Here is a 47663-nt window from a genome sequence, read left to right as displayed (position 1 = left end):
CTGAGCCGTACGCCACGAATCTAAATTCGTTCGACTTGCATGGCTTAATCGAATCCCAATAGCAGTAGCTTCTGCCAGGATCAAACAGATTTGACAGAATACACAAAATAAGTACAATAAAGACTTAGAAGTACACTAAAAAAATTAGACGAGATATTACACAAAATATTCAAATATTATATCACAGACATAACAATCAAATATCACCACATCTATTTAACCAACATCAAACACTAAGTTAAACTTAGGTTCTCACGAATATATAAAAACATTAATACGAGATTAATATTTATGATAATAAAATTTATAAACATAAATTTAGCCATATGTGGAAAAGCAGTCATCATAGTAATGTAAATACATATACTTAGACCAACGCCATAAACACATGGCACAACTATTAGTGAAAGTTACAACACTTACAAAAATAAAAATAAACTATTGCAAAAATTAATTTTTAAATATATATCAAATAAATATATTTTATTTTTTAAAATAAGACTTAAATTAATACAATTTTGAAGTTTAAGGATAAAATAAAAAGAAAAAATTTAGAAAATTTTAAAAAAATTTCAGATCTTTAAAATAATTAGTTAAAAGAAGAAGAAATTAGGAAAAAGTGAAAAATGTGAAAAAACCGAATGAATGATAAAAAAGCTAAAAAATCCTTTAAATGATAAATAAGTCGAGAGAATATCTTTTTTTATAAAATAAACAATGAATTTTATTAAAAAAATAAAATAAATCGAAAAATTTCTGATAAAAATAAATATAACTAAAAAAATTATTTATTTAATTAAAAAAATTAATAATAAACATTAATTTAAGAAAATAAGATAATTTATTGCTTTAAATCTAAAAAAAGGAAAATTTTTATCAGATTAGAACTAAAAATTTCCAAGAATAATACAATTTCTAATATGTTTATAGTTTACAAAAATAAGAACTAATATATAAATATAACTATTTTTTCTTATCTTTATTTAAAGGAATGAATTTTTCATTAAAATCCCTGAAAACTATTTTTGAAAAAAAGATCTTTAAGCATAAGATAATTTAGGAATAATATTTGGGGGTAATAAAAAATAATATATTATATTAATATTATAGGGATGATACTATAGCTGATAATGTATAAGTGAAAATGACAATAATGTGATGAGAAAATATAACAATTGTTAATTTAATGATGCTAAAAAAAAGAAAAAATTAAAAAATTAGGAATTGTAGCTTCCTTAGAAGCTAGCAATTACGTCTCCTAATAATTTAATAGATTCTTCTACGTTTTTACCTACAGGGGATCCTGCTACGTATTGAGTTACACCCATTTCAGCTAAGCCTTCAATCTTAGGAATGAATTCATCAGGGGTACCACATACGGAGAATGCATCGAGTGCTTCATCGGTTACAGCACCAATAGCTCCACCGAAGTCACCTTTAGCTAAGAATGCACCCATTTGTTCGTTGAATCCTTCAGGTAATCCGTGTCTTGCAATTACTGGAGGTGGGGAACCTGCTGCAATAAATGCAACTACAATTTTAGCTGCGTTTTTAGCCGCTTCAGAGTCTGCACCAATGGAAGTTGCAGTGTATGCACCTACATCAAATGCTTTGTCTCCACCTGCTGCTTCAATACCTTTTTTAATCATAGGCATAGCAGCTTCATAATCTTTAGGGTTGGAAGCGTTAATTAATACACCGTCAGCGATTTCACCAGCGGTTTCTAACATTTTAGGACCTTGTGCACCCATGTAAATAGGGATTGCATCTTGTACTTTTTTAGCTCCACCTAATGCTGCACCAGCTTCAGTTTTTCCACCTGATAATAAGGTATTAATGTCTGCAATAGCTGCTTTGATAGTGGATACAGGTTTTTCCCAAGCAATTCCTAATGCATCAAAGGTTGCTTTGTCACCAGGACCAATACCAAAGGTTGCTCTACCATTAGAGATTTCGTCAATAGTAGCAATTGCGGAAGCGGAAATTGCAGGACTTCTTACGTATGCTGCAATTAATGCTAAGGTTTCGTATACGTTTTTGTTGTTGTAGTGGTCAGTGATCCATGCGTATTCAAAACCAACGTCTTCTGCTAATTTTACTAATTTTACGAGTTCATCTAACGGGATCTGAGGTACGAATTCTATACCAAATTTCATATTTATCACCAATCTTTAATATGTTATCTAGCTTATAAAGTATTTGTTATTTAAAAAATATAGAAAGATTTATATATTAAATGGAATTTGTTAAATTTTTTAATAAAAATATGAACAATTTTAAAAAATAAATAAATTTTTATATACAAAATTAAATTATATAAAGAGAAAATTAAAAATAATATATGGAAAAATTTGTTATTAAAAAATTGATAAAACTTAATAAAATATTCAAAATAGATTAAATTTGTTATAGATTAATAAAACAGACAATTATCTATTAAATAATGGAGATTAAAAAACAAATATTTAATTTTAATAGAATAGAACATTTAATATCATTCAAACAATTATCTAAATATATGTTAAAAATATATGCTATAAAATAAAAGATAAAATTCGGATTATGATAAATAAGTAATTTAAAAAAATTATAAATAATAAATATGATATATTATAATAAGAAATTAATTAATAAAATAAATTATATTTATCAAAAATAGGTTAAACAATGGAAATTAGAGAATTAACAAAAGAAATAAGAGATAAATCAATTGAATACGCTAAGCCAAAAGAATTGGATAGGCTTTCTGCAAGTTGGTATCAAGAAGATCTTTTATATTCTGGAAAAGGGAAAACCATATTCTTAATCCTACCTACCCCTGGCTGTTCATGGGCACTTGGCCCTAGTGGCGGATGCACTATGTGCAGTTATATCTCAGACTGTTACCTTAAGCCAATTGAAAATTCCAAAATCATTGAACTCTTTGAAAAGGAATTAAGTAAATGGGATTATAAGGAAGATTATGAAAATGGGGATAAAATAGCTATTAAACTCTTTGCATCAGGAAGTTTCTTAAATCCGGAAGAAGTACCTAAAGAAGCGAGAGACTATGTTTTAAAAAGGCTTGCAAATATGGAAGAAATCAGCGAAATCGTTGTAGAATCCAGACCAGAATATGTTAAGGAAGAGGTTTTAGATGAAATCTTTGATATAATAGGAGATAAGTTATTTGAAATCAGCATAGGTTTGGAAACTTCAAATGAAGAAACCAGATTAAATAAGATTAATAAGGGATTCAACAATAAGACCTTTGAAAAGGCAATAACTCTTATCAAGGAATACAAAACCAAGCATGACATTAAATCTAAAGCGTACATATTTGTAAAACCTATATTGCTCTCTGAACAGGAGGCTATCGATGAGGCAATTGAAACTGCAAGCTACTGTGAAAACTTAGGAGTTGATAGGGTTTCATGTTGCCCAGCAACAATTCACAGAGGAACATTGATTGAAAGGCTTTGGAGAAGAGGATCATACAATCCTCCTTGGATTTGGTCAACTATTGAAGTAATCAACACCATAAGGCAAAATGTGAATATTCCTGCATTGATGGACACCTCAGGATTCGGTTCAAGAAGAGGTCCTTACAACTGTAAAAAATGCAATAAGGAATTGAAGCATAGAATCATAGATTCCAACTTTGACCAAAGCCAAATCGAATATGATTGCGAATGCAAGAAGGAATGGATGGCAGAGGTAAAATTCTCTGACTTGAACAAATCCAAAACTCCAATAAAACATTTGCCTTTATATTAAATCCCCATTATTAGAAAATATATTTATAAATAATAAAAATAATAAATTATTAAATAATTATGCATTACAATTATTTGCATTAAGATTATCAAAATAATAAGAAAAATATTTAAAATGAATAAGGAGGTAAGAACTTGCATAAACAAACTACAATAAGCATTATTGCAATTATTTTAGGAATTCTTATCATTGCATTCCCAATGCTTGGAGTAATTGCAGCATCAGATATCCTTGGATTATCAGTTTTATTACTTGCAATCTTCTTATTAGCAAATGGTGTTAGTGAAGTAGAATACAACACAACCAGAGGATTGATTAATACAATCTTAGGAATATTAATGTTAATAATTAGTTTAGGTTTAATATTCAACCCAAGCATATTTGCATTTTTAACTGCTTTAACAATCTATTTAGCAGGAATATTCTTAATCATAATAGGTTTAATAATCATTGTTGGAAACAGAGACAACAAATACGGATTCTGGATGGGAATATTAGGAATAGTTTTAGGTGTAATATACATTATTCTTGGAACCTATATTAATAATCCACTCATTCTCGGTTCATTAATAGGAATCTGGTTATTAGTAACTGGAGTATTGAACTTATTAGATAATGGTTATTAAATGTAGAATAAATAATAAAAGATTATTATTTATTCCTATTACTATTTTTTAAAAAACATAATAATACAATTAATCAAAATAAATAATTAATTATAAAATAAATAAAATTTTTAAAACAATAAATTACTATTTTTAAATAATAATAACTTTAGGAAACATACTATGATAGCAATTAGTGCAGACTTTGACCCAGTCCACAAAGGACATGAACAATTGATTAGAAAAGCTCGTGAAATAGCTGATGAGAAGGATATTGAAGTGGCTATTTATATGAATAAGGGCTACAGTGCAAATCATGCTCCTTTTTTCACCCCTTTTGAAGCAAGAAAGGAAATGGCTCTTGCATTAGGTGCAGATAAGGTAATTGGAGTTGAAGGACTGCATCATAGACTGATCTTATCATACAGTGTGCCTATCAGGCTTGCTAAAATGCATGAAGATGGTGTAACAGATTACATCACCGCTGCAGACATCAGTTTGGATGAAGTGAAAAAATATGCTGAAAGATTCATCCAAGAGGGCAGTTTCCTTGGAATGCCTCAAGATTTCCCTAACAGAAATGTGATTAGATGGTATGCAATAAATGAATTCCTATCAAAAAGATTTGATAGAAAGATTGATTTTCACCTTATTCCAGAGCTCACACAGCCTAAAAAGGTCTCTGGAAGATTCATTAGAAAGGAAATCCTAAAAAATGACTTGGTTATCAGTTATGATATAAAAAAATTGCTTCCTAAAACAAGCATTGAAATATTGGAAAGGGAAATTGAAAACGGTACAATCCCTGGGAAAAGAAACATGAAAGTGTTGAAGCATAAGATGAACACTTATTCCAGATCAAACTTGACAAATATCGCTTATTTGAATGGTAAGGTAATCAATAAGATTGTTGAGGGAAGATTCTATAAGGACGATGAGGAATCCATTTGGGCCAGCTTTAGAAGAGCAGATTACGGCCCTGTAATGACTCGTCTTGCTGCTTCCTGCATTGAAGAGGAAGTTACAAAAGATGAAGTTCTTAAACTAATGAGACATTATGAAGAAAAGGGAGTTATTCCTGAAGAGCAGAATGTCGATAAGATCATTGAAAGAGCTTGGTATGTTGCTGAAGAAGTGGATAAGGGAGTTTCTGCAAAGGAAGCTAATGAAAAGTTCAGAACAAGAAAGGACTTGAAAGTAAACCCATTAATGGCTCTTGAATCAGGCTTGAACCTTACTAAATTCGAAGCAAAAAAAGTTCAAGAAGGACTTGAAACAAAGATCTTTGTTGATAAGGATAACCAGATATCCTGTGAGATAAAGGAAAAGAAGATTAAGATAAAAACCAATTTAAAGCTTCCTTCAAAGGAAGTAACTTATCTACGATACATTTTAGACTCCAGATACATCCCTGTAAGTGGAGAACTAATTAAAAACAAAAGAAATGATTGGAGAGTAAAAATTACTATCCATGATTATTAAAATAATAATGACAAAAAATAATTAAATTATTAATTATTATATTATGAAAAAATGATTGGAAAAACAATCATTTTATTTTCTATTTTTTAGTTTTTCGAATTTTTCACGTGTAGCTAAAGCCATTATTTTAGACTTTCTCTTTTTGTCAACATCATCTAAAAATTCCAAGACTTCATTCAATTCCTCATATTTACGCTTAGCTTTTTTATTTGATGATGAGATACGTGATTTTGAAGAAGTTTCGAAATCCCTATTTTCAGTCAATGACAATATTTCCCATAAGTCTTCGCTAAGACCTAATTTTTCTGCAGTTTCAAAAGTTTCTACAAGAAGTGCTGAAACGCCTTTTGTATAGGAACTTCTAAGGATCTTCAATTTGGAAACATCCCCAATTTCATCACTGACAACCTTTATATTGACCTTTATATCACTAGAGGACTCATTATTGCTAATGAAATCTCTCATGCTTTTGACAAAGCTTTCAGCTTTTCTTCCTGAGAAATAAAGATTCAATTCCTCTGAACTAACTCTTCCCATAATAGCTGAATCGATGAAATGCTCATCGGTAATATAATTTTCAATTTGCTTAGCAGTATTTGGAGATATATTGTTAAAGTCCAGGAAAATTCCATCTGTCAATGAGCCATACTTCAATGCAATAGCCAATGCGCTTTGAGGACTGTTTGCTGAAATTAAAATATCAGATTGGCGAGCGACCTCTTCGAAACTATCCAAAACAGGCAAATTAAGTGATTTAACTAATTCCTTTGTCTTTTTTGATCTTCCTTCAGTGGAAGTTAAAACCTCAAAACCATAAGATAAGAGTATTTTTGATAAGGTGTATGACACTTCACCAAATCCTATAAATCCAAATTTCATAATTAACCACCTATTTCCTTAATTATTTCCAAAATGACTTAGAAAACATCTTACAATCCATAAACTAATAATTATAATGTAGTCAAGATATGGGAACCTTCAGCAAGACCTAATTCCTTAGAGATGGAGGAACATTTTGTGCAAAGCAATACAAAGATATCCTGTCCTTCCAGATCCATTTCTGTCAATCCTTCAAAATTTCCCATTCCTTTAGAAATTACAAATGGGGAATCCAAGAGTATTTCCTTAAACTCATCTGAAATCATGGATTCCACAACACCTACAGAATCAGAGCCTGTAGTGATTAATGTAGCCACTTCATCAAGACCTGCTTCCAATGCCTCTTTCATGCAGGCATCGTTTAAGATAGGCCTTTCCTTAACTGCAACTGTAATGTCAACATCATATTCCTTTATTTTTTCAAGAAGAAACTTATCAAAGACAATTTCACCAGTATTATCAACTAAATAAAGAACATTATCATACTTTTTTAAAGCCTCTTCAAACTCATCTATCTTGTTTATGACCAATTCCTTCTTTAATCCTTCAGATATCATTGATTCGAATTCTGTATCCAAACCAAATGTGCCAAAATCAAGAATATTCCCTACAATAGCTACTTTAACATAGGTTTCCAAGCTATTGTCTTCCTTTAAAATTTCCCTAACTTTAGGCACTAAGGACATTGCAATTTCATTCCCTTCCTTCTTTTGATTATAATAAGGGTCATAACATCCAGTTTCCTTTTTAATGTATTGATGTATCCTTGTTCCAGTGGCATTTGAAGACAATTCCTTTGAGAAGTTTTCTCCAAGATAAGATAAGACATCCTGAATCAATTTGAACTTTAATTCCTCATCATCTGTAGATAAGTCAATAGCTTCCTTTGCTTGTCTTAAAAAGCATGCTCCACATTCGTAATAAACTTTAATATTATCACCTGAAAATAAAAAAATAAATAATTATAATATTCTAATTATATATTTATAAATTAAAATTATTAAAATTATTGAAAAAAAGTAAAAATAGACTAAGAAATTAATGATAAGAAATGAAAAATATGAAAATATAAAAAAATATTTAATTTTAATAGAGAGAAATTATCCTCCATAAATGATTTGGATAAACTCTATCTCATCACCATCTTCGATTGTTTCCTCTTCTATAACAATCTCACCATTCTTTTTGCTTACCATGGTTTCTGAAGACAAATCCAAATCATCCAATAAATCCTTAATGGTTAAATCACCGTTGATTTCTCTCTCTTCAACTTTATCCTTGATCTTTAATGTAAAACTCATAAAATCACCTTATAAATTTTTTATCCCCTCACTTTTAATTTGTTAATCATCATATATAAAATATAACAATTGTTAAAAATATATGGGCTTATAAAAAATTTAAAAAAAATGAAGTGGAAAAACCTATTTTCCCAATTCCTCTAAAAATGTGCAAGCTCTGCATAACCTATTTGAAGATGGCTCTCCACAGCGTTCGCATCTGTCAAATTCATAATCATGCTCCAACTCTCTTCTGATTGCAGGCCTAATCTTATCAAATCCTCTAAGTGTGGAATACTTTATTGTTGGATGTTCCTTAACCAATTCATTTAAGATATTGGAAATTTCCATTCTGAATGATTCCTGAGCATATGGACAGCCTGCAAGATGAATGTCCAAACCTTTTGCAAGTGCATAAAGACCAATTTCCTTTTCAGGAATTTCTCTAAGTGGCTTGATTTTAACTGTGAACAATTCACTGTTGGATTCTGTCTTAGGACCTATCTTTGCTAAGTTTTCAGTATTTCCTTCCAGATAATTCATTAAAATAGCCTGAGTTTCATCATCAAGATTATGACCTGTAGCAATCTTGGTTGCTCCAAATTCCCTTGCAGCCCTATTGATAATCCATCTTCTAAATACGCCGCAATAGGTACAGGATCCTCTATGGTTTTCCTTTTTCATTATCTCATCCAAGTCAATCCCAAAACTGTCCTTAAATGAAACGACCTTGTGGGGAATTCCAAGTCTCTCTGCATGTGCCTTTGCAATCTCAACTCCTTCCTCCCTGTAACCTGCAATTCCTTCATCAATGGTTACAGCACATAATTCTATAATATGCCTTTTGACATATGAATTGAGAATTTCAAGAGTCACTACACTATCCTTTCCTCCAGACAATGCCACTAAAACCTTATCTCCCTTTTCAATAAAGTTTTCCTTCTTGATAGTTTGCTTGACCTTCTTTTCAATGCTTTCAATAAAACAATCCTTACATAAAGCCTGTCCGGAAGCTTTTCTTTTTATAATCACATTTGGATTTCCACATTTAGTACAAGATTCCATATTAAAGTCATCCTTTTATAAAATAATAATTTATAAGAAAAAATATAATTTTTAAATTAAATCTATAATTTTTTTAATTAAATCCATAATCTTTAATTTTAAAGTTCTTAATTAAATAATTTTTAACTAACTAATCGGTTTTTAAATTACATATCAGCGACAAATTCAGCCAATTGGTTCAATGTGCTCACTTCGTAAACTTGAGCTCCGGCTCCCTTATACAATGAAACGCAACTGTCAACTACATCCCATTTCTTCTTATCTTCAGGGTTTAGGATAACCACCTTTTTAGCCATGCTTGACATTTGTGATATAAGCTCTACACTTGCAGGCACTCCATTTACCTTAGGACCTGCCCAATCTCTGCAATCAGACAATAGGATAATGTAAGACTTATTGCTTATATCTGCCTGCTTCATGAATGATTCGAATGCAGTGAACATATTGGAGGTTCCTCTAACCATCATATTACGCATACGAAGCAATCTTATTTCAGCAAATGCATTGACCATATACTTTTCTTTTAAAAATTCAGTTGTTTCTATTGTTTTATTGTCAAATTCAAACATTCTTGAGTCCTTGAATGTCTTTTGACATGCAAACATAAGCATGAAAAACCAACTGCTTATCCATTCACATGAACCGCTGACATCATTCAGGAACAAATGCTGTTTCCTATGAGGTTTCTTCTTAACATGAACAAGATCAATCGGCACTCCACCATATTTCATGTTTTGCCTCATTGTCCTTCTCATGTCAATCTTATTTGAACGAGCCAATCTCTTTCTTCTTGACTGCTTGTTAGCGATTTTTCTTCCAAGTTCTGCACATAATTCAAATACCCTTTCATCGTATTTGTTAAGCTTTGACAAATCACTGTTTAGAATATCGTTATCCCTAGCAAGATCCTTGTCCCTATCTTCAAGGACTGGCCTTCCTGCAAAGTATTCCATAGCCTGTTCTGCACCCATTTGAATTTGCTTTCCACCTTTTCCTTTCTGCATGGTGATTTTCCATTCATGCTGTGAAAGCTTACCTTTCATGGAGTTTGGCCTGTAAGCCCTATTAAGGTCATTATCCAATTTCTTTGGAACTTTCTTAGCGAAGAATCCATCAAATGACTCATTGAATTTAGGGATGTCATACTTGCTTTTAACATAAATTGACCTGAATGCATCCTTTAAAGTGTCCACATTATCCTCTCCCAATATTGCATATGCATCTATTGCAGACTGAGTAGACCTGACGCTCACAGGCATTCCCTTTTTTCTCAAATCATTTGATAATCTTACGATTTTCTCTTCCATAATAAAACCTTAAAATAAATAATAGTGTGCAGAAATTAAATCTAATCATTCATGGATAAATTTCTAAAGAGTTAGAAACTAAACTAATCATTCATATACTCGTTTCTAAAGATTTCTTTTATAACTTTAGCTTTGTCTGGCTCTGTCTTAATAGCTACACCAACACTGTCCTCAAGTGCAGCATCAACATTCTTATAATCCTTATCCAAGTGCATTACAGAGCTTACCCAATCAATTGAAGCTCTTACAGATGGTTTCTTATTTAAGTTGAATGTTCTGATTCTATGAACCATATTAACAACCTTCTTAACCAATCCATCCTCTGCAGTTGGCACTCTAGCTTTAACAATAGCCATTTCACGTTCAACTGTAGGATATGAAATGTATAAGAAAAGACATCTGTCCTTTGTCTCTTCAAGCAAGTTCCTTTGTGCATTTGAAGTGAGCATAACCATCAAATCATTTTGAAGGTCAAAAGTGCCCAAGTCATTTACAGTAATCTGCTTTTCTCCCAATGCCTGAAGCAAGAAACTTTCCACTTCCTCATCTGCCTTATCGATTTCGTCAATGAGGAGAAGTGATGGCTTATCATTCATAAATGAGGTTAAAAGTGGTCTTCTAATAAAGAAATCATCTTCAAATATTGATTCTTCACCTTTCTCGCTACCTTTGAATGCTTCCAAATGGAGCAATTGCTTTTGATAGTTCCATTCCCCTACAATCTGTTCAAAGGTAATTCCTTCATAACATTGAATCCTGAAGAATTCCCTTCCTAAACATTCGGAAACAGCCTTTGCAAGCTCTGTCTTACCTACTCCAGGAGGCCCTTCAATCAAGATCGGCTTGTTTAAAGATAAGGATAAGAATACAGAAGTGCTGATTTCATTATTGGATATGTAACCAGTACTTTCTAACTTTTTCCCTATTTCTTCTATGGTTAATTCTTCATCTGTCATTTAAAAACCTTTTTTAGTTAATTAAAAATCAAAGTAAATATAAAATTAATTTTTTAAAATGATTCTTTTAAAATAATTTTTTATATTGAATTTTATATACTATATTATATAGTATATTAAATATTTGTTTAATATATATAAATAATTTATTGTTTTATAATATTAAAACTAAAATATTAAAACTAATAACTAATTTAAATGAAATCATTATAAAATTCATTCTGTGATAAAATGAAAATAAGAAAGATAGTTGCATGGTTCTTTGTTTTAATCCTTCTATTTGGAGGAGTTTGCATCTGTACAATGTACATATAAAATGAAATAAAATAAATGAAATAAAATAAATGAAATAAAATAAATGAAATTAAATATTAACTTTATATAACATGTGTTATAAATAATATCATATTTAATCTGATTTTAAAAAAAGGAAAATAAACTATGAAAACCAATCCTAAAATACTCTTATACATCCTAATGATTTCAACACTTGGAATTAACACTCCATTAAGCATAGTTGGAATCATTTCGCAAATATCTGAGTATTTCAATACATCAATAGCCATTTCCGGACTTTACGTAAGTTCATTCACCTTTACAATAGCTATCTGCGGATTGTTCATACCTGTTTTATTTTCAAAATATGAAAGAAAAAGAACTTTCATAAGCATTTTAAGCATATTTGCAATTTCAAATATAGTGATTATATTTGCAAAAAGCATTTACATAGCATCTTTTTTTAGGATATTGTCTGCAATATTCTATCCTGCATTCATTTCAATAACTCTGACAGTTTGTGAAGAGATAGCTCCAAAGGGAGAGGAGCAGGATTACATTACAAGGATATTGCTTGGAATATCAGTTGGAAGCATTATAGGATTGCCTATAACAACTGGCCTCGGCACAATATTTGGCTATCAGATAGCCATGACTTGGATCTTTCTAATAAATTTCATTACATTGATTCTTATAATCATATTCTGCCCAAGAATTGAGGGAAAATCCAAATCATATGAAATGCCGTTTTCAAGCTTAAAGTCAAAGGAATTCATTATTGCAACCATTGGAATAATAATGATGCCTATAGGTGCAAGCATAGTCTACAATTACCAACCATTATTTTTACAGGTGGTAAGCCATGTTTATACCTATAAGTTAAGCATATTCCTATTTATCTATGGATTGTTTTCAATTTTCGGCACTTGGCTTGGAGGAAAACTAATAGCTAAAAAGGATAAGGCAACACTTATCATTTTCCAATTGGTATGTGGAGGAGTATTTGTGCTTCTTTACCTATTTGCAAACTATTTGATTCCAGTTATTGTACTGATTTTAATATTCGGTGTGCTTGATGGAATGGGATACAATCTTATCCAGTACATTGAGGCATCTGTTGTTCCAGATAGCCCCGAGCTTGCAAATGGATTATTCTTAAGCATCTTGAATGGGGGAATAGCATTAGGAATAGCTATAGGCGGATTTTTAGTGGATGGCTTTGGAATAATGTCAATCTTCATTTTTGGAGCATTATTCCTTCTCCTTGCATTAATCATGATGGTTTATGTTATCAAGATTATGAAAATCCCTTTAAAATATTCTAGACAATAGAATAAAAATAGATAAATGGAATTAATAGATTAGTAAGAAAAAAAGTAGATTGCAAATAGTTAAAACGCTTAAAAAAAAAAAAGAGGAAAAAATTCCCCTAATAAGATTCTTGAATTAGATCATTAATTGTTTTCGAAACTATCAATTTTATCAAATGCGCTACCTAAAGTTAAGAAAAGAATTCCTCTAACTATTAAACATACACCAATTAAAATTACAATGAATAATGGATTGTTAATTGATAAAATACCCATTATGAAGAAAATGATACCGAAAATCAATATCAATGCGGAAGCCCATTTTGAAGTTCCTTCACCGTTAATGATTCCAAGAATACCAATGATAATCAATATTATAGCAATTAAATAAAATGTGTATGCGGTAAGGAAAGCTAATGGAGCTAAATCAACAAAGAACAAGAATCCTAATAAGATCAATAAAAATCCCATTATCAATTCAAGAATTGATCTGCCAGTTGACAAACTCCATAATGTGAATGCATTAAACATTACTACTAAACCAAAGGATATTAAAGTTACACCTGCCATTATAGACACTACCCCTGCACTAACCAATGGGTAAGCTATAAATAGCACACCTAAAATAATTAATAAAATTCCAAGTATTTTTGTATAATTCATTAAATCACCAATTTAAATATTTATATGAAAGGATATTTATATTTTTTTTAAAAAATACCTCTAAAATGCCCTTAAATTGAAAAATAACTATAAAGAATCAGTGAAAAATTTTTTACATGAAATTGTTAATAAATTTCATGAAAAAAATGACAAAACCAATTAATTTAAGAAAAACTAATTTTGCTTGATGAACTCTTCAGGATCCTTAAATAAGTCAAAGTCTTGAACATACTCTTTTCCAGTGAGCATTGCAATCTCTGCTTTTTCCAACTCCTTACCAAGATATGCTGCATGGTCTAATCTGGTTACAAGGCCCTTTTCAATAATCTCTTCATAGATCTCACTGGCTCTTTTTCCTTCAAAGCTAATGGTTGGCTTTGTTTTCTTAAAGTGAGTTGCAACTATATATGAATCCTTAACGCTTATTGCATGTTCCACTCTGATCTTAAAGCTTCCTGCCTTATCCCTAACGAACTTGATAGGTGCATCCTGCTTGACTATAGGGACATTGTCATCCTGCTTCAAGTCAAATCTTTTCTTCTTGTCCTTGAATACAAGAAGGTCAACACCTAAATCCTTAGGGATAGATTGTCTATTCTTAGCCAAGAACATCATTTTAGATGCAATTGCCAATTCCCTTACACTTCCATGAGTCTTACCGCTTTCCTCAGGAGTGAAAAGTATGCTTGCACCAAGCTCCATTGCAATTCCTGCAAGAACTGCATTTGCACCTACAGAATCTGTATCCATAAGCTCAATTACATTTCCAATACCGAAGAACATTGGCCTCTTGTCAATTTCATGATAATCATGGAATGCAATGATTGAATCCACAAGGCTTGAACTGTTGACAGGGTCTAAAATCAAGTCACAGACCACTTCAAGGCCATCAAGGTTTGAAACCAATTTTTGCATGGATTCAACCCTTTCTTTAGGGGTGTGAGGCACATATCCTTCAGAGAAATTAGTTGGTAAAATAACTGCAGGAACATTCTTTTCCTTCAATAAAGGCAATATCTCTTCATAATTTCCATTGTCTAAACTTAAAACCATATCAATTCCATGGTTTACTGCAGCTTCAATCTCCTTTGGATTCAATGTGTCAATACTTAAAGGCCTGTCACCCACAATAGGACGAAGTGTGTCAATCAAATCAGGTATCTCATCAGACCTGTCTTCACCTGCAATCATACCAATGTCTATCATGTCAGAGCCAGAAGCAACGAAGAATTCAGCCTTTTTAATCAAATCCTCTTTTGATAGAATAGGAGCGCTTGCAATCTCAGACAACACTCTCATTGGGAAATCCTCACCAACAGGAAGGTTTCTCACAAGGATGTTGTTTTCCTTCTTGAGCAATTCATCTCTTTTTTCAATATCATTTTCAAAGTCTTCGATGAATTTCAATGCCTGTTTCTTCTTCTCTTCTAAAATGAGTTTGTCTGCAGGAGTGGACTGTGACAATTCCAAATCATCGACCAAGTCTAAAACCATAGCCAAGTCTGCTGCATCTGTGGATGCCTTATAACAAGGAATATTAAATTCATCTGCAATGAGGAATGTATCTTTTCTTATTAAACCTGGAACTAGTATCAAATCAATATCATCCAATCTATCTTCAAAATGCTCATGGATTTCTTTGATTATTTGAGTTGGAGTCAAAAAAGCAGCAACTTGTGTCTCTGCTATATGCACCACTGTTTCCTTTTTTGATTTTTCAGCCATTTGACTTACCAAAGGATAAGCCAAGTGTCCAGTTATAATAAGTATCATAAAATTCCTCTAAAATATAAAAAAAGTTAAAATTATTCATTCAATAAATTTTCAAGATAAATCTTTAAATTGGGAATATCCTCTTGAATAACATCCCATACAATATCATCAATAACATCTTCATAATTGTGAGCAAAAATATTACTCATGCCTATAATTTCTTGCCAATTAATCTCTTTATGATTATATCTGAATTCATCAGACAACCTACCAATAAATTCGCCAATCTGAATTATAACTAATGCACAAGCATCCTGGTATAAGTTATCTGACAAATATATTCCTTTATCATTATCAAAACGATTAGCGTAATCTTCCATACGATTACAATAATGTATAACAATATTTATAGTTCTCTTATCCTTTTCTTTCATACAATAAAACCTCTTCCTTTTCAATTGACAAAAGAAATTCCTTATTAGAACTATCTTTGCTAACTACATCAACATGACATTCAAATTCCCTTTCCAAATCATGTATCAAAGAGACATATCTTAATCCTTTCAAATCTCCTTTATCCATCACAAAATCCAAATCGCTTTCTTCAGTAGCTTCACCTCTTGCGTAAGACCCAAAAAGAGCAAAGCTAGCAATACCATACTTAATGACAATGGGCATAACCCTTTTTCTAATCTCATCAATAGTGTAAACCATTTAAATCACCGAAAACAATACATATTAAAATGAATAATGAAAATGAATACTTTTGATAATTTATATTTATTTTATTTATATTAAAATTTTTTATGAGTTAATTATCCTCTATACGAGCAGTTGCATGCCTGTCAGCCCAACATTGAATAACTACACCAATCGGAAGACCTGCAGTGTGAGTGTCCATCTTCAAGATCTTTACATCAAGTGCAGTTGTTCTTCCTCCAAGACCCATTGGTCCTTTTCCATCCTTATTGATTCTTTCAAGACATTCAAGTTCCATTTCTGCTATTGTTGGATCATGATTGCGCTCTCCCACCTTTCCAAGAAGCGCTTTCTTACCTAATTTCAATGCCATGTCAGAACTTCCACCGATTCCAACACCTACAACGATAGGAGGGCATGGTTTTCCACCTGCCTTAAGTGCAGTTTCAACAACAAAGTCCTTGACTCCTTCGATTCCTTCAGCAGGAAGTGCCATCTTAAGTGCATTGTTGTTTTCAGATCCAAATCCTTTAGGCATGATAGTGAATTCAACATAATCTTCATCTATTAATTCAATATCTACAATAGGCACTTTGTCCCCTACATTTCCAGAGTTCTTTCTTGTGATAGGATCAACCACATTTGGTCTAAGTGGAACTTCTGAAGTCGCTTTTGCAACTCCTTTCTTGATTCCTTCATAAAGATTTTCAACATGAACTTTACCAAGCTTTACAAAAATGATAGGGAGACCTGTATCTTGGCACATTGGAATTGACTTTTCTTCTGCAAGTTCAATATTCTTTAAGATAGCTTCAATATTTAGCTTACCTAAGTCACTATCCTCACGTTTAAGAGCATCTTCAAGTGCACATTTGACATCATCTCCAAGAACGATAGCAGCCTGTTTGTATAATTGATAAATGGTATCTTCAATTTGTTTTTCTGTTATCATAAAATCACATAAATTGAGTTAAAGAAAAATAATTAAATTTTAAATTATATATTTAAATTTTTTAAATAATATAATAAAATATTTAATTTATTTATTTAAATAATTTATTAAAAATTATAGGAAGAGAGATAATGAAAATTATAAAAATTGTAAAAATAGTAAAAATTGAAAAATAATAAAAATAGTAAAAAATAGTTTAAAATAAAATAAAAAAAGAGAATTTTTAAAGAACAAGTCTTTAAAAATTATTTCAATAAAGTTTGAATTTTCTTAAATCCTTCGGATATTTTATCCTGTTTATCATGAATTATCTTTTCTGTATCATTTGTGAGTGCATGAGTTGGACAAGCTTCAACACATTGTTGAGTGTCATAGCCTTCACAGAGATCACATTTGGTAGCTTGACCTATCTCATTAATGGTGATGGCTCCAATGGGACATACACTATGACATAATCCACAACCAATACATTTATCTTGCTTAATTGTAATAGCTCCACCTAAAGCCACAATAGCTCCTTTTGGACATACAGCAAGACAAGGTGCTTTTTCAGGACTGCAATGCATACAGAATAAAGGGACACCATCATGAACACGAATTGCATTGTTAGGACAATTACGTTCACAAAGTCCACAATCTACACAAAGTTCTGGGTTAACTTTTAATTCATCCATTTCAACACCTCTATTCTCCATCTAATGGTTTTCTAGCTCTTGTATCAGTTGTAATGACACTGAGAAGACCTTTCTTCTTAGCAGGTTTATCCAAGCCATAGATTTTTTCAATGTGTTCTCTTTGTTTCCTTTTGATGACATTTGCAATGTCATGAACTGCAATTGCTCTTTTGGAACAAGCTTTAACACATGCAGGACCTTCTTCTCTGTCTGCACAATGATTACATTTGTGAGCATTGCTGTATTGAATGCTGATTGCACCAAACGGACAAGCCATTGCACAGAAACCACAAGCAATACATTTAGTTACATCCACTCCTAAATTGCTCATTGCACCAGTCGGACAAATGATCTCACACGGAGCATCCTCACATTGTTGACAACGAATAGGGAAATAGGAACCGTCTAATTCATGAATAGTGATTCTAGGAACTCCATGGACCCCTTCACATGCTTTTTCGCAATCCTGGCATCCATCACATAATTCATTATCTACTATTAATTTCTCCAATAGAGACCCTCCTTAGATACCTAATTCTTCACATTGATTGTCAACGAATTCTTGGATTTCATTAATTTGTTCTTCTTTAAGATGTCTGAATCTTTTTTGAGCAGATAAGTATTCCACTACAGGTTTTCTTTCTTGAGGTCTGTAAGTTACTCTGAATTCACCGTTTTCAATTTCAAATAATCCCCATGCACCGGTTTCAACAGCAAGTCTACCTAATTGAATTGTCTGTTCAGGTTTGAATCCCCAACCGGTAGTACATGGTTGATGTAAGTGAATGTAAGCAGGACCTTTGGTTTCAGCTGCCTTTTTAACCTTTTTCATAAAGTCTTCAGGATATGAAATTGATGCTGTAGCCACATATGGAATTCCATGAGCTGCCATGATGAAAGCCATGTTTTTCTTAGGCTTGTCTTCACCAAAGCTTAAATTACCTGCTGGTGAAGTGGTTGTTGATGCACCATAAGGGGTAGCTCCACTTCTTTGAATACCAGTGTTCATGTAAGCTTCGTTATCGTAACAGATATAGGTTATGTCATGACCTCTTTCCATTGCACCGGATAATGATTGGATACCGATATCAGCAGTACCACCGTCACCACCGAAAGCAACAACATTAACATCTTCTTTACCTTGAGCTTTCAATGCTCTTTCTACACCGGAAGCCACTGCACCTGCGTTTTCAAAAGCAACGTGAATCCATGGGACTTCCCATGCAGTTTCAGGATAAGGGGATGTCATAACATCCAAACAACCAGTTGCACAAGCAACCACAGTGTTTCTGCCTAATGCCTTAAGAGCAAGCCTTACTGCAATAGCTGCCCCACAACCAGCACAGCCTCTGTGACCTGGTGCCAATAATTCTTCTTCAGGAAATTCCATATTATTCATCCTCCTTTAAGCCTAACCAAGTAACTTCTTTTACTGGATTTTTAGTTAATTCTACAGCTTCTTCAATGTATTCAGGAACTACATCTCTTCCACCTAATCCTAAAATGAAACCGTAGGTTTCCTTGTGACATTTAGTTTTCAAGTCTGCGAAAAGAGCTCCTCCAATACCGAATGAGAAGTTTTTATCAAGTACAGCCAATTTATCTGCGTTTTTGGTAATTTCATCAATTTCCTCAAATGGGAATGGTCTGTAGGATCTGATTTTCAAGAGACCTACTTTTTCGCCTTTTTCTCTTAACTGGTCAACCACATATCTTACTGTACTTGCCATTGAACCCATACAGACTAAAATAATTTCTGCATCTTCACATAAGTAGCTTTCAGTCAATCCATATTCTCTTCCGAACTTTTCACCGAATTCTGCACCTACTTCCTTGATTACTTCCATTGACTTGTCCATAGCAACTTGCATGTCATGTCTTGCTTCTGTATAATATTCAGGGTCTGCAAAGTTACCTAAGGACATTGGCCTTTCAGGGTCAAGGTAAGCGAATTTAGGTACATATGGTTCAAGGAAGGTATCAACTTCAGCTTGTTCCAATAAGTCTACAGGTTCAACTGTGTGAGTTAAAATAAATCCGTCTAAACATACCATTACAGGTAACATAACTTCTTCATGCTCTGCAATTCTATATGCTTGAAGAATAGTGTCGAATCCTTCTTGAGCATTTTCCACATAAAGTTGAATCCATCCTGCATCTCTTTGTGCGATGGAATCTTGTTGATCGTTCCAAATGTTTAATGGAGCAGAAATTGCCCTGTTTGCATCTGCCATTACTATTGGAGCTCTCATACCTGCAGCTGCAAACAATATTTCATGCATTAACATTAAACCTTGAGATGAAGTAGCAGTAAATACTCTTACTCCTGCTTCGGAAGCTCCTAAAGTAGCACTAATTGCACTGTGTTCAGATTCTACTCTAATATACTCTGCATCCAAATCACCATCTGCAACGAATTGTGCGAGGTATTCAGATATGGTAGTTTGAGGAGTAATAGGGTAAACAGGAACAACTTGTGGTTTTGCTAACTTTACAGCTTCTGCAACTGCTCTATTTGTTGTCATAATTTCTTTTGCCATAAAATTTTCTCCACTCTTATTTTTTTATAATGATAGATTTTATCTATCCAATATCAACATAACAATAGAATAGCGCTTTATTTTAACATTTTAATAGCTTAGCTATTCTATTTCCATTTTAATAGCTTGAACTGGGCATTCTACTTTACAAATACCGCAACCTTTACAATAATCATAATCTATATCATGGTCTTTGTTTACACATCCTTCTGGACAGAACATGATACAGTTATCACAATCTACACAAGCTTCTTTATCAAGGATTGGTTTAAAAGTTCTCCAACTCCCTGTTTTGTTTTTACGTGTACTTCCAGGTTCACTAATTGCACATCCAATAGAAACCATTTAATCACCTTTCATAAATTAATAATTTTAAATACAGCCACCTAAGCCATATCGTAAGCTTTTTGAGCTGCTACTGCGTTTTTCTCTCCAATTGGACCTGGGAAAGTTTCCTTAATTACTTCAATAAGTGATTCAATACTTACTTCACCGGTCTTCTTAGCAAAGTATCCTAAAATAATGGTGTTTACAATGTTTACACCTAAAATTTCAAGTGCAATGCCTGTTGCATCCACATCAAATACCTTGTGACTTGCTGATTCAACCTTTTCATGAGTATTTATAATAACTTCACCATCTTCTTTCAATCCAGAATAAACATCGACAACACTTAAAAGACCATCGTCAAGAACTATCACATGATCAGGATTGTAAACCTGATATCTTAAATTGATAGGTTCGCTATCGATTCTGGTAAATGCCATAACAGGGGCCCCTCTTCTTTCTACACCGAAGAATGGGAACGCTTTAAATGCTGCTTTAGCTAAAATCTCTGCTGCAGTTACAGCACCTTGTCCTCCACGTCCGTGGAAGCGAATTTCAATCATTGATATTTCCTCCATTCTTTATATACGATAATTTAGTAAACATTGTATATACTATAACTTTTAATAAACATTGTATATAAATATGTTGATTTATCATGATAAATTATTACAAATTATTATTAATCGGAAAAAAATTGTCAGAGAAATATTGATGGTGATGAAAATATAGGATATTGATTGGAAAATTATAGGCAAAATATTGACAAAGTTAATAATAATATAAAAATTTATATTATAAAAAAATAATAAAGAAAGTAGTAAAATACTGAAGAATAATTTTTTTGAGAAATTTCATGAAATGTCATTGAAAATTATTGAATATTTCATGAAGAATTTTATAAATACCATTACAAATAATGATAAATTATACAAATTTATCACATTAATATCCTGGAGTTGAAATCATGAGATTCTGTCCTGATTGCGGTAAGATACTGATACCAAAAAACAATAAGCTGGAATGTGATTGCGGATATGTTGAAGAAATATCCGATGAAGCAATCCAAGAAGAGTATCAGTTTGAAGGAGAGCGAAAAAAAGAGGTTGGAGTCATCGTAACTGACAATAACAATGTTGCTCTTCCTACAAAAGAGATCACCTGCTATAAATGCGGAGGAACCAAAGGATACTGGTGGACAGTTCAAACAAGATCCGCTGATGAGGCTCCAACATATTTCATCAGGTGTGCAAAATGTGGAAATACCTGGAGAAGATCCAATTAAGATTAATAGATTTCTTAATTTATAAATAATTTTTTAATAATAAATTTAATTGATAAAAAAAGTAAAATATAAAAAAGAGAGAATAGGGAAAAACAATTAGTTTCCCTTTCTTTAATTTGAAAATAATAAACTTATTCTAAATCATCAAGAACATAGACATCTTGATAATCCTCAGAATCCCTATAATAATCATCTTGCTTAACTCTTTTTAAGATTCTTTTTTTAATAGGGTTATTAGGGTCATTAGGATTATTTACCAAAATGACTTCCTCTTCATAGAGTGGAAGAGGTTCCTGATTTCTATTAGAATCATGATTAGAGTTATTCATTCTACGATGAGGCCTATTGTAATGACTAGAATGATTATTGAAATTATGATTGAACTCTTCATCTTTATTAGAATTTCCTCCAAAGGAAGTGTCTACTTTTCTTGCATGAGGCTTTCTTGGCCTATGATTATTGATGAATTCATTTGATTTGAAATATTCATTATCTGAACCTATTAAGATATTGATTATCACAAGTGCCAATAAAATAACAACAATCAATGCAAACAATGAATCAAATGGAGCAAATACAGCATAGAATATCTTGGAAGTGATGCTTGAAATGTCCATAAGACCTCTTAAAAGCAACAATACCCCTACGATTAAAACAACAGTCCCGTTACGTTTATCGATATTGTTTGAATCAAAATACGGATAAGCTCCTAAAAGGATTAAACCGATTCCCATCAATCTGAACAAGTTATTTGATACAGCAGATTCCAAAATGTCAAAAATCATATCAAATCTGTAATGCAATGCAGAGAATAGGAATATCAATTCTATAATTCCTATGACTACTAATGGAAATATATAAACAATATCATTAGCCAATTTAGGTTTTCTCAAAGCCCCCTCCTCAATTTTCTCTTCAGAGTATCCTGAAAGCAATTGATAGAGAAATGAACTCAAAACAGATCCAATAATGGTACCGGAAACTCCTAAAAATGAAGTAAATAATGCTACAGTCCCTGAAATGAATGCTGCCATCATTATGTTAAAATGTTTAACCAAAGTATCACCCTATTTCTTGATTTCTAGTTTCAAAAATTCCATATATCTATTAATACTGCATTAATAGTGCATAATAACTGCAAATAAAATATGCACTTTATCATATTTAAATTGATTGATTATTAGATTAACAAGTTAATAATTATCACTCATTAATTCACATCAAATGGAAAATAAGAAAAAATAATCTAATGATTATAAAAAAACTTACAATTAGTATTTAAGGTATGATACCATGAAGTATGATACCTTAAATAGACTAATTTAAAAAAAACAACTTTCGTTGAAAAAAAATAAAAAAACTAATTAATCCTTTTTGAATTAATTAGAAAAAAAGAGCCTTAGGGGGGATTCGAACCCCCGACTTCTACCTTACCAAGGTAGCGCTCTACCGGCTGAGCCACTAAGGCAGTAAAAATTAAAAAAGTGCAAGGGAAGGGATTCGAACCCTCGTAGGTCTACACCAAAGGATCTTAAGTCCTTCCCCTTTGGCCGCTCGGGAACCCTTGCATAATAATTACAACAATATTATTTTGGACTTTATAATATATAAAGGTTATGGATAAGAAAAAATATTGTTAAAAAAACCAAGAAAAAAGCTAAAATAAAGGGAGTTAAAAATAAAATCATTGAAAAATTATCAAAAATTTACAAAGTTATATAAAGAAAAATGGTTATATCTTAAAATAGTATTAAATAAAACTTTATTAAAAGATAATAAATTATTAAATAAGAAATTCAATTAATTTTAATAATTTACAAAATTCACAAAAAATAATTTTTTATGAGGCGATATATTGATAGTTATTGATTTAGATGAATGTGGAGTTTGTGAAAAATGCATACCTGTTTGTCCAAAGGACTTGATTGAGAAAAAAGGATACACCATGGTCATTAAAGATGGATGTGATGACTGTGGAATATGCATGGATATGTGTCCTTTAGGCGCTATTTACGAGGAATAGCAAAAAATACTAATTTAAACAAATAATATTTAAAGAATAATATTTAAAAAAAATTTAAAAGTTATTTCAGGTTATGATTATGAAAAAGCCAGGGTTTTTAAATAAAATTACAATTATTGACATTTTAATAATTATCTGCATCATTGGTGCAGTAGGATTTGCCATTTACCATATGGTTGATGATGACTCAACAAAGGCTTCAGCAACTTCATTTGATTATTCAACCAGTCCTAAAATAATAGAAACTTATTTGGATTACTACAAGGATGGAAAGGTAGTTACAAGCACAATTGTTGGAACCGATGCTAAAACCGGAGAAGAGGTTGAATTGAATAGGAGAGTCCTATGGGTAGGAGAAGATGGAAATGGAAAGGCAAATGTCCTCATTGATGATAATGGCAAACCATTGCTTGCAGGATTCTACATAGACGTTCCAGATGCAGACTTACTTATCGATTCAATAAGCTTAGAATCAAATGGGGATTCCTACGAAAACCTCAAGGACATTACAGTTTCTCCAAAAGAAATTAATAATCTTAATGATTTGATCAGTGAAATTCCTAATGGAACACATTGTGAAATCAGTACAAGCATTTCTATAGATAATTTCGATAGTGTGAAATACCAAAAATTATTAAATGCCTTAAATGAAAATAAAAAACCTTGTATTGTCTTAAGGAATTCTCAAGTTAATACATTAGAAATCAATAGGGCCAATAAAACTGATTTGAAAATAGCAAGTGAAATATTAGGAGATTTCAAAGGGCAAACAAGCCCAATAAGACTCAGAACTTATAATTAACATATGATTAAAATAATAAAGTGGATAATAAAGTGAAAATATGAGTTTAATATATTCTATAACTAGCACAATTACTAGAGCTATAGAAGATATGATAAGCAAATCATTCTTATTTACACTCATTTTCAATATTCTCGAATTTATTGAAAAAGAATGGGTAAATAGCTATTTCAAGAGATTGTATCCTGGTGAAAACTTTTTATCCATTTTTAAAAAAAGCAAGATATTAAAATCTGAAATATTTTCACCGCTTATTGTTTTAGTTACATTTACACTTTTTTTACTGCTCGCAACAAACCCAGTTTCAAAAGACCTGCAAATGGTTTTAATCATTGCATTTATCTCATTTTTCATTGGATCAATCATATTTCCAAGATTTGTTTTGAATAATCAGAATAATGAGGAATTTAATAAAAACGATGAAAATAATAGAATACCATTGTTTGATACAAAAGACGTTTATTCAATTGGTTTTTGCCTTACATTAATTGGAATCATATTCCTGTTTGTAAGCATTGCATCTGTGGGAGGATTGCCAATATTGAAATCCTCTTTAAGATATTCACTAAAGCCTATATTCACAATGCCTGTATTCCTAGTGATTCCAGGGGTAGGGCTTATTGCATCACACCGATTGAATCAATATAAAACCGGTGAAATCTCAAGAAGCCAAGTGAGATTCAGATTCCTAATTTTAACATTAATAGGCATCATAACTGTTCTTACACTCGAATACAGAACCCCAATCATTGCAATTCTTCTCATGATGATCATCATTGCATATTACGGAGAGATATTATCAGTTTGGGAAGTGATTATTGGAGCATTGATTGGAGTTATTGCAATTATGGGAATCGGTTATTTAAGGTCATTAAATGAGCTTGCAATAAGTTCAAACACCAGCATATTCTCTACCTTGGAAAGTAGGGCAAACTTTACAATGCATGTATTGAACCTATTAAATCAGATTTCAGGCAATTTCGGATTATTGCACGGTAAAATGATAGCAAGTGCTATGCCCGGAAGTGATCTTGGACCTAGAATGATTGTAGGTAAATTAATAGCTTGGAGAACTGAAGTAACTGTAACTCCTACTTTATTAGGCCAGATGCTAGTTGACTTCGGTAAAGTTGGCGTTGCTATCGAGATGTGCTTGCTCGGATTCATTTTAGGAACAGGATATAAAATAATTAAAATCACTAAAGACACATTTTATATTGCAATATACAGTTTAATATTGACTTATTCCATCGTAGGAGTGGAAACTGGAATATTGGATATACAGATCTTATTCTACTTCTTTATAATATCATTTATCTATTTAGCAGCTATTTTAAAAGATAAAGGGATTAAAATTTATTAAAAAAACTATTTTTATTAAAATTATTATCATCATTATTAGAAAAAGATAAAAAAGGATAAAATCCATCAAAAAAAACTATTTTTAGAATATGATAAGAATAAAATAAATTTAAAAAAATAAAAAAAGAAAAAGTCATTCATAGCAAAGCTATGAACTCATTTTGGAGGTTGAGTTAAAACAATTTCTTGAAATTATTTCACTTTGGAGATTAATAATCTTGTAGTTGGACCCTGAATCTTACATTTTTGAGAGCGATTATATGCAGAAGAAAATGATGTGTGTTTTATGTAAAACTCATTAACTAAAATTAATAATAAATTCTAAATTCAAGAGATTTGGATTGTTATGATTAAACTAATACTATGTACAATTACTTGAATTTAGGAATTTATCATTAACAAGATTATTACAGATTTTTATTCAATAACACAATAATTTAGGTATGCCTAAATTTATTGTTAATTATAGATTTGTCTTCATAGTATATAAACCTTTCTAAATTTTTAGGTTTACCTAAAAAATAATAATCATATTAAAAAAAAAAAAAAAAAAAAAAAAAAAAAAAAAAAAAAAAAAAAAAAAAAAAAAAAAAAAAAAAAAAAAAAAAAAAAAAAATAAGAAACTAAAAAAAATGATCAATTAAAAAATTAAAAAATTAAAAAAATAAACAGAATAAAATAAGAGGCAGTACATAGCATACCGGGGATTAAAGAACGCTATGTACTTATTTGGAGATTGCTAAATAACGATTAAGTTATTTTAAAATGGTTCTTGAAATCTTAAAAAGTTCTTATTAATTCCCAAGAATTTCATTTATAGAGAGCGATTATAACAGAAGAAAATGACGTGTTAAAATTCTATTGAAGCCAATAATAATAATCTAAAGAAAGGGAGGAAGATAATTAAATGTAATTAAAGAAAACTTTAGATTATTATTGGTCGAACTAATAAACAACAAAATTTAAGATTTTCGAGAAACAATAAAATTTAGGTGTGCCTAAACTTATTGTTAATTATAGGTTGTTCTTTATAATATATAAATGTTTCTAAATTTTTAGGCATACCTAAATATTTATGATGATAAAAAAATTTGATGAAAAAACTTGAAAATGTAAAAAATGAATTAAAAGTTATAATGATAAGGAAACTCCCAAATAAGCCAAATTAGGGGAATAGAACACTACAAGCAATTGCAAAACAATTATTATGCCAATGATTATAGCCAAATAAATATATTCAGATTTGCCAATGATTGTCTTTGCATGATACAAATTGGAATTGTCTGAAAAGCATCTGCTTGCCATACTTAAATAAATGGTTTCTCCTTTTTCATAGGCCTTTAAAAACATCATGGCTATGCTGTATCCCACCTGCTTAACTCTCCATTTGTATGAAATGTTTTTATTAAATGGGTCAAAGTTTCTTGATGTCATTGATTGCCTGATGTCCCTTAATTCATCCACAAAGATAAACAGGAACCTCACCATAATTGTTAAAATCATAGCAAGATCTCTTGGCATTCCAAGTTTTCTAAAGGATTGGACCACTTCTTGCATAGGAGAGGTAGATGAAAGGATAACAATAGCTGTTAAACAAACAATCAATCTAGCAAATAAAAGAACAGTCCAATTTAAACCAGTATCTGTTATAAACAACCATGAATAAGGACCCTGCCAAATGATATTTCCAGGGTGTATGAATGGTTGGAAAGCTATGACAAAACCACCGAATGGCAAAAGAAGGAGAACTCTCTTAAAGCTATCCTTAAATGACAATTTAGCCAAATACATAACAATGAGTAAAAAGCATTCCAATACGATTGGAACTATCAGCCTATCTGAAAAAACAGCAAAAAGAATAATGAGCAAAATGGCAACAAGCTTAACCCTACCCTCCAGATTATGGATAATGGAATCCCTGGAAGCTATGAATTCTAATGATCTTACTTGTTCTATTGCCATTTTATCTACCATTATGTATTGAAATAATTATTAATTATAATTTGAAAATTGAATAAAAATTTAATTAAATAAAAGTTAAATTAAATTAAAATTAAATAATAAAATTTATAATATAACTATTGGCTTTTAATTATAAATATTTATTCATTTAAATCGATAATTATTACTAATTTGCCAAAATAAGCCCAAAAAGTATTACTTTAAGCGAATAAAAGAAAAGTATTACTAATTGAGTGAAAAACAGCAAAAGAGTATTACTAATTGTAAATTAAGGAAAGTTTTGTAAAATTTTTAAAAAGAAGAAATGAATAGAAAAAGAGAAAATCCTGGACATGAATTAATGATAATCCGTATCCAAGACCCTTTTCTTAATTTAAAATACAAGAGATTTTAAATTATTCTAACCAAAAGAATTAGTTAGATTTTTTTAATGCATAACCTATACCTAAACCAAGAACAAGTGTAATCAGTCCTCCGAATATTAAAACACCGATTTCGCCTAATTTGTCTAAAGGCTCATAGGTATAGTCTGGGAATGGTGACTCCATAACTGGAGCTTCAACATCTTCACCAACTGCTGCATCTTCAGCAGATTTTTCTAATCCATCCGGATCGCCAGATGCGATGTAAGGAGATAATACTGCTAAAGCAATACAAAATATAATCCCTACAACAATTAAATATTTATCACTTTGACTTAATTCCATATTATCACCCTATTCTCTGTTCCATGCCAATAGGTCTGGTCTGAATTTTTCAAGAGCATAAAGAACAATTACAGTTAATACACCCTCGATTATACCAATAAATGCATGGTAAAGTGCCATAGAAGCAATTCCTACAGTCAATGGGAAAGTTCCTGCAATAGCCATTTCAATTGCAGCTACAACTGCTGCAACCAAGGTTGCAAGCCATGCTGCTACAAATGCAGAAGGATATTTGCCAATGATGCCTTGTAATCCTTTAAAGGTGTAAAGACCTACGAATCCTCCAACAATTGCCATGTTGAGTACATTTGCACCTAAAGCAGTGATTCCTCCGTCACCGAAGAATAAAGCTTGAATAAGCAATACTGCAGTGAATACTAAAATAGCAGCTTCAGGAGCCATGAATACAATAGCCACTAATGCTCCACCAACCATGTGCCCACTGGTACCAAATGGAATTGGCATGTTCATGGACATGATTGCAAAAATACCTGCAGCCAATACTGCAAGCAATGGTATACGTTTTTCATCAAGATTAGCTCTTGCCCATTTTCCAGCAAAGTACAATGCAATAATTAAGATTACATAGTAGATTGCACATTGGCCAAGAGGTATAAAACCATCAGGTATATGCATATTATTTTTCCTCCATTTTTAAGTTTGAATATAATCACACAATATCACTTTTTATAATCTTATAAAAATCAATTGGAGTAATACTCATTATTACCCTATGAATTTTGAGTGAATTGATTTTTTTAATAAGTATTTAAAAAGTAATACATTTTATAAAATTATTATCTCATCAGTAATACTAAAGTAATACTTTTTGTAAATTTTTCAAATTTGAAAGTAATACTTAAACCCATTATTTAGAGTTTATTTTACTAATAAAGACAATAAAGTAGTCAATTTTTAATAAAAATTGATTAAACAATATAATATTTAAAATAAAACTATATAAATGTTTGTTTAGTATTACTAATCGTTTAAAATCAGTTAAAATGGTAATACTAATTTTGAAAAATTGAGAGAATACTTAAAAATAGCTATAAAAAATTGGATAGAAAATTAGATAAGAAGAGCATGAAATTATGAAAAAATAGAAGAATTATATTTTTGCCCTTGCCTTAAAAGCTCTTAATTTATTTTGAAGTTTTGAAATGTAATCAAATTCCTTTTCATAAGAGAGTGAATTTCCATATCCGCATCTTGGACAAATTGCCTTATTGCAACCTTTGCATTGTCCACAGCTTCCACATGATCCTCCTTTCATAGGATCAAATTCAAAGCCACACATTCTACATTGCATGATATCACCTAAAATAAAAAAAATAATTAAAAATTGATCTTATTAAAAAAATAAAAATTAGAATTGGGTTAACCCAATCCTAATCCCAGTCCTACCATATATACTATGAAAGCAACCACATATGCAGTCACTAAAGTGACTCCAGACATGATCAATGGATATTTCCATCCACCGGTTTCCTGTTTGATTGCCCCGAGAGCTGCGAAACAAGGAATATAAAGCAATACAAATACCATAAATACATAAGCTGTAAGTGGAGTGAATATTCCATGCATTGCTGCGGCGATTCCGGCTCCCTCCTCGGCAACTCCAAATAGCGAACTGAATGTACCTACTACAACCTCCTTAGCAACAAGACCAAATGCCAATGCTACAGCAGGTTGCCATTCGCCGAATCCTAATGGAGCAAATACTGGTGCGATTACAGTACCGATAGTACCGATAGCACTTTCTTGAGATCCGTATTCTACTCCTGCAGGGAAGTAACTTAACATCCAGATTACAATACTTGCAACAAGAATAATGGTACCTGCCTTTTTAATGAATCCCCAGGATTTTTCAAGGGTGTGCATTAAGATACCTCTGATAGTAGGCAATTTATAGTCAGGCAATTCCATTACAAATGGAGCGGACATTTCCTTAAATGTGGTTTTTCTTAATATGAATGCAACAATTACTGCTACAATTATACCAAGCACATATAATGATAAAATTACAAGGCTTTCATTAGCTGCGAAGAATGCACCAACCAATAAGAGGTATACTGGCATTCTAGCGGAACAGGACATGAATGGTACAATTAACATAGTGATTAATCTGTCCTTTTCGTTTTCCATGGTTCTGGTTGCCATAATACCTGGCACTCCACAACCGAATCCTAAAAGCATAGGGATAAATGCCTTACCATGCAATCCAACAAACTTATGCATAAGCTTGTCCATAACAAATGCTGCTCTTGCTAAGTAACCGCAATCTTCAAGGAAACTGATAATCAAGAACAATAGGATAATTTGAGGCAAGAATACAAGTACCCCACCTACTCCTCCAATGAGTCCATCAACAAGGAAGGATGAAAGCATGGTTTCACCAAGGGAAGCGATAACGAACTCACCAAGCATTCCAAAGAGCTCATCAATCAAGTCTTGGAAAGGTGCACCAAATGTAAATACAATCTCAAACATTGCATACATTATAACTAGGAAAATCGGGAACCCTAATATTCTGTTAGTAATGATCTTATCGATTTTTTCACTGATGGTTACTTTCAAATGGTCAGGTTTTGAAAGGGATTCCTTTAATAAACCATCAATGAATGCATATCTTGCATTTGCAATAACTTCTTCACTGCCTTCACCAAAAATGCCTTCTAAGTGGTCTTTGACCTTTTTGGTTTCAGCTTGAATGTTATTCCTTTTTGAAGACCCTTCAATTTTCTCTTCTACAATCTCATCGTTTTCAAGCAATTTGATTGCAATCCAAGATGAAGGAACGTCCAATAAATTCTTATCTTCTTCTATAACAGCCTGAAGCTCAGCGATATGTTCTTTAAGTTCATTGTTATAAACCAACCTTTCAGTAGTGTTCACTGGGTTTTGAGCTGCTTGTTCAACAGTTTTGAGTAATTCTTCCTTACCGGTATCACTATTTGCTTCAATCTCAACTACAGGAACTCCTAATAATTCAGAAAGCTTATTCGCATCAATGGTATATCCCTTGTCTTGAGCATACTTATTCATGTTTAAAGCTACAACCAAATTAGCTCCAAGTTCCATCATTTGAACAGTGAGATACAAGTTTCTCTCAATGTTTGCTGCATCTATGATGTTTACAATCACATCAGCGTCTTCATCTACGATGAAGTCTCTTGATACAATCTCTTCCATAGAATGAGCACTTAAAGCATAGTTACCAGGTAAATCTATTACTTCAACTTCATTGCCATTATGCTTATAATGACCTTTTGCTTGTGCTACGGTTTTACCAGGCCAATTACCTACATGTTGGTTTAAACCAGTTAAAGTATTGAATAAAGTGGTTTTTCCTACATTAGGGTTACCTGCTAAACCTATCTTAAGATTTGCCATATTTATACCTTTAAAAATTCAATAAATATAAAAATAAATTTGAAAAATAATAGAAGAATTACACTTCTATTTCAATGTTTTTAGCTTCCTCTTTTCTGAGACAAACAGAGTATCCTTTTACCTTAACTTGAATAGGATCTCCAAGAGGTGCCACTTTTTCCACTTCTACATCTGCACCTTTTACAAAGCCCATACCAAGCAAATGTCTTTTTAATTCCAAGTCACCACCGGAACCATAAGAAGCTAAAACTCCAGTTTCTCCAGATTTGAGTTCGTTTAATTTCTTTATCATTTATATAACCTCTTAAGAAATTTATAAAATAAATATCATGTCTGATAAATTACCGATAACAAATTTTAGAGCTTTTAGAATAATCTTTCTCTAAAAAATATATCAATAAAAGTAGGAAATTTAGGTATACCTAAACCAATGTTAGATGAAATCTCATTATTTTGAGGTATTTTGTAGTTTAATTAAAATTTTTAAATTTTGTTTTAAAAATGGGGATATTTTTAAAATAAAATGTATTGCTTTTTAAAAATATTCTTGGATTGTTAATTAAAATGAAAATAAAAAGATTACCCTACATAGATTAATTAGGTATACCTAAAACCTAATATTATTTTTGTTTTCATAATATATAAAGTTTAGGTTTACCTAATTAAATCTATGAAATATTGGTGAAAAATAATAAAAAAATTAAAACAAGGAAATGGCCCCAATAAACAAAACAAAAGACAACAAAAAAGAAAAAAAATATTTATTATATATATTTAATATATTTAATTATATAAATATGTTTATTTAGGTAAACCTAAACATTTAAATAAAAACAAGTGAAGATATAATAATAGAATCTGAATAGTGAAAGTTTGCAATGGTGAAAATTTACTTATTCAGATTAAAAATTAAAAATGGTGATAAAATGTATGAAGAAATTAAAGACAAAACTTTTGAACATAAGCACGCATTGATTTTTGTAGGAGGAATAGCTGCTGCAATGGTAGGTAAAAAAATCTTGGAATCAAAAACCACTAAAGACTATGCTGCAAAAGGTATGGCTAAAGTTTTAACTTGCAAAAGTGAACTTGAAGAATCAATTCAAGACATTAAGGATAATGCAGAAGACATCCACACCGATGCAAAAGCTGCAAAAAAAGAAGCTGTATGCGTTGATGTGACTGCTGAAGATGAATAAATAAATTATAAAGATATTGGACAGGCAAATCTAATAAATTAATAAATTAATCAATCAATAAATTTTATAATTTTTATAAATTTTAAAAATTTATTCAATTCAGAGCCATGATTTACGATATAGTATACGATAAGGGCACTCGATTAAGAGTGCGTGCAGGTAAAGAAGCATTTACCAAAGAAGAAACTTATGGCTTAAGTGAAACCTTGCTTGAATATGCATTCATAGATGAAGTAAACATTTCCCATAGGAATGGAAGCATATTAATAAATTATAATGATATTAGTAAAAAAGATGAAATACTTCATATTTTGGATAAAATTTCTCAAGCAGATCTTTACGAAGGAAAGGCTACAGACAATATAAGTTTAGCTGAAATATCAAATGATTTCTTTTTCAGATTATCTAAACATGTCTTAAAAAGGTATCTCTTTAAAATTATCTTGCCAATACCATTTAGGAAAATGAGAATGCTCTATCGCGCTACTCACTACCTATACCATGGATTAGATAGTTTAACCAGTTTTAGAGCGGATGTTGCACTTCTTGATGGAACTGCAATAGCTGCATCATTAATTACTCGAAACTACAAGTCTGTAGGTTCAATGATGTTCTTATTGTCTATTTCAGATATGCTAGAGGACTATACAATGCAAAAAACAAAAAGCACTTTAAAAAGTAGCTTAGCATTGAATATTGATAGCGTATGGAAGGCTGATGTTGATGATGAAGGAAATGAAATCGAAAGTCAATTCCCATTGTCTGAGATCAAAAAAGGAGATAAAATAAGAATAAGAACTGGTGCAATCATCCCTGTTGACGGGGTTATTGCAGATGGGGATGCTATAATCAATGAGGCCTCAATTACTGGAGAATCATTAGCCGTGCATAAGAGTGAAGGAAAAGCTGTTCATGCAGGAACCGTTGTTGAGGAAGGGTCAATAGTCATCGAAGTTCGTTCAGTGAACGATGAAACCAGATTGAATAAGATCATCGATATGATTGAAGATTCTGAGGAATTGAAGGCAAGCATTCAAAGCAAGGCAGAAAAATTAGCTGACTCAATTGTGCCTTATAGCTTGCTTACAACAGCATTGACCTATTTGCTTACAGGAAACACCACTAAAGCTTTAGCTGTACTGATGGTGGATTTCTCATGTGCAATTAAGTTAACAACTCCGATTTCAGTCATCTCTGCTATGAAAGAGGCATCAGACAATAGGATGATGGTTAAAGGTGGAAAACACTTGGAAGCATATGCCAATGCAGATACCATAGTATTCGATAAAACAGGAACCTTGACTAATGCCCATCCAGTTCTTGAAAAGGTCATCCCATGCGGAAAATACGAAAGGGATGAAGTATTAAGAATTGCTGCATGCATCGAAGAGCACTTTGCACACAGCGTAGCAACAGCCATTGTGAAAAAAGCTGAAGAAGAAGGATTGCACCATAAAGAGGACCATAGTGAAGTGGAATACATCGTTGCACATGGTATCTCAACCACATATGATGGCAAGAAGGCAATCATTGGAAGCAGACACTTCGTAGAGGAAGATGAAGGCATTAGGTTTACCAAGAAGCAACAAAAGCTTATTGAAGAGAATATAAAAGAATATTCAGTTATCTATCTTGCAATAGGCAAGAAACTTCAAGGAATCCTTTGCATTTCAGACCCAGTAAGAGATGAAGCTCATGATGTAATCAGCCAACTTAAGGAATTAGGCATTAGCAATGTAGTCATGTTAACTGGTGACAGTGAAAATGCAGCAAATAAAATAGCTAATGATTTAGGCATTACACAATACAGGTCACAAGTTCTTCCAGAGGATAAGGCAAGCATCATTCAAGAACTAAAAGATGAAGGCCATCAAGTCATTATGGTTGGAGACGGAATAAACGACTCACCGGCATTATCTGCTGCTGATGTATCAGTGGCAATGAGAAACTCATCAGATATTGCAAGGGAAGTTGCAGACATTTCCCTACTTTCAGATGACTTATATGATTTAGTTACTCTTAGAAAGCTCTCAACTGGAATGCTTGATAAGATAAATACCAATTACAGACACATTGTAATGTTCAATGGATCTTTAATTGGACTTGGATTGCTTGGAATCATTCCACCTACTACAACTTCATTGCTCCATAACTTGTCTACAATGTTATTTGGACTTAGAAGCACTAAATCTGTTTTAGGTGAGGAAGAGCCAGTAGTCATTGACACTCAAGTTGTAAGCAATCAAGATGCATTGATTGGTGAAGCTGCCAAATAAAATTTAAAAACATTATGTAAATTTTAGATAAATTTCTATAAATTTACATTTTTTTATTATTTCAACTTTTTTTTATCTGATTAAATTTTTTATTTCAACAACATTTTTTACTTATTTTAAGGGCATTTTTTAACAAATCAAATTTTAGGCTCTAATTTTTTTATTGCAAGAGCCAAAAAGACAATTATCATAGGGAAAAATACAGAGTATAAAACCAATATCAAATCACCAGGCACCAAATCCCCTATCACTACAGATGCCGCAAGTAACATTGTCAAAAGAATGACCGGTGCTAAAATAGCTAAAAAAGTATAAATCATAACAAATGCATTCAACTTTTCACTATACTCCTTCAATTTCATTCTGATGTCAAAGTTTACATCATCTGCAATTATGCTTAATGAATTGGATAAGTTTGCTCCAATCCTCAAACTTGTTAGAATTTCATATATTGTCCTTGACAATGCCTTTGAATCAACTCTTTTTTCAAGATTTAAAAATGCATTTTCTGTACTTTCCCCATATTTGATCTCTTCAAGGACTCTTGAAAACTCTAAAGACAAAATGCCATAATCTGAACTTGCAACAGAATCCAATGAATCAAACAAGCTCCTGCCAGACCTAAGTTCAGTTGCCAATTGCCTTAATGCATATGGGAGCTCCTTTGAAAATGAAGCATATTCATTTTGTTTTTTAATCTTGGGATAATAGAATATTGAAAGTGCAATCAATAGAATGGAAATGAAAATAGCTAAACCTAATTCTAAAGATATGAAATAGCTGATTAAAGCCACGATTAGTGTTAGAATAGAGAAGGTCATTGCAATAATTCTTAAAATGGAATTATAAAAATTAGATTCGTCAATTTGAATATAATTGTTATTTAGTAAAACATCGATCAATTTTTCCCGAATAGCTTCTAGAAAATTATCTTCATTTTGATTACTCCTATTTTCCATCATCTCTTCATTTTCATAACTTGTACTTTTCAAACTACTGAAAATATTTTGAGAATCATTAGATGAATTGAATCCATTGATAGATGATTCCTTTGAATATCTGTTTTCCAATTCCTCAAAGATGCTATCATTTTTTAAGAAATCATTAAACTTAAAAATTCCATTATCCATTAAATTGATTTTATCTTTAGAATCATTTTCATTATTTGAATCCATCCCATTATCCCAATTGTTTTTATTATGAAATTTATCCAAAATGAAAACAATGAAATCAATGACTTTTATGAAAAAACTGATTAAAAGATCACTTAAGTGAATAAAAAATTCATCTAAAATAACAATCACCATCATCTAAAAATTAAGTAAAAGAATAAAGTAAAAAATGAAAAGATAATTAACTATCAAAATATTAAAAATACGTCTAAATAAAATGAAAATTTTATAAGAACTATTAATCTAATCCAACACCAATCTTATTTAATACATAGTCTGAATTGAGATAATAAGTTTCAAGAATTTTAGATATATCTTTTTGGGAAGATATGTTATTTTTTACCAAATAGTTCAAAACCACTTGTCTCTTTTTCCATTCTTCATTCAATTTAGAGATATGAACTCCCTTGAGATTAGCCATTTCCTCCAATGTTTTGCTGACTATTGTCAAGTTTTTGAATTCATCCCTTTCACTATCCCACTGGAACAATTTGCTCAACTGAATTGTTCCCTCTTCCATACCTGTAACTTCTGCAATCTCTGTAATTCTCCTATATGAAATTCCATCTGATCTGTATATTCTCTTTTCCATGATAATAAAATCAATTGACGAAACCATTATTTTGGGAACATTCATTGGAGCATTTGTAAGTCTTGTAATGGTTTCACGTGAATTGTTTGCATGCAATGTTCCAAAGCCTGAATGTCCAGTATTCAATGCAGTGAATAGTGTGATTGCCTCATTTCCCCTAACTTCTCCAACAATAATTCTGTCTGGCCTTTGCCTTAATGCATTTTTAACCAAATCCTCAATTGTTATCTCTCCCTGATTTTCAATGTTTACAGTTCTTGCTTCCATTCTGATTATGTGATTATGTGGAATCTGAAGCTCCAAAGTGTCTTCGATTGTGATTATTCTCTCCATTGGATTGATGAATATTGAAAGTGCATTAAGAAGTGTTGTCTTTCCTGAACTTGTTCCTCCCGATACAATGATATTTGCAGGCTTTACTCCGAGTCCATCAACACATAACCATAAGAATGAAGCCATTTCACTATTCAACGTGTTGTATCTAATCAAGTCAACAATAGTCAATGGGTCTTTCTTGAATTTACGAATGGTTATTGTAGGCCCATTTGCAGATAATGGAGGAATCGTTGCATTAACTCTAGAACCATTTGAAAGCCTTGCATCAAGAATTGGAGATTGCTGATCTATTCTCCTATTTGTTTCACGTGCTATTGAATCAATGATGTTTGTAATCTTTTCCTCATCTTCAAAGAATAGGTCAGTTTCCATCATCCCATATTCCCTATGATAAACAAAAACAGGTTTATTTACACCAATGACCATTATTTCCTCCAGATTATCATCTTCAATCAATGCACTTAATTCCCCATATCCAATAAGTTCCTTAAGCATATTCCTTGCCAAATTTTCCTTGTAATCATAATCAAATCTATTCTGCAACCTATTTTCCAAAAAACGGATTATGTCCTTTAATATCAATTCCTCATTAAATGAAGACATCTTCTCTGAAATAGCTAAATCTATGAGATTTTCCCTTAACTCTTCTAATATGAACTTTTCCTCATCTGAAAAGTTGAATTTCAAGACATTGTATCTTGGAATCAGATTATCATTTTCATCTTCCTTAGCATTATGTATTGAATTCATTTCCATCAAATCACCAAATCATGTTAAAGAGCGAATTATCCATTTAATTCACTAAATGTACATCTGCATGTAAATTATTATAGCAGGCAAGATTAGAACTCCCATCAAATGTGATTTGCTTACTCCCAAATAATGTGGAAGCAAACCCATTGCAGTGGTTGTAATCAATGCAAGTGTCAGATATAAAATTGGTCCTTTGTAGATTATTGCAAAAGCGTACAGAATTGCTATCATCAATAAAATCACGGCTATTGAAAGCTTTTTATAATCTATTCCCTGCATGAGATTTGAAAAGCTGTCCCCTAATTTCAAGCAGATTATCAAAGATATTGAAACTGCAATTAAAGAAGCAAAAGTGAATATCAATAAATGTGATAAAGTGAATTCTGAAATCAAATAGGACATATATACAGCAATTCCGCTCCGTGGATTACCAATCAAATAAATAGCTATGAGTGAGAAGAGAGTGTCTGAAGTGTTTAATCCACTATTAGCCAGCAAAAAATTCTTTGTATCATCACTGTCATCACTTGTTCCACATGCCCCTTGTGCTATAATGCTTCCTTGAGCAGGACCGAATCCTGGTAAAAATCCTAAAATAGCTCCAGCAGTTCCACCTGCAAAGATGCTTTTGATTGCATCCATATCAATTTCCAAATCATAAAATCTGTTTTGATGAGGAATTGAAGAGCTATCATTTAAACTAAATAAAATTGTACTGATCCCAAACAAACCACTAAAGGTGCACATTAAAGAGATTCCTGAAGATATTGGGGTTTGAAGCATTATCCAACCTAATATACCGGATAAAACAAAAAGGAGGAGGGACCATAGAAAAGCAATATTTCCTGAACTTAATTTATGAATCATATATACTGATACTACAGTCAAGATAATCCATGTATATGGTTTGGATATTCCTTGTAGAAAGGGGAGTGCTACTGCAAAGAAAGGCATCATGATAATCACTACAAGAATTGCTCCAAACCCACCAACAGAAACGATGCGAATAGCTTCTTTAGATCTTCCTTCTAAAACCATCCTATGACCTGGAAGAATAGATGTAGCAGTTCCTTCCTCTGGAACTCCAAGAAGCATTGATGGAACAAATTCGATTAGGGCATGGGCTATTGACATTGCTACAAATATTACACATAAGAATTCTGCAGATATGTAATTCAATAATAATGTGGAGGACGCAAACATTATAGCACCTGCAGTGTTTACATGTATCCCTGGAACCATCCCTGTACAGGTTCCTATACCAATGCCAATAAAACATGCCAAAATCAAATCGAACATATCATTTACACCAAATTTATTTTGCTTATTTAAGCAGTTTCAATACAATACTTAATTTATAGGAACTTATATTTAAATTAAGCAGTTAAAAATGGATTAAATATAAAAATAAGGTTATAAAACTAATATTACAATGAAAAATTGATTTTAAATTGAAAAAATTAAATTATAATGAAAATTATAATGAGTTAATAAAAAAGCATTGAAAAATTGATATTAAAAGTAGATGATATAATAAAAATAAAATAGAAAAGTAAAAAAAGCAAAAAAAGTAAAAGAACTAGTTAAGAGAATTTACTCCCAACTAGTGATAAAAATTTTGGTCCAGGTTTTGCAGCCCGAAGGGCTGGAAAAGCTGGGTTAATCATCTAAAATAACAGCTGGTTTAATTAAGTCACGTGGTTTGTCTCTCATTAAAATCATAGCTTCTTCGATGTCATCAAATTTGTCGAATTTGTGAGTGATTAATTTGGATGAGTCGAAACGGCCATATTCAACAAGATTTGCTAATTTTTCCATTCTAGCACGTCCACCAGGACATACTCCACCACGAATAGTCTTGTCAGCAAGTCCTTGACCCCATGAAAGACCGTCGATAGGGATGGTTTCAATACCGTCATAGTGCAATACGTTACCGATAATACCACCGACTTTAAGTACGGATAAAGCTTCAGAAAGGGTGTCTTTTCCTCCTCCCCCGATTACTACTTTGTCTACTCCTTTTCCATCGGTTAAGTCCATGATTTGATCTACTGTGTTACCGTTGTGGTAATCTACAATATCATGTGCACCATATTCTTTAGCTACTTTAATAGCTGCTGGACGACTTCCTACAGCAATAAGATGGGAAGCACCCATAATTTGTGCACCAGCGAGTGACATAAGACCTACAGGACCGATACCGAAACAAGCGACTGTATCACCAGGTTTAATCTCTGCAAGTTCTGCAGCATAGAAACCAGTAGTCATCATGTCTGAAATCATTACAGCTTGTTCTAAACTTACATGTTCAGGCAAGTGTGCTAAGTTTGCATCAGCTTGGTTTACATGGAATTGTTCTGCAAATACACCATGCTTGAAGGTTACAAAGCTCATACCTGTTCCCATACCGTAACAGTGTTGGGAGAATCCTTGTTCTGCTGGAACAGTTAACCAGTCAGGAGTGATAGCAGGTACAATTACACGGTCTCCAGGTTTGAAGTCTTTGACTTTGTCCCCTACTTTAACTACTTCAGCAGTAGCTTCGTGTCCTACTACACGGTTAGGTGCATCACTCATATATGCATGACCCCATACAATGTGTACGTCTGAAGTACATGGTGCCATAGCTAAAGGTTTACAAATTGCGTCGTAAGGCCCACATTCATCGAGTTCAATGTCAACCCAGCCGAGTACGTCTTGTTCGATTCTTGCCAATCCTCTCATTTTTATATCTCCTAAATAATTATTTAAGAGTTGATCCATTTCTGGAATAAGCTGGAAATAATCATCTCTAATAATTATTTTAGTTAACTAATTATTTAAATCTTTATATAAATTTTGAATAGTTTTCAGTAAAATAATAATAAACCTAGTTAAACAACTAAATAAAATAATTAAAAATACATATTGTTTAATAAATTATTAAAATTATAATTAATTGTCTAATCAAAAGAATAAAAATATAACAATGAAATAAAATAAAAAATTAATATGGACAAACTAACAAAACGAAGAAAATAATGTAGAAATACAAAATAGCAAAAATAGAATAAAAATTTGAAAAAACACAATATAAAAATAAAATAGTAAGAATTTGAAAAAATAGTGAAATTTAAAAAAATAGTAAAATTAAAATAAAAATTGAAAATAAAAAAGAAAATTTACCACAAAAAGTGATAAGATTTTGGTCAAGGTTTTTGACCTAAGGCCAAAAAGCTTGCTTACATTAATCTTCTAGAATCAGTAATTTCTGCACTAGCTACATCAGCTAAAGCGATGATAGCTTCTTCAGTAGGTCCAGTTCCACCTTCACCGTCTTCAACGATGAATACAACATTTAAAGCTACTAAACCGAATGCAATAGGTTCTTCAGTAATTTCGTGTAATTCTGCATCTGCAGGCATTGCATCAGTGATTGCTGCTTTTAATGCTTCTAAATCTACTTCTGGGCTTTCAGGCATTACTTTTAAAGTGTTAACAACTTCTCCCATAATCATTCCTCCAATTAATTCTAGATAATTAATTAATCTAAATTTAATCTAAATTAAATTAATCCAAATACAATACTTAATTTATACCAAATCAAACTTATGGTCCTTCAAATCCACATTCGCATTTGTAAGAGTGACCGAAAGTACGGCAACTTTCACATCTTGCGATAGGTTTACCACATACAGGACAGTTGAATTGAACATAAGGTTCAATTAATGGTATTTCTTGTTTACAAGATTGACAGTTAATTTTTTCCATATATATCACCGAATATATTATAAATATTTCAATTTATTAATTTATAAACTTAATGATTAATCTGAATCTAAGTGGCTGATTAAATCAACTAATCTAAGCAACTAATTTAAGCAACTGATCTAAGCCATTAAAACTTAAATTCATCTTAAGTTCACCAATGAATTAATAAAAAAGATGCTTATTCGTTATGTATAAATGTATATTCAAAAGAGCAATCCCCATCATTCATCTCATTGCCCATAATAGACAAGACTCTCTCAGGAAACTCCCCATTTACAACATAACAATCCAATCCATACTCAATCAATAAAGTAGGCAACATCAAGTCAATTGATGATTCATCAAAAGTCAGTAGTTTATTTACATCAATTTCATTGATCAATTCCGCTCCACTTAAGGATGGATCTTTTGTATATATACCATTTACATTTGTTGCTATTAAAAGCTTTGCATCTAAAAGGCTTGCAATGTAAGCTGCAATTGAATCACTTGTCACATCCCATGAATGCTTGAAAGGTTCATTTTCCTTTAGAATCTCTGAACAAATCATAATTGGTATCTTATTGGAATCGGCTATACCCTTTGCTTCATCGATCGTATAGCTGATTTCTGTAAATGCTAATTTATCATTCAGCAATTTAGCCAAGATGTCCATTGAATCAATAGCTGTTTCATGGGTTACATCCTCTGAAAATCCTATAAGAGCATCATATTTTCTAATCAGATTAGCGAACTCTCCACCGCCAATAACAAACAGGCAGCTTTGGCCTTCGAGTGCATTTGCAAGTTCAATTGCCTTCTTTGGGAATAAACTTCCACCAATCTTAATAACCCATTCAATAATAGTATCACAACTGAATGATGAATAATAAAAATTTGATTCTTATAAAATATAGAATATTTAAAAATTAAAAAATATTTAAAAATATAAAATACTTATAAAAATAGCATTTATTAACTATTTATTTTTTACCTTATATATAATTTAGTATTTAAAATAAAAAACCAGAAGAAAAACCTTGGCAAAAAATATTTAATAAGTTTAAAATTTAAATAATTAAAAATTAAAATTATTATATATACTATTTTTAGATTTAGCTTTTTTGAGGGAGAAAATGCCATTAAAAAGATTAAAGTATACTGCTGATTATTGTAAACCAAATCCAATAGGCTTTTTAATAATTCTAGCATTAGTTTTCTCTATCAGCTATTTAAACAAATATGCCCAATACAATAGAATCAGATATCAAATACTGTTCTATTCCCTTGCATTTCTCATTACTGTTTTTACATATGGATATGGTATGGCAATTACAAAAGACACCATAAGAAATGGGGAAAAGCTCCCTATAATTAAGCTTAAGCAATGCACATATTATGGAATTAAAGCATTTATTTTAATTAGTGCTTATACATTCATTGAAGGGTATCTTTTAAATAATCTCTCAAGAAGATTCTTTTTGCCTGAATTTCACTTGAAGTTTGCACTATCACATATAATGAATACATTAAAAATGTATTATCTATATGACCCTGTCAGCACTGTTGGATTTATCATTTGCAGCATTATGATATCTTATATAGTGGCTTTCTTTATGGAGATTTCACTTGCAAGACTTGCTGATGGAGGAAGAATCATTGATGCATTCAACATACTTTCCATTAAAAAATGCATTGATACAATAGGATGGAGACATTATACTGTTGATTACACTAAGATTATGATTTCAATCACAATTTTGGCTTACCTGCAATATGGGATTGATTACTTTGGATTCTTTAGCAATATAATTGATTTGATCATTGGACTTTTAATATTCATAATCGAATTCATTGGAATCGGCATGATTTACAAGGATTATAAAATTAAAAAAAAAGCCGATGAAGAATTAGAAAACAATTGAATTCAAAACAATGAAAAATTAAAAAAATAAATAAAATTAGGAATTAGAAATAAAAAAAGAAAAAAACTAGCTAAAAATAAAAAAGTTAGAGAACTGAATCCCTAACGTTTAACATATACAGTTCTTTTTATAGTGTCTTTAAGGTAGCTAATGGTAACTTTATAAGAGTTTCCCCTTTTAAGCTTTCTGATGACCTTCCTCTTGATGGTGACCTTAGCAACACCTTTGCTGTTGGTTTTTACCTTGTAGGTTTTGCCCTTGAATTTAAAGATTATCTTTTTGCCTTTCAATGGTTTTTTACCATTTTTCAAGGTTGCCTTAAGGGTAAATTTCTTCCACCATCTTTTAACTGTCTTTGTCTTTTGAGAACTTATTACCTGTTTCACCTTAAGCTTATTTTTAACTGTCAAACCGGCATATGATGCAGAGATTGTATAGGTTCCAGGTTTAACTGTTTTAGGTATTTTAAAGATAGCGACACCTTTCTTATTGCTTTTAATCTTATAGGTCTTTTTATTGAGTTTTATTGTAACTGTCTGTTTAGACAATAATTTACCTGTTTTGCCATAAACCTTTAAGGTGTATTTTGATCCGTCAAAGTAGTGCATGCTTATGTTTTTATTGCCTGCGATTCTTGAGAGGACCTTGACAGTATTCTTGATTGTTTGGCCTTTATAAGTAGCTGTTATTGTATAAGTACCCGGTTTAAGTGATTTAGGTATCCTTAAGCTTGCAACACCCTTATTATTTGTTTTGACCTCATATGTTTTCTTATTGAGTTTGATAACAACAATCTGGTTTCCGCCAACTAACTTGGCATCATCACCATAGACCTTTAGGGTGTACTTTGTACCATTGTTATAGTACAGCCTAATGTTCTTATTGCCGAAAAATCTTGAAACCACCCTAATGGTGTTTTTAGATTGTTCCTTAGTAATTGGATTAAGAACAGTAACAACCTGATTAGAGGTTAATTTAGTAAATGGAATGCTGATATAACCGCTATTGTCAGTTGTAAATGTTTTTGATTTTCCATTTACTGTTACAGTTACATTAATATTCTTTATTGCCTCTCCGGTTGAATTCAGCAATTGAACCTTATAGTTATAATTGCTGTTGATTCCTCTGCTTACATCCTGTGAAACTATTGTATTCTTAATCGTTATAGGGAAAATTATTTTAGTTCCATTGTATCCCACCTCAATGGTGTAGTTTCCAGGCTTGAGATTGAGGCCAATTCCTGCAATTCCATTTTCATCAGACTTGACTGTGGCCTTAATGCCATTGATTTCGAATGTTACGACCTCATTTGGTTCAACCAATACTGTAAATGGGGACTCATCAGTGTAGTATTTAACTGAATTATTTGTAATGATGATATTGGAAACGGCATAAACCTTTATTGAAGCAAATTCATTACCTGCGGAAATATCTTCAAATCCATCCCCATAATCTACAAAAGATACACCATTTGGAATAATGTATCTTGAATCATCATGAATCGGAGCGAATTTTGTTTGAATCTCAACACGGAATGTGTCTCCTTTTTTAACAGCAATGGCTTTATCCAATTTAATGGTTTCATAGCCTCTAAGTGAGGATTTGCCATTTTGGGAATATATCACATTGCCATTGACCTTAATGATAATATTGTAACTGGCACCGCTTTCACTAAAATAAGTTCCTACGGCAGAAATCAAATCGTCCCCTGTAGCGTTGTAAACATTTGCATAGGCCTTTGCATCCTCTGAATTCTCATAATCAAATTCGTTGATGATTACATCATATTGATAAACCTTAGTATATTCATGTTTTTCATCAAGAACAAATGCTATTGGAGAGTTGATTGTTGCAAATGCGGTGTCATAATAAGAGACGTAATAATATCCATCGTCTCCCCAATCCTCACCCCAACTGTTTTGAATAATCCATGCGCCATCCCCGGGAGGTGTTTTTATGAAGTTATTCTTGGAATAATTGTCATCCCAACCAACCAAGACAACAATATGATTGGATTGAGGGCCCTCAAATTCATCAACTTCCTCATAATAGTATGCCCCTGCAGTTTCAGGATTATAATCATCCTTCAATATGGAATTTGGAGCATTTACAGTGACTGTTAAGGCACCATATTTTACTAATGCACTCTTATATACATTTATATCCTTTGAAATTTCCATTGTAGGTATTGCAACAAAATTATGAATGTGGAATTTGACTCCATCCTTAGGTTCAATAGCTATTCTTCCCACCTCATCAAAGTCAGATACATCCTCATCTAAAAATCCCCCTAACCAAGCTAAAAAGTAGGAAGCTGCCATATAGCTATCTCCACCATCGGTATTGAATACATCACCATAAATGGAAAAGGCATTACCATAAAATGAAATGGCATTTTTTGAGAAGTTTGCCTTCAAATTAGCGTTTGTTGCTTTCATCAATGCCAATTCAAGAGCTGTTGAAGTTCCAAAAGCCCAACAGGTGTCGGTGCTCAATTGATTTTTAATAGGGCTTTCAATACCAAAGTCTGCCAAGTTAAAGTAAGGGCTGCTTGCATAAGCTTCATCGAATATTATAGAATCATATTCAATATCAATGGAATCACCCTCGAAAACATAATCGCACTCCTTTTGATTGAGTTTATTGCGGCCATCACCAAATGTGTTGTTTTTTAATATGGCAATCTCCCCATCAAATATAGAATGGATATTTTCACCATTTCCACTGAAATAGGAATTTGAAAATTCATATGATGAATCATATAAATAGATGGCACCAGCGTAATCTGCCAGATTATTAGTGAAATTGGAGTTTGTGATTTTAAAATTCTCAACAATTCTATCAGCAAATATTGCACAGCCATGATTTAAGTCTTCACTGATATTTTCTAAAGTGTTATCATAAAATCTGGAATTGGCCACGGTAAAGTTATATGCATTTGAAATATAAATAGCCCCGCCACGATATTTGGCAGAACTATTGGTGAAATTGGAATTACGAATATCCAAACGAGTTCCTAAGTGAAGAATTGCACCTCCAAACTCTGAGGAACAATCAGTGAATTCACAATTTCTTATGAATGTCCAGAAATTAAGATCAGAAACCATCTCATTAAATATTGCCCCACCATTTCTTTTTGAAGAGATGTTTATAAAGGAACAGTTATCAATGACAATATCATTCTGTATATCCTTAAAGGCAATAGCTCCACCAGTGATATTTGCATATAAATTCATGAATCGGCAGTTCTTAATTTCTCCTAGAATATTGGTCCCAAAAATTGCGGGAGAATATGTTGAGGTAAGATTTAGAAAGGTGGTATTCAAAATGGACATCTTGGAAGAGGATAAATAAATCAAACCATAATGCAATTCCTTTTCACTTACAAAAGAGCCATTCACCAATTTTAACTCAGAATCCTCATCCAAAAATATTGCAGCCCCCTGTTTTGCATAATTATTAATGAACCTGTCATTCAAACTCTCGTAAAAGGTATAATATCCACAGACTGCAGAACCATTCACAGCAAGACAATCAGAGAAAATTACATTGTTTGTACTTATATCGGAATAGTTTGCAAAAATAGCTGAACCGTTTGAATTCCTAAATGTCAAATTATTGATTATAAGACCTGTATCGAAAAGTCTGAAAATGCTTGAT

General features: G+C 31.8%; 44 protein-coding genes, 2 tRNA genes and 1 rRNA gene (1 of these 47 only partly in view). 11 read left to right on the top strand and 36 right to left on the bottom strand.

Going from position 1 to position 47663, the window contains the following annotated elements; genetic code table 11:
- Nucleotides 1-91, bottom strand: a 16S ribosomal RNA gene (locus QZU90_RS07005); the annotation flags it as partial.
- 1144 nt (nt 92-1235) lie between these two features.
- On the bottom strand, nt 1236-2156 hold the full coding sequence (mer, locus tag QZU90_RS07000) for a 5,10-methylenetetrahydromethanopterin reductase (RefSeq protein WP_296856364.1): 921 nt from the start codon (nt 2154-2156) through the stop codon (nt 1236-1238).
- A 511-nt stretch (nt 2157-2667) separates the two neighbouring features.
- On the opposite strand from mer, the gene QZU90_RS06995 reads away from it, so the two are divergent.
- The 3 genes from QZU90_RS06995 to QZU90_RS06985 all read left to right on the top strand — a co-directional run bounded on the left by QZU90_RS06995 (nt 2668) and on the right by QZU90_RS06985 (nt 5843).
- A complete protein-coding gene (locus tag QZU90_RS06995) occupies nt 2668-3756 on the top strand; it encodes an archaeosine biosynthesis radical SAM protein RaSEA (protein ID WP_296856362.1) in 1089 nt (362 codons plus the stop codon).
- Between the two features lie 134 nt (nt 3757-3890).
- Nucleotides 3891-4382: a DUF308 domain-containing protein gene (locus QZU90_RS06990; protein ID WP_296856360.1), complete on the top strand. Its 492-nt coding sequence runs from the start codon at nt 3891-3893 to the stop codon at nt 4380-4382.
- 162 nt (nt 4383-4544) lie between these two features.
- A complete protein-coding gene (locus QZU90_RS06985; RefSeq protein ID WP_296856358.1) occupies nt 4545-5843 on the top strand; it encodes an adenylyltransferase/cytidyltransferase family protein in 1299 nt (432 codons plus the stop codon).
- A gap of 72 nt (nt 5844-5915) precedes the next feature.
- On the opposite strand, the gene QZU90_RS06980 is transcribed toward QZU90_RS06985, so the two are convergent.
- The 6 genes from QZU90_RS06980 to QZU90_RS06955 form a co-directional block, all read right to left on the bottom strand.
- Complete coding sequence (locus QZU90_RS06980) at nt 5916-6722, bottom strand: DUF1932 domain-containing protein (RefSeq protein WP_296856354.1); 807 nt, start codon at nt 6720-6722, stop codon at nt 5916-5918.
- Between the two features lie 71 nt (nt 6723-6793).
- Nucleotides 6794-7654: a DUF89 domain-containing protein gene (locus QZU90_RS06975; RefSeq protein ID WP_296856368.1), complete on the bottom strand. Its 861-nt coding sequence runs from the start codon at nt 7652-7654 to the stop codon at nt 6794-6796.
- A 168-nt stretch (nt 7655-7822) separates the two neighbouring features.
- Nucleotides 7823-8023, bottom strand: coding sequence for a MoaD/ThiS family protein (locus QZU90_RS06970; protein ID WP_295608571.1), 201 nt, complete (start codon nt 8021-8023; stop codon nt 7823-7825).
- A gap of 123 nt (nt 8024-8146) precedes the next feature.
- Nucleotides 8147-9067: a TIGR00269 family protein gene (locus tag QZU90_RS06965; RefSeq protein ID WP_295608568.1), complete on the bottom strand. Its 921-nt coding sequence runs from the start codon at nt 9065-9067 to the stop codon at nt 8147-8149.
- A gap of 146 nt (nt 9068-9213) precedes the next feature.
- The gene (locus QZU90_RS06960; RefSeq protein ID WP_296856351.1) at nt 9214-10374 is read right to left on the bottom strand and encodes a VWA domain-containing protein; all 1161 of its coding nucleotides are present in this window, start codon (nt 10372-10374) and stop codon (nt 9214-9216) included.
- A gap of 83 nt (nt 10375-10457) precedes the next feature.
- Nucleotides 10458-11330 (bottom strand): MoxR family ATPase, encoded by an 873-nt coding sequence (locus QZU90_RS06955; protein ID WP_296856350.1) that lies wholly within the window; start codon nt 11328-11330, stop codon nt 10458-10460.
- Between the two features lie 441 nt (nt 11331-11771).
- On the opposite strand from QZU90_RS06955, the gene QZU90_RS06950 reads away from it, so the two are divergent.
- Nucleotides 11772-12938, top strand: a complete 1167-nt coding sequence (locus tag QZU90_RS06950) for an MFS transporter (RefSeq protein WP_296856349.1) — start codon at nt 11772-11774, stop codon at nt 12936-12938.
- Nucleotides 12939-13060: 122 nt separating this feature from the next.
- On the opposite strand, the gene QZU90_RS06945 is transcribed toward QZU90_RS06950, so the two are convergent.
- From QZU90_RS06945 to QZU90_RS06895, 11 genes are all read right to left on the bottom strand, one after another.
- Nucleotides 13061-13579, bottom strand: a complete 519-nt coding sequence (locus tag QZU90_RS06945; protein ID WP_296856348.1) for a DUF308 domain-containing protein — start codon at nt 13577-13579, stop codon at nt 13061-13063.
- A gap of 174 nt (nt 13580-13753) precedes the next feature.
- A complete protein-coding gene (locus QZU90_RS06940; protein ID WP_296856346.1) occupies nt 13754-15352 on the bottom strand; it encodes a dihydropteroate synthase-like protein in 1599 nt (532 codons plus the stop codon).
- A 32-nt stretch (nt 15353-15384) separates the two neighbouring features.
- Nucleotides 15385-15726, bottom strand: a complete 342-nt coding sequence (locus QZU90_RS06935; protein ID WP_296856344.1) for a DUF86 domain-containing protein — start codon at nt 15724-15726, stop codon at nt 15385-15387.
- Nucleotides 15710-16006 (bottom strand): nucleotidyltransferase family protein, encoded by a 297-nt coding sequence (locus QZU90_RS06930; RefSeq protein ID WP_296856342.1) that lies wholly within the window; start codon nt 16004-16006, stop codon nt 15710-15712. The genes QZU90_RS06935 and QZU90_RS06930 overlap by 17 nt, the downstream gene beginning before the upstream one ends.
- 97 nt (nt 16007-16103) lie before the next feature.
- Entirely contained in the window at nt 16104-16943 is an 840-nt protein-coding gene (locus QZU90_RS06925; RefSeq protein ID WP_296856340.1) for a fumarate hydratase, read from the bottom strand.
- 245 nt (nt 16944-17188) lie between these two features.
- Nucleotides 17189-17617 carry a 4Fe-4S dicluster domain-containing protein gene (locus tag QZU90_RS06920; RefSeq protein WP_295608552.1) on the bottom strand — a complete coding sequence of 143 codons (429 nt, stop codon included), beginning with the start codon at nt 17615-17617 and terminating at the stop codon, nt 17189-17191.
- Nucleotides 17618-17627: 10 nt separating this feature from the next.
- Nucleotides 17628-18128 carry a 4Fe-4S dicluster domain-containing protein gene (locus QZU90_RS06915; RefSeq protein ID WP_295608550.1) on the bottom strand — a complete coding sequence of 167 codons (501 nt, stop codon included), beginning with the start codon at nt 18126-18128 and terminating at the stop codon, nt 17628-17630.
- Between the two features lie 12 nt (nt 18129-18140).
- A complete protein-coding gene (gene porB / locus QZU90_RS06910; protein ID WP_296856338.1) occupies nt 18141-19007 on the bottom strand; it encodes a pyruvate synthase subunit PorB in 867 nt (288 codons plus the stop codon).
- A gap of 1 nt (nt 19008) precedes the next feature.
- A complete protein-coding gene (gene porA / locus QZU90_RS06905) occupies nt 19009-20157 on the bottom strand; it encodes a pyruvate synthase subunit PorA (protein WP_296856336.1) in 1149 nt (382 codons plus the stop codon).
- 102 nt (nt 20158-20259) lie between these two features.
- Nucleotides 20260-20502 (bottom strand): pyruvate synthase subunit PorD, encoded by a 243-nt coding sequence (gene porD / locus QZU90_RS06900; protein ID WP_292789376.1) that lies wholly within the window; start codon nt 20500-20502, stop codon nt 20260-20262.
- A gap of 41 nt (nt 20503-20543) precedes the next feature.
- Nucleotides 20544-21047: a pyruvate ferredoxin oxidoreductase subunit gamma gene (locus QZU90_RS06895; RefSeq protein WP_296856333.1), complete on the bottom strand. Its 504-nt coding sequence runs from the start codon at nt 21045-21047 to the stop codon at nt 20544-20546.
- A gap of 404 nt (nt 21048-21451) precedes the next feature.
- Here QZU90_RS06895 and QZU90_RS06890 point away from each other — a divergent pair, with 404 nt between their 5' ends.
- Nucleotides 21452-21769: a transcription factor S gene (locus QZU90_RS06890; protein WP_296856331.1), complete on the top strand. Its 318-nt coding sequence runs from the start codon at nt 21452-21454 to the stop codon at nt 21767-21769.
- A 131-nt stretch (nt 21770-21900) separates the two neighbouring features.
- Here the strand turns inward: QZU90_RS06890 and QZU90_RS06885 are convergent, their stop codons facing one another.
- The 3 genes from QZU90_RS06885 to QZU90_RS06875 all read right to left on the bottom strand — a co-directional run bounded on the left by QZU90_RS06885 (nt 21901) and on the right by QZU90_RS06875 (nt 23337).
- Nucleotides 21901-22827 carry a hypothetical protein gene (locus QZU90_RS06885; protein WP_296856329.1) on the bottom strand — a complete coding sequence of 309 codons (927 nt, stop codon included), beginning with the start codon at nt 22825-22827 and terminating at the stop codon, nt 21901-21903.
- A gap of 337 nt (nt 22828-23164) precedes the next feature.
- Nucleotides 23165-23237 (bottom strand) — tRNA-Thr (locus QZU90_RS06880).
- 17 nt (nt 23238-23254) lie between these two features.
- Nucleotides 23255-23337 (bottom strand) — tRNA-Leu (locus QZU90_RS06875).
- Nucleotides 23338-23624: 287 nt separating this feature from the next.
- Here QZU90_RS06875 and QZU90_RS06870 point away from each other — a divergent pair.
- The 3 genes from QZU90_RS06870 (at nt 23625) to QZU90_RS06860 (ending at nt 25957) form a co-directional block, all read left to right on the top strand.
- The gene (locus QZU90_RS06870) at nt 23625-23792 is read left to right on the top strand and encodes a 4Fe-4S binding protein (protein ID WP_394350204.1); all 168 of its coding nucleotides are present in this window, start codon (nt 23625-23627) and stop codon (nt 23790-23792) included.
- A gap of 79 nt (nt 23793-23871) precedes the next feature.
- Complete coding sequence (locus QZU90_RS06865; RefSeq protein ID WP_296856328.1) at nt 23872-24594, top strand: adhesin; 723 nt, start codon at nt 23872-23874, stop codon at nt 24592-24594.
- Nucleotides 24595-24634: 40 nt separating this feature from the next.
- Nucleotides 24635-25957 (top strand): oligosaccharide repeat unit polymerase family protein, encoded by a 1323-nt coding sequence (locus QZU90_RS06860; RefSeq protein ID WP_296856326.1) that lies wholly within the window; start codon nt 24635-24637, stop codon nt 25955-25957.
- A 1130-nt stretch (nt 25958-27087) separates the two neighbouring features.
- On the opposite strand, the gene cbiQ is transcribed toward QZU90_RS06860, so the two are convergent.
- The 6 genes from cbiQ to QZU90_RS06830 form a co-directional block, all read right to left on the bottom strand.
- Nucleotides 27088-27918, bottom strand: coding sequence for a cobalt ECF transporter T component CbiQ (gene cbiQ / locus QZU90_RS06855; protein WP_295608142.1), 831 nt, complete (start codon nt 27916-27918; stop codon nt 27088-27090).
- A gap of 413 nt (nt 27919-28331) precedes the next feature.
- Nucleotides 28332-28625, bottom strand: coding sequence for a PDGLE domain-containing protein (locus QZU90_RS06850; RefSeq protein ID WP_292789358.1), 294 nt, complete (start codon nt 28623-28625; stop codon nt 28332-28334).
- A 9-nt stretch (nt 28626-28634) separates the two neighbouring features.
- Nucleotides 28635-29261, bottom strand: coding sequence for a cobalt transporter CbiM (cbiM, locus tag QZU90_RS06845; RefSeq protein WP_295608145.1), 627 nt, complete (start codon nt 29259-29261; stop codon nt 28635-28637).
- A 475-nt stretch (nt 29262-29736) separates the two neighbouring features.
- Entirely contained in the window at nt 29737-29937 is a 201-nt protein-coding gene (locus QZU90_RS06840; protein ID WP_295608147.1) for a hypothetical protein, read from the bottom strand.
- Between the two features lie 68 nt (nt 29938-30005).
- On the bottom strand, nt 30006-32021 hold the full coding sequence (feoB, locus tag QZU90_RS06835; protein WP_295608149.1) for a ferrous iron transport protein B: 2016 nt from the start codon (nt 32019-32021) through the stop codon (nt 30006-30008).
- A 58-nt stretch (nt 32022-32079) separates the two neighbouring features.
- Nucleotides 32080-32313 carry a FeoA family protein gene (locus tag QZU90_RS06830; protein WP_295608151.1) on the bottom strand — a complete coding sequence of 78 codons (234 nt, stop codon included), beginning with the start codon at nt 32311-32313 and terminating at the stop codon, nt 32080-32082.
- A 634-nt stretch (nt 32314-32947) separates the two neighbouring features.
- On the opposite strand from QZU90_RS06830, the gene QZU90_RS06825 reads away from it, so the two are divergent.
- Nucleotides 32948-33220: a DUF6110 family protein gene (locus QZU90_RS06825; RefSeq protein ID WP_295608153.1), complete on the top strand. Its 273-nt coding sequence runs from the start codon at nt 32948-32950 to the stop codon at nt 33218-33220.
- A 107-nt stretch (nt 33221-33327) separates the two neighbouring features.
- Nucleotides 33328-35496, top strand: a complete 2169-nt coding sequence (locus tag QZU90_RS06820) for a heavy metal translocating P-type ATPase (protein ID WP_296856322.1) — start codon at nt 33328-33330, stop codon at nt 35494-35496.
- 137 nt (nt 35497-35633) lie between these two features.
- Here QZU90_RS06820 and QZU90_RS06815 read toward each other — a convergent pair whose 3' ends face one another.
- The 7 genes from QZU90_RS06815 to QZU90_RS06785 form a co-directional block, all read right to left on the bottom strand.
- Complete coding sequence (locus QZU90_RS06815; RefSeq protein WP_296856321.1) at nt 35634-36671, bottom strand: type II secretion system F family protein; 1038 nt, start codon at nt 36669-36671, stop codon at nt 35634-35636.
- A 235-nt stretch (nt 36672-36906) separates the two neighbouring features.
- On the bottom strand, nt 36907-38352 hold the full coding sequence (locus QZU90_RS06810; protein ID WP_296856319.1) for a CpaF family protein: 1446 nt from the start codon (nt 38350-38352) through the stop codon (nt 36907-36909).
- 45 nt (nt 38353-38397) lie between these two features.
- Nucleotides 38398-39648 carry a tripartite tricarboxylate transporter permease gene (locus QZU90_RS06805; RefSeq protein WP_296856317.1) on the bottom strand — a complete coding sequence of 417 codons (1251 nt, stop codon included), beginning with the start codon at nt 39646-39648 and terminating at the stop codon, nt 38398-38400.
- A 360-nt stretch (nt 39649-40008) separates the two neighbouring features.
- Nucleotides 40009-41073 (bottom strand): NAD(P)-dependent alcohol dehydrogenase, encoded by a 1065-nt coding sequence (locus QZU90_RS06800; RefSeq protein ID WP_295608164.1) that lies wholly within the window; start codon nt 41071-41073, stop codon nt 40009-40011.
- Between the two features lie 497 nt (nt 41074-41570).
- Nucleotides 41571-41840: an elongation factor 1-beta gene (locus QZU90_RS06795; RefSeq protein WP_295608166.1), complete on the bottom strand. Its 270-nt coding sequence runs from the start codon at nt 41838-41840 to the stop codon at nt 41571-41573.
- Between the two features lie 97 nt (nt 41841-41937).
- Nucleotides 41938-42099 (bottom strand): zinc finger domain-containing protein, encoded by a 162-nt coding sequence (locus tag QZU90_RS06790; protein WP_295608168.1) that lies wholly within the window; start codon nt 42097-42099, stop codon nt 41938-41940.
- A gap of 178 nt (nt 42100-42277) precedes the next feature.
- Nucleotides 42278-42922, bottom strand: a complete 645-nt coding sequence (locus QZU90_RS06785; protein WP_295608204.1) for a delta 1-pyrroline-5-carboxylate synthetase — start codon at nt 42920-42922, stop codon at nt 42278-42280.
- Nucleotides 42923-43214: 292 nt separating this feature from the next.
- Here QZU90_RS06785 and QZU90_RS06780 point away from each other — a divergent pair, with 292 nt between their 5' ends.
- Nucleotides 43215-44003, top strand: a complete 789-nt coding sequence (locus tag QZU90_RS06780; protein WP_296856314.1) for a DUF4013 domain-containing protein — start codon at nt 43215-43217, stop codon at nt 44001-44003.
- A gap of 101 nt (nt 44004-44104) precedes the next feature.
- Here the strand turns inward: QZU90_RS06780 and QZU90_RS06775 are convergent, their stop codons facing one another.
- Nucleotides 44105-47663 carry the 3' portion of a C1 family peptidase gene (locus QZU90_RS06775; RefSeq protein WP_295608172.1) on the bottom strand. It continues 464 nt past the right edge of the window, so the window shows 3559 of its 4023 coding nt (coding positions 465-4023); its start codon lies off the right edge, out of view — the gene reads right to left on this strand; its stop codon occupies nt 44105-44107.

It is taken from the genome of uncultured Methanobrevibacter sp., assembly GCF_902784195.1.
In the GTDB taxonomy this organism is placed as follows: domain Archaea; phylum Methanobacteriota; class Methanobacteria; order Methanobacteriales; family Methanobacteriaceae; genus Methanobrevibacter.
This window is presented reverse-complemented; position numbering and strand designations above follow the sequence as displayed.

Coding starts and splice junctions, on each gene's coding strand:
- QZU90_RS06865 (WP_296856328.1), top strand. CDS start 23,872: ATGAAAAAGCCAGGGTTTTTAAATAAAATTACAATTATTGACATTTTA.
- QZU90_RS06825 (WP_295608153.1), top strand. CDS start 32,948: ATGTATGAAGAAATTAAAGACAAAACTTTTGAACATAAGCACGCATTG.
- QZU90_RS06995 (WP_296856362.1), top strand. CDS start 2,668: ATGGAAATTAGAGAATTAACAAAAGAAATAAGAGATAAATCAATTGAA.
- QZU90_RS06890 (WP_296856331.1), top strand. CDS start 21,452: ATGAGATTCTGTCCTGATTGCGGTAAGATACTGATACCAAAAAACAAT.
- QZU90_RS06970 (WP_295608571.1), bottom strand. CDS start 8,023: ATGAGTTTTACATTAAAGATCAAGGATAAAGTTGAAGAGAGAGAAATC.
- QZU90_RS06955 (WP_296856350.1), bottom strand. CDS start 11,330: ATGACAGATGAAGAATTAACCATAGAAGAAATAGGGAAAAAGTTAGAA.
- porB (WP_296856338.1), bottom strand. CDS start 19,007: ATGGAATTTCCTGAAGAAGAATTATTGGCACCAGGTCACAGAGGCTGT.
- porA (WP_296856336.1), bottom strand. CDS start 20,157: ATGGCAAAAGAAATTATGACAACAAATAGAGCAGTTGCAGAAGCTGTA.
- QZU90_RS06935 (WP_296856344.1), bottom strand. CDS start 15,726: ATGAAAGAAAAGGATAAGAGAACTATAAATATTGTTATACATTATTGT.
- QZU90_RS06805 (WP_296856317.1), bottom strand. CDS start 39,648: ATGTTCGATTTGATTTTGGCATGTTTTATTGGCATTGGTATAGGAACC.
- QZU90_RS06790 (WP_295608168.1), bottom strand. CDS start 42,099: ATGGAAAAAATTAACTGTCAATCTTGTAAACAAGAAATACCATTAATT.
- QZU90_RS06840 (WP_295608147.1), bottom strand. CDS start 29,937: ATGCAATGTAGAATGTGTGGCTTTGAATTTGATCCTATGAAAGGAGGA.
- QZU90_RS06980 (WP_296856354.1), bottom strand. CDS start 6,722: ATGAAATTTGGATTTATAGGATTTGGTGAAGTGTCATACACCTTATCA.
- QZU90_RS06830 (WP_295608151.1), bottom strand. CDS start 32,313: ATGATAAAGAAATTAAACGAACTCAAATCTGGAGAAACTGGAGTTTTA.
- QZU90_RS06810 (WP_296856319.1), bottom strand. CDS start 38,352: ATGGAAATGAATTCAATACATAATGCTAAGGAAGATGAAAATGATAAT.
- QZU90_RS06780 (WP_296856314.1), top strand. CDS start 43,215: ATGCCATTAAAAAGATTAAAGTATACTGCTGATTATTGTAAACCAAAT.
- QZU90_RS06940 (WP_296856346.1), bottom strand. CDS start 15,352: ATGATACTTATTATAACTGGACACTTGGCTTATCCTTTGGTAAGTCAA.
- QZU90_RS06960 (WP_296856351.1), bottom strand. CDS start 10,374: ATGGAAGAGAAAATCGTAAGATTATCAAATGATTTGAGAAAAAAGGGA.
- QZU90_RS06850 (WP_292789358.1), bottom strand. CDS start 28,625: ATGGAATTAAGTCAAAGTGATAAATATTTAATTGTTGTAGGGATTATA.
- QZU90_RS06795 (WP_295608166.1), bottom strand. CDS start 41,840: ATGGGAGAAGTTGTTAACACTTTAAAAGTAATGCCTGAAAGCCCAGAA.
- mer (WP_296856364.1), bottom strand. CDS start 2,156: ATGAAATTTGGTATAGAATTCGTACCTCAGATCCCGTTAGATGAACTC.
- QZU90_RS06920 (WP_295608552.1), bottom strand. CDS start 17,617: ATGGATGAATTAAAAGTTAACCCAGAACTTTGTGTAGATTGTGGACTT.
- QZU90_RS06985 (WP_296856358.1), top strand. CDS start 4,545: ATGATAGCAATTAGTGCAGACTTTGACCCAGTCCACAAAGGACATGAA.
- QZU90_RS06930 (WP_296856342.1), bottom strand. CDS start 16,006: ATGGTTTACACTATTGATGAGATTAGAAAAAGGGTTATGCCCATTGTC.
- feoB (WP_295608149.1), bottom strand. CDS start 32,021: ATGGCAAATCTTAAGATAGGTTTAGCAGGTAACCCTAATGTAGGAAAA.
- QZU90_RS06820 (WP_296856322.1), top strand. CDS start 33,328: ATGATTTACGATATAGTATACGATAAGGGCACTCGATTAAGAGTGCGT.
- QZU90_RS06815 (WP_296856321.1), bottom strand. CDS start 36,671: ATGGATTCAAATAATGAAAATGATTCTAAAGATAAAATCAATTTAATG.
- porD (WP_292789376.1), bottom strand. CDS start 20,502: ATGGTTTCTATTGGATGTGCAATTAGTGAACCTGGAAGTACACGTAAA.
- QZU90_RS06965 (WP_295608568.1), bottom strand. CDS start 9,067: ATGGAATCTTGTACTAAATGTGGAAATCCAAATGTGATTATAAAAAGA.
- cbiQ (WP_295608142.1), bottom strand. CDS start 27,918: ATGGCAATAGAACAAGTAAGATCATTAGAATTCATAGCTTCCAGGGAT.
- QZU90_RS06800 (WP_295608164.1), bottom strand. CDS start 41,073: ATGAGAGGATTGGCAAGAATCGAACAAGACGTACTCGGCTGGGTTGAC.
- QZU90_RS06925 (WP_296856340.1), bottom strand. CDS start 16,943: ATGATAACAGAAAAACAAATTGAAGATACCATTTATCAATTATACAAA.
- QZU90_RS06895 (WP_296856333.1), bottom strand. CDS start 21,047: ATGATTGAAATTCGCTTCCACGGACGTGGAGGACAAGGTGCTGTAACT.
- QZU90_RS06950 (WP_296856349.1), top strand. CDS start 11,772: ATGAAAACCAATCCTAAAATACTCTTATACATCCTAATGATTTCAACA.
- QZU90_RS06945 (WP_296856348.1), bottom strand. CDS start 13,579: ATGAATTATACAAAAATACTTGGAATTTTATTAATTATTTTAGGTGTG.
- QZU90_RS06860 (WP_296856326.1), top strand. CDS start 24,635: ATGAGTTTAATATATTCTATAACTAGCACAATTACTAGAGCTATAGAA.
- cbiM (WP_295608145.1), bottom strand. CDS start 29,261: ATGCATATACCTGATGGTTTTATACCTCTTGGCCAATGTGCAATCTAC.